Origin of the sequence: Alsobacter ponti, assembly GCF_024294805.1 — a bacterium.
GTDB lineage: Bacteria > Pseudomonadota > Alphaproteobacteria > Rhizobiales > Beijerinckiaceae > Alsobacter > Alsobacter ponti.
This window is the reverse complement of sequence record NZ_JANCLU010000026.1, coordinates 1-53338: the sequence shown is the minus strand read 5'-3', so window position 1 is coordinate 53338 and position 53338 is coordinate 1. Positions and strand designations below refer to the sequence as shown.

The window sequence follows — 53338 nt, the reverse complement described above, 5'->3', positions numbered from 1 at the left end:
CCTTCGAGGGACCGCGCGCTTTGCTGCCCTACAAGATCTCCGTGCGCACCATGATCGGCACCGCCGTCATCGAGGCGCAGCCGCGCCGGCGTGCCGTCGGTGCGCAGCGTGGCGTAGAGCTTCTCGTCGTCGCTGCCCGCCGTCGAGGCGCGGCCGATATAGTCGACCTTCACGCGCGCCGTGCCGATGTTGCGGAAGGCCAGCGCCTCGGCCACGCGCTCGGAGACGTCGACCAGGCGGTTGCCGTGGTACGGGCCGCGATCGTTGACGCGGGCGACGATGGAGCGGCCGTTGCCGATATTGGTGACGCGCACGTAGCTCGGCAGCGGCATGGTCGGGTGCGCCACCGAGATCGACTGGCGGTCGAACACCTCGCCATTGGCGGTCATGCGGCCGTGGAAGGACGGGCCGTACCACGACGCCAGGCCGACGGCGGAATAGTTGGTCACCTCGCGCGGCGTGTAGAGGCGGCCGGCGACGACGTAGGGCTTGCCGATCAGCTCGCGGCCGCCGCCCTTCGGCACGGGGTCGCCGTCGGCGACGACCTTCGGGCTCGCGGAGACGCCGTATTTCGGGTCGATGCCGCCCTTGGACGCGATCTTCTGCGAGGAGCAATTGGCGACGACGAGGCCGGCGGCGACGGCCAGCGCCACGCGCGCGGCCGACGAAGGCAAGGAGTTTCGGGCTTTCTCGGGAGAAGCAAGGAGATCGGGGGATGTCGTGTCACGTGCGGACGTGGACACAGTCCGAGCGAAGCCTTGTTTCGCCTGCATTACGAAGCCCCCAACGCCGCTACACTCCGCGCGACGCGAACGGTTGCGCCATTCAGGCGCACGCGCCGCCTCCATCGCACAGCGATTCATAGCGGCGGCAAGATGAAGGGATTGTTAAAGTCCGTCCATGAACGGCGCAAGGCCCGGTTCCGGCCCGCGCCGTGAATAAGATCCACCGTTGCGCGGCGGCAACGCCCCGCTCTCTGGGGGCGACATCGGCGGGGCGGGGGACCGCCCTCCCCGGTCGCGCGGCGCTGCGACTGAGCTCTGTGATGGGCGGGGCATCCATGATCGCCGAAAGGTGCTGGCGCGCCCACTCCCGAGGCGCGGCCTCGGTCGCGTCAACAGCCGCCGAACCCCCGTTCCTCTTTTCCCCGCCATGCTCTAGAACACGCCGAAGCGCGGGTCCGCCCGCCATGGAAGGGTGGCCGAGTGGTTTAAGGCAGCGGTCTTGAAAACCGCCGTGGGCGCAAGTTCACCGTGGGTTCGAATCCCACCCCTTCCGCCAAGATTTTGGCTACTGTATATTTGCTGCGTTTAGCCGCTTCTGAGATCGATTCAAAATTTCTTCTCGCGTAGAGTCATGTCATTCGCTGAGCAGACGAATACGAATTGATCGCACAATTATATTAATATTAAATTTAGGGACAGTCTGTGTTCGACTGGCGGAATAATGCATCCAACGCTCGTTGAAGTTCAGCATCAACTTGAAAAAGTTATAGGACAGCTCAACGCGTATATCCCAAACGATGAACCGCTTTGCATTACAAAAAATGATTGGAGCGTGCCCGGGCTCACCCGCGCCGAGTTAGTGGAGGAAGCACAGAGCCTTATCGACACTATTACCGAGAAGGGAGGCGATCACGGTGGAGATTGGGAGCCTCGCGTCTCAGACTACATCAGACGTCTCAGGCATCTTCAAGGTAGTACAATCCCTCAGCTTCAGAATAATCCTAATTTAGCTGTCCCAGCGTACATGTTGACGCTTGGCGGGTTGAGAAAGGCAATCGAAACCGCTCTAGATAACCGTGGTCATGCTGACGCTGTTGCGCAGCTTCGCAAGGCACGTGTGCGGCTTCGCGGGATGGAGGCCCGGCTCAATGAACTGGAGCCACGTACCGAGTCACTTGCGACGATGGTTGAGCGTATCGAGCAAGCCTTCCATGCGGCAGATCAGTTGCCTGCGGACCTGGAATCGCTTGAAGAGGCGCGGCAAAAGTTGAGTGAACTGCTCCGGCAAGCAACTCAGGACCACGACCAGATCGCAGATCTTCGCTACGAATCCGAAGGGATCGAAGCGGCCCTGTCAGACACAGAGGTGGAGGCCAAGGCCGTTCTCCAAAAATGTGAAACCGCGTACTCAGCTGCGACGAGCAAGGGGCTTGCGGCAGCATTCGCCGAGCGCTCCTCCACTCTAGCCAAATCGATGTGGTTCTGGGTCAGCGGGCTGGCCGGGGCCCTCGTTGCCGGCAGCATATACGGATCTAGTCGGATCACCACCATGGTGGAATTGTTCAAGGATCCCAACCCGCCCATTTCGGTCGTCATCCCAAACCTTATGCTTTCGGTCTTGTCGGTTGGCGCTCCGATCTGGTTCGCGTGGCTGTCTACGAAGCAAATTGGGCAGCGTTTCAAGCTTTCAGAGGACTACGCTTTCAAGGCCTCTGTGGCGCGTGCATATGAAGGCTTTCGCCGCGAGGCGGCTCGTATTGACAAGGAGCTTGAGACCAAGCTGCTCGCTTCCGCGCTCACTCGTCTGGACGAACTCCCGCTAAGGTTGGTCGAAACGGAAACCCACGGCAGCCCGTGGCATGAACTATTTCAGTCGGACCTCGTGAGGCAGGCGCTTAAGACGGGCCCAGCGTTTGCAGCCGAAGTACGGAGCGTGGCGGAGAAATTCGTAGCTCGGAATTCCCTTGCCAGGAATAGGCAAACTGCAGCGACCGGGGCCGGAGAAGAGAAGACTACAGAAGGGTGACTGCCGCCGGTCACGAGGTGTCGCTCTGAAGGCGCTCAAATCCCACCCTACCAAGGTAGGGCGTGCGAGTTCGGCTGGGAGAACCCGCTCGGCCAACCCGCCGCACCCACCCACCCGTCACCCGCTCCTCCGCCCCGTTCGCGGCGACACCGCCAGGCCGAGGAAGACCATCATCGCCTGATTGAGCCGCACCATGTCCTCGTCGTCGAGCCGGCCGACACGGTTGCCCAACTTCGACTTCGGAACGGTGGTGATCTTGTCCACCATCAAGCGGCAGGCGGCGCGCAGGCCGTTGCGGTCGTTCGGCTCCACGGCCAGGCGGAACAGCGGCGCGTCGGCAGCGTCGGTCGTGAACGCGCAGATGGTGACCGAATCCGTCCCGTCGAAAGCGTCGTCCTGCACGATGACGACGGGGCGCGGCTTGCCCGCGTCGTCCTTGCCGCCGGAGACGGTCCAGACTTCGCCGCGTTTCACGCCTCGTCCCAGTCCGCCGCCGCGTCGATGAACCCCTGATCCTCGGCCGCGTGGCGGCTGGCCGCGACCTTGAGCGACTGGCGATGGGCCCCGGCCCTGAACGAGGCGGCCCGCACGTCCGGCACCCAAATCTGGATGGGACGCAGGCCCTGGGCGCGCAGACGCGCGCGATGCTCCCCGACCTTCAGGCGCGTCGGCTTGGGGGTGGATGCGGCGGCCATGGCGGACTCCGAAAGCGGTTACATGTAACTAACATGTAGCCGCTTTCGATCCCAGCATTTTCGCGGCGGTCGGAGACGGGCGCTTGGGCGTGCGATGGCGCGGGCCTCCGGCCCGCCCGTCCCCGGCCCGGTGCAGCGATAGCGGAACCGGAGCCGGGGCCCAGCGCAATATGTCACGCGTCAGCGCGGCTCTTTGGAAAGCACTCATGAAGCGCCGCTTCGCGGCAACATCCATGCGCTGGCTCCCGGATTCCCCTTCGCTTTCGCTCCGGGGCTCCGGGAACGGGCGGACTGGCGTCCGCCTCAGGCCCTCCGCGACTTATCGCCGAGCCGCCCGCCCCTCAGCCCCCCGCCTTCTCCGGCAGCGCCCGCGCGATGGGATGGGGCGAGACGCTCGATTCGCCTCGGAACGGTTCGTCCATGACGAGGATGAACGCCATGACGAGGCCGATGGCGGCCATGTGGAGGCCGATGAGGGAGGCGCTGGCGACGTTCAGGCGGTGGCGGCCGTTCAGCACCATCGCGCCGATCAGGAACAGGCCGATCAGCCACCAGAAGCTCTTGGGGACGGACCGCGTCGCGCTCTCGAGGCGGCTCTGCCGCTGTTCGTCGAGCTGGCCGAGCAGCGCATGCAGCGCGGCGGCGATGTCGGCGCGCTCCGCCGCGATGGCGCGCACGCCGACGATCAGCGCCGTGATGGTGCGCGACGCCTCGGCCGAGAGAGCCGGTTCGGCCTGGCTCAGGGCCGGCCAGTCGTGGTCCACCACCTGCGTCGCGTAGGCGCGAAGCCGCCCGCGCTCGGCGTCCGCCGCGCGGCCGCCGATCAACTCCAGCTCGCGATCGAGGCGCGCCAGCGTCGAGGCCTCGCGCAGGACAGCGTCGGACGCCTTGCCCATGTTGACCCGCACGTCCGAGAGCACGAGGGCGAGGACGAACACGGCGAACGCCAGCAGGCTGCCGTGGACGATCTCGGAGAGCTTGACGTGCTCCTCCAGCTTGTCGCCGTGCGGCACGAAAATGAAGCGGCGCGACAGCCCGGCCACGACGAGCCCGATCGCCGCCGCCAGCGCGGCGCCGATCAGCAAGATCAGGTCGTCGGGCAGATGGCCGACGCTGTCCAGGAACCAGTCCATCATCGCAAGCCCAGACCGCCTCGGCCCCATCGCCACCGCCGCACCGATACTGACCGAAGTCTTCGCCGCGGGATGAAAGCAAGTATCGGGCGGGGCGGCAACGGCAAAGCCTCAGGTCGACGCGGAATAATTCCGAAAGCCGACGGACGGACTCTGTCCCGGCCGAGCATGCATCCACCCGCCGCGCCCCGCCGCCTCCCCTCCCCGTCGAAAATTCCGTTGCGCCGGGCTCGGCCTCGGCTAGTCATGAAGGCAGGCGCAACGGGGCTGACGGACGCATGAGCTCGACGAGAGAACGACGGGGGGGCCGCCAGAACGGGTCGGACGCGGAGTCCGCCGTGTCGCGGTCGACCGCGGTCTACCGCACGCTCAAGCGCGCCATCATCGAACAGGCGCTCGCGCCGGGCGCCAAGCTGCCCGAGGACTCCATCGGCGAGCGCCTCGGCGTCAGCCGCACGCTGGTGCGCGAGGCGCTGCTGCGCCTCGACAGCGAAGGCCTGGTGGAGCTGCGCCCCAACCGGGGCGCCTGCGTCGCGCAGCCGAGCCTGGAGGACGGCAAGGGCATCTTTGCCGTCCGCGAGGCTCTGGAGCGGCTGGTGGTGCAGGAGCTCGCCGGCAAGCTCACGCCCGAGCAGCGCCGGCGCATCGAGGCCCACGTGGCCGAGGAGGAGAAGGCCGCCGGCCGGGACACGGCGACCTCGATCCGCCTCGCCGGCGAGTTCCACACTTTGCTCGCCGAGATGACCGCCAACGCCCTGCTGGCGCGCTACGTCAACGAGGTGGTGTCGCGCTGCTCGCTGATCCTGGCGCTCTACGGCCGGCCGCATTCGGCGGAGTGCGGCGTGTCCGAGCATCGCGAGGTTCTGGCGGCGCTGCTCGCCGGCGACCCGGCGCGCGCCGGCGACCTGATGACCAGCCATCTGCACGCCATCACCCACCGGGCGCTGCTGCCCGGCGGCGAGCAGGACATCCGCGACGTCCTCAGCGCCTACGCCAAGGCGGAAGGTCTCTGACCTCGCGCCTCAGGGCGCGGCGATGCCGATGGTCTCCCCGTCGCGCGCCACCACGCGCCCGGCCTTGACGACGACGCGGCGCGGCGGGGGCGCGGCCACGGCTTCCGCTGCCGTCTCGGCGTCGACGAGAACGAGGTCGGCGACGCAGCCCTCCGCCAGCCCGTAGCCGGCGAGCCCGAGGGCGCGCGCGCCCTGGACGGTGCATACGTCGAGCGCCAGTTCCAGGTCCTCGTCGCGCGTGAAGCCGTTGCGCTGGCCGATCATGGTGGCGCGCTGCAGCATGTCGCCGCGGCCGTAGGGCTCCCACGTGCCGCGCGGCCCGTCCGATCCGCCGCACACCACCACGCCGGCCTCGCGCAGACGCTTCACGGCCGGCGCCGGCCGGCCGGGCGGACCCGCCGTCATCACCGCCACCCCGGCGTCCGCGAGGCTGGCGGCGAGCGTATCGAGCGTCGCGGCCTCGAGCATGCCCAGGCAATAGGCGTGGTCGACCATGACGCGCCCCTGCATCCCCAACGCGCGCGTGCGCTCCACGATCAGCTCGAGGCAGAACGCCCCCAGCTCGCCGGGCTCGTGCAGGTGCAGGTCAATGGGCTTGCCGTGGCTCTGCGCCATCGCGAACACCGCATCGAGATGGGCGACGGGGTCGCGGTCGATGGAGGCGGGGTCGATGCCCCCGACGATGTCGGCCCCCAGGCGCAGCGCCTCCTCCATCAGCTCTTGCGTGCCCGGGCGGATCAGCATGCCGCTCTGCGGGAACGCGACGATCTGGATGTCGACCCATCCGGCCAGCTTCTCGCGGGTCTCCAGCACGCCGGCCACGTTGGCGACCCCGATCTCGGTGTCGACGTCGACATGGGTGCGGATGGCGGTGACGCCGAGCGCCAGCGTGGCGACGGCCTGCCGCATCGACTGGCGGGCCGGATCGATGCCGAGCCGCTTCTTCTCGCGCCTGTCGGTCTCGATGCGGTCGATGCGGCGCGGCCCGATCTCGTTGCGGTACCACTTCATCCCGAAGAGGTTCTTGTCGAGATGGGTGTGGGCCTCGACGAGGCCGGGCAGCATGAGAAGCCCCTGCCCGTCGATGATGTCGGCCTCGGGCGAGGCGGTCGCGGCGAAGCGCCCGTCGACGATCGCCACGTCGGTCGCGGGCCCGCCGAGGGGGCGGACGTTGCGCAGCAGCACGGCTCGACTCATGCGGATCTCCTGGCTGTCGCGCCGCTCGGGCGGCTGCGGGATGGTCCGAGTGACGTTAATTTGGATCTCGATTGCATACAATCTGTTCTTGCGGAAGCCGCGAAGAAGGACCAGTCTCAGGCGATCAGCGCGCCCGCTTCCGTCTATTTTCGATCCTGACCACGCGTTCAGGATCAATTTCGACAACTGGAGCGCGGCTGATTGGAAAATTCGCGAAAATAATTGTATGCGATTCACAGTTCGGATTGTATACTCATTTCGTGACACCTGGAGGGGTACACCGATGAAGCGCACTTTTGCCGCCGCCGCCGCAGTCGCAGTCGCGGCTCTGGCCCTGATGGCGGCCCAGCCGTCCGCCGCCCAAACGCTCCGCTGGTCCGCACCCGGCGACGCGGTCTCGTTCGATCCCAACGCCCAGCTCGACAGCTTCACCCAGAACGTGCTGTCGATGGTCTACGACACGCTCGTCCGGCGCGACCGCAAGCTGCAGATCGAGCCGGGGCTGGCGACCTCGTGGGAGGTCGTCGCGCCCGATCGCTGGCGCTTCAAGCTGCGCCAGGGCGTCAAGTTCCACGGCGGCGAGCCGTTCACCGCCGACGACGTGGTGACCACGGTGGCGCGCACCATCGACCCCGGCTCGCGCAACAAGGGCAATCTCGCCACCGTCGTGCGCGCCGAGAAGGTGGACGACTACACGGTCGACCTGGTGCTCAGCGGCCCCTACCCGCTCCTGCTCAACGACCTCACCGGCATCTTCGTGATGAGCAAGACGTGGCTGCAGGCGCACGATGCCATCAAGCCCGGCAACACCTCGACCGGCGTGACCACGTTCGCCTCCAACAAGGCCAACGGCACCGGTCCGTTCAAGCTTGAGAGCTACGAGCCCGACAGCCGCACCGTCATGACCGTCAACGAGGGCTGGTGGGACAAGCCGGAGCACAATCTAAAGCGGATCGAGTTCCGCCCCATCAAGTCCGACGCGACGCGCGTCGCCGCGCTGCTCTCGGGCGAGATCGACATGATCTCCGCCGTGCCGCTGCAGGACATCCCCCGCATCTCCTCGACGAACGGCGTCAAGGTGGTCGAGGACCCGTCGCTGCGCCTCATCTTCCTCGGCTTCGACTGGAAGCCCAGCCTGCACGCCGCGCCGAACGAGAAGAACCCCTTCCTCGACGTGCGCGTGCGTCAGGCGCTGTGGCACGCCATCGACCTCGACCAGATCCAGAAGCGCATCATGCGCGGCAAGTCGCGCAACGTCGGCACCATGGTCGCCCCGCCGGTGCCCGGCTACGTGGCCGAGCTCGACAAGCCGCTCCCCTACGACCCGGCGCTCGCCAAGAAGCTGCTGGCCGACGCAGGCTACCCGAACGGCTTCAAGACCGGCCTCGGCTGCACCAATGACCGCTACATCGCGGACGAGCAGATCTGCCTGGCCATCGCCTCCATGTGGACGCGCGTCGGCGTGCAGGTCGACCTGAAGACCGAGAGCAAGGCCACCTACTTCCCGCGCCAGGATCGCGGCGAGCTGGACAGCTGGATGCTCGGCTGGGCGACGCTGCCGCCCATGGACGGCTTCAGCGTGCTCTCCGCCATCTTCGCCTCGCGCGAGGGCGGCTATGGCGGCTCGAACCCCGGCGGCATGTCGATCAAGGCGATGGACGACCTCGCCCGCAAGGCGGCGGTCGAACTCGACGAGACCAAGCGCCGCGCCATGCTGGCCGAGAGCTTCAAGATCGCCAAGGACCAGGCGCTCTTCATCCCTCTCCACCAGCAGCCGCTGGCCTGGGCGATGAAGACGAACGTCGAAATGCCCCAGTTCGCGGACGAATACGTCCGGCCCTGGTTCGCCAAGGTGAACTGACCGCGCGCCAATTTCGAGGGGCGCTTGGGCGCCGCAGGAGACCCGATCATGCTGTCAGCCATCGCGTCCCGACTATCCCAGGCGCTCCTCGTCATGCTCGCGGTGACGGCCATCGCCTTCGTGATGTTCCGCTACGTCGGCGACCCCGTCGCCATGATGAGCCGCGAGGACGCCACGCCGGCCGAGAAAGCGGAGCTTCGCCGCAGCCTCGGCCTCGACAGGCCGGTGCTCGTCCAGTACGGCGACTTCGTGGGCCGCGTGGCGAGAGGCCAGCTCGGCGTCAGCTTCCGCAACCAGCGCCCTGTGGTGGAGCTGATGGCGGAACGGCTGCCGGCCACGCTGGAGCTCGTGCTGGTGGCGACGCTGCTGTCGCTCTCGGTCGGCGTACCCCTCGGCGTGTTCTGCGCATTGAAGCCGGACAGCGCGGCGGCGCGCGCCATCCAGACCCTGTCGCTGGTCGGCATTTCGATGCCGACCTTCGTGACCGGCATCGGGCTGATCCTGCTCTTCGCCGTGGTGCTGCGCTGGCTGCCCTCCTTCGGGCGCGGCGACGTGGTGTCCATCGGCGGCTGGACGACCGGCTTCCTGTCGCGCAGCGGCTGGGCCTCGCTGATCCTGCCGGGCGTCACGCTGGCGCTCTACCAGCTCACGCTGATCATGCGGCTCGTCCGCGCCGAGATGATCGACGTGATGTCGTCCGACTACATCCGCTTCGCCAAGGCGCGCGGGCTGCCGCCCCGCTACATCCACTTCCGCCTGGCGCTGCGCAACGCGCTGATGCCCGTCATCACCGTCACCGGATTGCAGATCGGCTCGCTGATCGCCTTCGCCATCGTCACCGAGACGGTGTTCCAGTGGCCGGGCATGGGGCTTCTGTTCATCCAGGCGGTCAGTTTCGCCGACGTGCCCGTGATGGCCGCCTACCTGCTCTTCGTCGGCGCACTCTTCGTCCTCATCAACATGGCGGTCGACGTGATCTACACGGTCGTCGATCCCCGGCTTCGCACGAGGCGCGCATGAGCACCCCGATCTCGACCGCCGCCCCCGCCCCTTCCCGCCGCAAGCGCGGCCCGCGCGTGCCGCCTTCCGTCCTCGTCGGCGCGGCGCTGGTCGCGGTGATCGGCGCGGCCGCCGCGTTCGCGCCCTTCGTGGCGCCGACCAACCCGCTCGACGTCGGCACGTTCGACCTGATGAACGCCGAGCTGCCGCCGGCCTTCATGGCCGAGGGCGACGCGCATTTCCTGCTCGGCACCGACAATCAGGGCCGCGACCTGCTATCGGCCATGCTCTACGGCGCGCGCGTCTCCATCGCCATCGGCGGCGGCGCGGTGCTGGTGGCCGCCTCGGTGGGCATCGTGCTCGGCCTGCTTGCCGGCTATTTCGGCGGCTGGGTGGACGCGCTGATCATGCGCGTCGGCGACGTCATCCTGAGCCTGCCGACCATCCTCCTCGCGCTGCTCGTCAGCGGGGTCGCGCGCGCCGTCTTCCCCGAGGCGGGAACCGCGCAGTGGGCGCCGGTGATCCTGATCGGCGCCATCGCCATCCACGAATGGGTGCAGTACGCCCGCACCGTGCGCGCGGCGACCATGGTGGAGACGCGAAAGGACTATGTGCGCGCCGCCCGCGTCATCGGCCTGCCGTCGGCGCGGATCATGGCCAGGCACATCCTGCCCAACGTGCTGAGCCCGGTGATCGTGATCGCCACGATCAACCTCGCGGCGGCGGTGCTGACCGAGGCGACCTTGTCCTTCCTCGGCGTCGGGATGCCGCCGACCTACCCCTCCCTCGGCACGCTGATCCGCATCGGCAACGAGTTCGTCTTCTCCGGCATCTGGTGGATCGCGGTGTTCCCCGCGGCGCTGCTGGTCGTGCTCGTGCTGGGCGTCAACATCGTCGGCGACTGGCTGCGCGACTGGTTCAACCCCAGGCGACAGGCGAGGTGAGCGACATGGCCAACACAGGCAAGGTCACGGCGATGACCGTTCCCTCTCTCGACATTCGCGGCCTCGCGGTGAACTACGAGCTGGCCGACGGGACCGTCAGCGCGGCGGTGTCGGACATCGATCTCACCATCATGCCCGGGCAGATCCACGCGCTGGTGGGCGAGTCCGGCGCGGGCAAGACGACCATCGGCAACGCGCTGATGGGCCTCCTGCAGGAGCCCGGACGCATCGCCGAGGGCGTCATCCGCATCGGCGGCAAGCCGGTCGACACGCGCACTGGCCGCGCCGAGGGCATCGTGCCCGGCAAGGACGTCGGGGCCATTTTCCAGGACCCGATGACGAGCCTGAACCCGCTCTTCACGGTGGAAAGCCAGCTCTGCGAGACGATGCGGTTTCACCTCGGCCTGAGCAAGCGCCAGGCGCGCGAACGCGCGCTGTCGCTGCTGAACGCCGTCGGAATCCCCGAGCCCGAGCGCCGGCTGAAGAGCTATCCGCACCAGTTGTCCGGCGGCCAGCGGCAGCGCGTCGTCATCGCCGCCGCCCTTTGCTGCGACCCCAGGCTGATCGTCGCCGACGAGCCGACCACGGCCCTCGACGTCTCCGTCCAGGCGCAGATCCTCAAGCTCATCCGCGGCCTGGCGGACGAGCGCGGCGTCGGCGTGCTCCTCGTCACCCACAACATGGGCGTGGTCGCCGAAGTGGCCGACCATGTCTCGATCATGCTCAAGGGCCGCATCGTCGAGAGCGGGCCGGTGGACCGGGTGCTGGGCGCGCCCGAGCATCCCTACGCCAGGGCGCTGATCGGCGCGGTGCCGCGCATCGACGTGAAGCTCGACCGCCTGCTCGCCCCCTCCGAGGAGAACCCGAGCGCCGCCGCGGCGCGCCGCAAGGTGCGCGGCGCGGCGGGCGACGAGGGCGGCGGCGCGGCGCTCGACGTCGAGGATTTGCGCGTCGAATACGGCGGCGTGCCTTTCCTGCCCGGCGGCAAGTCCAAGGCCTTCCGCGCCGTCGACGGCGTGTCGTTCTCGGTGAAGCCGGGCGAGATTTTCGGCCTGGTCGGCGAATCCGGCTGCGGCAAGACGACCGTCGCCAACGCCATCGCGGGGCTGGTGACGCCGACCTCGGGCGGCGTCCGCCTGTCGGGCGAGGACCTCGCTTCGCGCCGGCGCTCGGGAGCGCGCAAGGCGCTCCAGATGGTGTTCCAGGACCCGTATTCGGCGCTCAATCCGCGCCTGCGCATCCGCTCGGCGCTGGCCGAGCCGATCCTGTTCTACAAGCTGGCGGCGACGAGCGCCGAAGCCGCCGAGGACGCCGCCGTGCTTCTGGAGGCGGTCGGCCTCGACCGGTCGGCCGGGGACCGCTACCCGCACGCCTTCTCGGGCGGGCAGCGGCAGCGCATCGCCATCGCGCGAGCGCTGGGGCCGCGCCCGCGTTTCCTCGTGTGCGACGAGCCGACCTCCTCCCTCGACGTCTCGGTGCAGGCGCAGATCCTCAACCTCCTCAAGGATCTGCGCGACGTGACGGGGATGTCGATGTTGTTCATCAGCCACGACCTCGCTGTCGTGCGGCAGATGTGCGACCGCATCGCGGTGATGAAGGGGGGACGGATTGTCGAGCTCGCCACCTCCGAAGGCCTGTTCGCCGACCCGCAGCACCCCTACACGCGCGAGCTGCTGTCGTTCGCGCCGAGCCTGGACAAGATCGCCCGGCCGCCCGCGCCGGCGAACGGAGCTTCCCTCTGATGGCCGATATTCTCATCACCGGCGGCGTGCTCATCCCCGTCGATCCGCAACGGCGCATCCTGCAGGACGGCGCGGTGGCGATCGCCGGCGACCGCATCCTCGCGGTCGGCCCGACCGCGGAGGTGGTCGCGGCGCACGACGCGCCGACCCGCATCGACGCGCGCGGCAAGGCGGTCCTGCCGGGCCTGATCGACGGCCACGCCCATGCGGGCCACGGGCTCATCAAGACGATGGGCGGCGGCCGCTCCGACCTCTGGTACAAGGCGTGCGAGAGCGCCTACACGGTCGGCTCCACGCCCGAGTTCTGGCACGCCGAGGCCCAGCTGGCGGCGCTCGAGCGCCTGCGCTTCGGGGTGACGACAGGCGTCTCGCTGCTCGGCGGCGGCGACAGCGTGATGCGCACCGACGATCCCGCCTACGGCAACGCCCATTGCGGCGGGGTGGAGGCGGTCGGGACGCGGTCCGTCGTCGCCATCGGGCCGACGCGCCCGCCGCACCCGCGTACCTACGCGGACTGGAGCGGCGGAGAAAGGCGCGACAAGGCGGTCGACTACGACCGACAGATGCAGACCTGCGAGAGCCTGATCGCCCGCTGGCACGGTTCCTACGGCGGTCGGCTGCATATGGCGCTGCTGACGCCAACCCTGCGGCCCGAGCACCGCGAGTCCATGCCAGCCGCCGAGCTGCGGGAGGCGGAGCGCCAGGCGCGCGAGGTCCATGCGCTGGCGGTGGCGCGCGGCCTCGTCTTCACGCAGGATGGCCACGGGCGCGGCAGCGTGAAGATGGCGCATGAGCTGGGCATTCTGGGCCCCGAGACGCTGCTGTCGCACGCGACCGACCTGACCGACGAGGAGATCGGGCTGTGCGCCGAGACCGGCGCGCGCATCGCCCACAATCCCAGCGCCGTCGCCTCCATCCTCGGCCGCTGCCCGGTGCCGGAACTGCTCGAAGCCGGCGTGCTGGTGTGCCTCGGCTCCGACGCGACCGCGCCGGACCGGTCCGCCGACATGTTCAGGCACATGCAGCAGTGCATGCACTACCACCGCACCCACTTCCGCGACCCGAGCTGGCTTCCGCCCGGCAAGGTGCTGGAGATGTGCACCATCGACGCGGCGCGCGCGCTCGGGCTCGACTCGGAGATCGGGTCGCTCGAACCCGGCAAGAAGGCTGACGTGATCCTCGTCGACCTGCGCCGGCCGCACCTCTACCCGGCCAACATGCCGGAATTCCGGGTCACCTATTTCGCCAACGGCAACGACGTCCACACCGTCCTCGTCGACGGCCGCGTCGTGCTGGCCGACCGCCGCGCCATCACGGTCGATGAGGACGCCATCCTCGACGCCGCGCAGCGCAGCACGGAGGAGATGGTCGACCGGCTCGGCCTGCGCGACCTGCTGCGCACCCCCGCCACGTTCTGGAACCACGTCCGCGCGACCGATCAGGTTCGCGAGCACTGAGGCCCGCATGTCCAAGGTCACGGAGTTCGATTTCGCCGCCCTGACGGGACGCGAACGCTACAAGCTGCTGATCGGCGCGGTCGTGCCGCGCCCCATCGCGTGGGTCACGACCGTCGACACGCAGGGGCGCGTCAACGCCGCGCCTTTCAGCTTCTTCAACTGCCTCTCGGCGGACCCCGCCATCCTGGCGCTGGGCGTGGAATACCGCCCCAGCGGCGACAACAAGGACACCGGCCGCAACATCCGCGACACCCAGGCCTTTACGGTCAACATCGTGTCGGGCGATCTTCTCGACGCGATGAACGTCTGCGCGGTGCCGTTCGACCAAGGCGTCGACGAGCTGGCGCTGGCGGGGCTCACCGCGCGGCCGGGCGTCAAGGTGCCCTGCCCGTCCATCCTCGAATCCCCGGCCGCGTTCGAGTGCCGGCATCACATCACGCTGTCGATCGGCAATTCGCGCGAGATCATCCTCGGCGAGGTCGTCTACGCGCACCTGCATTCCAACGTCGTCAACGAGCGCCTCCACGTCGACCCGCGCGAGCTGGACGCGCTGGGGCGCATGGGCGGGCACGGCTATGTGTCGACGCGCGACACCTTCGACCTGCCGACCATGACGGTGGCCGACTGGCGCGCCCGACAGCTCGTGGAGAGCTGAGGCGGCTCCCGCATCCGGCCTACCGCCGGGCCAGCCAGTGCTCGATCTCGCCGACGATGCCGCGGCGGAACAGCAGCACGCAGGCGACGAAGATCCCGCCGATCAGCACCGTGACGGGGACATCCAGCGTCGCCAGATAGTTCTCCAGGGTAATGACGATCACAGCGCCAACCACCGGGCCGAGAATGGTGCCGATGCCGCCGAGCAGCGTGATCAGGATCACCTCGCCCGACATCTGCCACGTGATGTCGGTGAGCGAGGCGAGCTGGAAGACGAGCGACTTGGCGCCGCCCGCGGCCGCCGCCACGGCGGCGGAGATGACGAAGGCGATCAGCTTGTAGCGGGCGACGTCGTAGCCCAGCGAAATGGCGCGCGCCTCGTTGTCGCGGATCGCCTTGAGGATCTGCCCGAACGGCGAGTGGACGATGCGCCAAAGGGCGAACATGCCGAACACGAAAATCGCCAGCACGAAGCCGTACATCGGCAGCGGCTCGTTGAGGTCGATGAACCCGAACAGGTGGCCGCGCGGGATGCCCTGGATGCCGTCCTCGCCGCCGGTGAACGGAGCCTGCACGGCGATGAAGAACACCATCTGCGACAGCGCCAGGGTGATCATCGAGAAATAGATGCCCTTGCGCTTGATCGCCAAGAAGCCGACGGCGAGGCCGAGCACGCCTCCGCCCAGCCCACCCAGCACCACCGCGACGAGCGGGTCGAGATGCCAGACCTTGGCCGCATGGGCGGCGATATAGGCACCGGTTCCGAAGAACGCGGCGTGGCCGAACGACAGCAAGCCGACGAAGCCGATGAGCAGGTTGAAGGCCGCCGCGAACAGGGCGAAGCACAGCACCTTCATCACGAACACGGGATAGAACAGGAACGGCGCGGCCAGCAGCAGCGCCAGCACGCCAAGCGCGGTCAGCAACTCCCCTGAACGACCCGAGGCGATTTTCGCCGGAGCGGCGGGGGCGGAGGTGGTCGTCGTCATCTCAGTCTCCCCGCCCGAACAGGCCCGCCGGCCGGACCAGAAGCACCACCGCCATCACCACGAAGATCACGATGGCGGAGGCCGGCGGATAGAACACCTTGGTCAGCCCCTCGAGCACGCCGAGGAGGTATCCGGTGACGATGGCGCCCAGGATGGACCCCATGCCGCCGACCACCACCACGGCGAACACCACGATGATGAGGTTGGAGCCCATCAGGGGGCTCACCTGGTAGATTGGCGCGGCCAGCACGCCGGCGAAGCCCGCCAGCGCCACGCCGCCGGCATAGGTGAGCGTGATCAGCAGCGGCACGTTGATGCCGAACGCCTTCACCAGCGCGGGATTCTCGGTGGCGGCGCGCAGATAGGCGCCGAGCCGCGTCCGCTCGATGACGTACCACGTCGCGAAGCAGACGATCACCGAGGCGATCACCACCCAGCCGCGATAGATCGGCAGGAACATGAAGCCCAGATTGACGCCGCCGGTGAGCTGCGGCGGCGGCGCGTAGGGCTGTCCGGACGAGCCGTACCAGTAGCGGAACAGGCCCTCGATCACCAGCGTCAGCCCGAAGGTGAGCAGCAGGCCGTAGAGGGGATCGAGCCCGGAGATGCGCCGCAGCGCCAGCCGTTCGATGACGATGCCGAACAGCCCGACGACGATGGGCACGACGACGAGCGCGGCCCAGTAGTTCAGGCCGAAATATTGCAGCCCCAGCCAGGCGGTGAACGCGCCCAGCATGTACAGCGCGCCGTGGGCGAAGTTGATGACGTTCAAGAGGCCGAAGATGACCGCGAGACCGAGCGACAGCAGCGCGTAGAACGAGCCGTTGATGAGGCCGATCAGGATCTGCCCGTAGAGCGCGGCGGCCGGCACGCCGAAGATGGTGGTCATGCGATCAGACCCCGAGATAGGCGTGGAGGACTTCGGACTTGGCGGAGAGTTCGTCGGCGCGGAAGCCGTCGATCACCTTGCCGTCCTCCATCACGTAGAACCGATCGGCGAGCTTCGCCGCGAAACGGAAGTTCTGCTCGACGAGCAGGATGGTGTAGCCGAGCGACTTCAAGGTGCGGATGACCTCGCCGATGCGCTGGACGATGACGGGCGCGAGGCCCTCCGTGGGCTCGTCGAGCAGCAGCACCCGCGCGCCGGTGCGCAGGATGCGCGCGATGGCCAGCATCTGCTGCTCGCCGCCCGACAGCTTGGTGCCCGGGCTCTTGCGGCGCTCCAGCAGGTTGGGGAACAGCCGGTAGATGTCCTCGACCGACATGCCGCCGTCGGCGACATGCGGGGGCAGCAGCAGGTTCTCCTCGACGTTGAGGCTGGCGAAGATGCCGCGCTCCTCCGGCACGTAGCCGAGGCCGGCGCGCGCCACCCTGTGGGCAGCCAGCGCCATGAGGTCCCGGTCCCCGAGCCGAATGACGCCCTTGCGCTTGCGCAGGATGCCGACGATGGCGCGCAGCGTCGTCGTCTTTCCCGCGCCGTTGCGGCCGATGAGCGTCACCGTCTCGCCCTCGCCCACCGACAGCGTGACGCCATGCAGCACGTGGCTCTCGCCATACCAGGCCTCGAGGTCCCGGACCTCCAGCAAGGGTCGCGCGGCCATCAGGCTTCCTCCATGCCCATGTAGGCCTCGCGCACGCGCGGGTCGGCCGAGACGTGCTCGTAGGAGCCCTCGGCGATCACCTCGCCGCGCTGCAGCACGCTGATCGTGTCGCACAGGTGCGACACCACCGAGAGATTATGCTCCACCATCAGCACGGTCCGGCCCTGGGCGGCGGCGCGGATGAGGTCGACCACGCGGTCGATCTCCTCGTGGCCCATGCCGGCCATCGGTTCGTCGAGCAGCAGCATGACGGGGTCGAGCGCGAGCGTGGTCGCGATTTCGAGCGCCCGCTTGCGCCCGTAGCTGAGGTCCACGGCGTGGGCGTGGAGATAGGGTTCGAGATTGACCGCGGCGACCAGCTCCCTGGCGCGGTCGTCGAGCTGGCCGAGAATGCGGTCGGAGCGCCAAAACTGCGTGGCCAGCCCGGCCTTGCGCTGCAGCGCGACGCGCACGTTCTCGAGCACCGTCAAATGCGGGAATGTCGCCGAAATCTGGAAGGAGCGCACCAGGCCCCGCCGCGCCACGGCGGCCGGCTGCTCGGCCGTCACGTCGACGCCATCGAACACGATGGCGCCGCGCGTCGGCGTGAGAAACTTGGTGAGAAGGTTGAAGACGGTCGTCTTGCCCGCCCCGTTGGGTCCGATCAGCGCATGGATCGACCCTCGTCGCACCGACAGATTGACGTTGTTCACGGCGACGAAGCCGAGAAACTCCTTCGTCAGTCCGCGCGCCTCGAGAATGGCGTCAGGGGGAGACATTCATGCGATCCTGTCTGGCCTGCGATCGGGTCCGGAGGGACCGGCGCGACCCGGGAGGCCCGGGCCGCGCCGCTTGTCTCACTTGATCGGGCAGCCGCTCTCGGCGAGCGAGAAGAAGGCCTTGTCGCCCGGGATCGTGGCCAGGAGCTTGTAGTAGTCCCAGGGCTTCTTGCTGTCCTCGGGCTTCTTCACCTCGAACAGGTACATGTCGTGCACCATGCGGCCGTTGGCGAGCACCTTGCCGCCGCGGCCGAACACGTCGTCGACCGGCAGCTCCTTCAGCTTGGCGGCGACCTTCTCGGTGTCCTTGCTGCCCGCCGCCTTGACCGCCTTGAGGTAGGAGAGAACGGCCGAATAGGTGCCGGCGTGGATCATGCTCGGCATACGCTGCGTGCGCTTGAAGAAGCGCTCGCCGAACTCGCGCGACTTGTCGTCGAGGTCCCAGTAGTAGCCTTCGGTCAGCACGAGGCCCTGCGACGCCTTCAGGCCGAGGCCATGCACTTCGGCCAGCGTCATCAGCAGGCCCGCCAGCTTCTGGCCGCCGGCGGTGATGCCGAACTCGGAGGCCTGCTTGACGGAGTTGGTGGTGTCGAGGCCGGCATTGGCGAGGCCGACCACCTTGGCCTGCGAGGCCTGCGCCTGGAGCAGGAAGGATGAAAAGTCGTTGTTGTTGAGCGGGTGGCGGACGGAGCCGAGCACCTTGCCGCCCTCCTCCTTCACCAGCTTGGTGGTGTCCTCCTCGAGCTGGTAGCCGAAGGCGTAGTCGGCGGTGAGGAAGAACCAAGTGTTGCCGCCGGCCTTCGTCAGCGCGCCGCCGGTGCCCACCGCGAGCGCGCGGGTGTCGAACGCCCAGTGGAAGCCGTAAGGCTGGCACGCGTCGCCGGTCAGGCGGGAGGTCGCCGCGCCGACCACGATGTCGATCTTCTTCTTCTCCTTGGACAGCTCGTGGACCGCCAGCGCCACCGACGAGGTGGTCAGCTCGGTGATCATGTCGACGCCGTCGACGTCGTACCACTGCCGCGCGATGTTGGACCCGATATCGGGCTTGTTCTGGTGGTCGGCCGAGACGATCTCGATCTTCTGGCCGAGCACGCTGCCCCCGAAGTCCTCGACCGCCATGCGAGCGGCCTCGACGGACCACTTGCCGCCGTAGTCGGCGTAGACACCCGACTGGTCGTTCAGCACGCCGATCTTGACGCCGTCCGCGGCCAGCGCCTGCGAGGCGCCCAGGGCGAGCGCGGCGACGGCGGTCGTGCGCGCCAGCCAGGCGGTCAGTCGGGCCGAGACGGCCGGATTCCGGGTGTCTTTCCTCATGTCGTTTCCTCCAGTGGCGATCCTGCGCCGGCGCGTGTCGTTCGCAGTGCGGCACGACGGGCGGCGCTTGGTGATCAACATAGGCAGGCGAAAGACGACGGCAACGGCCGAGTTGAGCCGGTTCGGCGTGTTTCTAGGGCGGATCCTCGCGCCTTTGGACTAAAGTAGCACGGTTCGGGGCGAGTTTTCGCACGTGCGAAGCAGGCCACAGGCTCCCGGGCGGGGTCTTGAGCGGCCAAGCTCGCGCCGTCGGTCGGCGGAGCAACCGCCCAGCCCCGAGTCGGGCTGAATGCGGCGTCTCGCCGCGTCGCGGCCCGCCGAAGGCGTCCGCCCCGAACATTCGTTTGCAAAACCGCCAGACGCGCGACACCATGTCGACGCGACATGCTCGGCATCGCTGAGATGCCAGCGCGGCATGGGAGAGGCCGGCTTGGAGCTGCGGGAACTGCGCTATTTCGTCCAGGTCGCGGAGCTGAAGAGTTTCTCGAAAGCCTCGGTGCACCTTCGCATCGCCCAGCCGGCGCTCAGCCGGCAGGTGCGCAAGCTCGAGGAGGAGCTGGGGGTCGAGCTGTTCGTCCGCGCCGGGCGCGGGCTTCACCTCACGCACGCCGGCATGCTGCTGCGCGACCACGCCCAGGCGTTGTTGCGGCAGGTGACGCAGGCCGCCGACGACGTGCGCGCCCACGCTGGAGAAGTCACGGGATCGATCACCATCGGCGTGCCGCCTTCGGCGGGCGAAGTGCTGATCCCCACCGTCGTTCGCCGCAGCCTCCAGCTCCACCCGGGGCTGCGCATCAACATCGTCTCCGCCTTCAGCGGCGATCTCTACGAGAAGCTCCTGAACCAGGAACTCGACCTGTGCCTGCTCCATAACCCCGCGCCGCACCGCAACCTCGACATCCAGGAACTGCTGGTCGACCATATGTATCTGATCGGGCCGGGGCCCGGCTTCCCCGCCGTCCCGCCGGTCACGAAGGCCATGGCCGGCAACATCGACGGCCTTCCCCTGATCATGCCGTCCCGCGTCCACAACTCGCGTGTGGTGCTGGAGAGCAGCGTGCAGGAGCGGGGCGGCGGGCTGAACATCAAGCATCAGGTCGACGGGCTGCTGCTGATCAAGTCGATGGTGCGCGAAGGCCTCGGCTACACGGTTTTGACTTACGGGTCCGTCTACATGGAGGTCGAGGCGGGCGTGATGACGGCGGAGCCTTTGACGCCGGAAGTGACCTGGACCTTGTGCATGGCCCACAATCACGAGCAGCGCATGCGTGGGCCCGTTCAGGCGTTGATGGAGATCATCCGCGACGAGATCCAGACGCTGGTGGACCAGCACAAATGGCGCGGAACGCCGAAATACGTGCCGAGGCCGCAGGCCGAGACAGAGCCGCGGCGGAAAGTCAGGGTCGGGAAGAGATGACCGAGTTCACCGGCAAGAGCGCTTTCGTCACGGGCACGACGGGGATTGGCCGAGCGGCGGCGCTGCGTCTCGCCCGCGCCGGCGCGTCGGTCGTCGCCCTCGGCATCGACGACGACGCCAACCGCGCCCTCGCCGAGCAGGCCGGGCGGGAGGGTTGCGCGGTCGTCGCGCTGCGGGCGGATGTCAGCCAGCCCGCCGCTGTTGAAGCGGCGGTGGCTGAGGCGGTCCGCCGTCACGGCGGTCTCGACATCATCGTCAACGCCGCCGCCATCCATCCCTATGGCGACGCGGTGGAGACCGACCCGGACACCTGGGTCCGCTGCATGGCCGTGAATGTCGGCGGCATCTATCACACCGCGCATTTCGGCGTACCGCATATGCGAGCGCGCGGCGGCGGGGCGATCGTCAACATCGCCAGCGTGCAGGGCCACGCCTGCCAGAAGCGGGTCGCCGCCTACGCGACGTCCAAGGGGGCGATCCACACGCTGACCCGCGCCATGGCCCTCGACTTCGCCGCCGACAACATCCGCGTCAACTCGATCTCGCCGGGCTCCGTGCGCACGCCGATGCTGGCGCTGGCCGCCCGCACCTTCGACGGCCCCGACGCCGATGTCTCCGCGGCCTTCGCGCGGTTCGGGGCGGCGCATCCCCTGGGCCGGATCGGCGAGCCCGAGGAGGTGGCCGAGATGGTCGCGTTCCTCGTGTCCGACAGGGCGGCGTTCAGCACAGGGGCCGACTTCCTGGTCGACGGTGGCCTCATGGCCGGCATCGGAGTCGCCTGACCCCGCCGGCCGCCGTCACTGCCCGGCGACGCGGACGCGCCGGCGACCGGATCCGGCTCCGCCCCAGGCGAACACGCGGTCCCCGGTGTCGGCATGCAGCAGGCCATTGCGATAGGCCCCCACCCCGCGCACCTGCGACATGCCACGCAGCGCCGCCGCCGCCTGGCGGGGCGTCGTGGCCTTCGGGCGGAAATCGACGGCCTTGCCGCGATAGTGAGCGGAATGGCGCGCGTGCCTCCCGCCGCAGGTCGAGGTGATCTCGATCGCGCCAATGCGCGCCACGATGTCCTCGACCATCTTGCGGGTCTCGTCGCTCAGGCACGACACGCCTTTGACCTGCGGCTGGAAGCAAACCTGTCCCGCGCATCCGGGCCCGTCGGCGAGAGCCGGCGACGACCCGGCGAACGGCGTCGACACGGACAGCATCGCAACAGCCACGGCCAAGTATCGCATGAACAAACGTCTCCATTCGTGAATTTCAATGTGGCTGTTATTGCAATATTGTTCCTTTTGCAAATCGTCTAGTTGTACATACCTTTCTCGTTCCGACAAGAATCTGATTTCTCTTGCTAACAAGCCAGTGCTTGGCCGTGGTAATATACAGTTCGAGGCTGTCGATATTGTTCTTTGTTGATCGACCGCGTCGCGGAAACTGTACGTCATCGAACCGACACGCGGCGAAGCAGATCCGTGCTGGCATGCCGCCGGCGCCGATTGGCTGTGGAAGGCTGGCGGCTGCATGCGGCCATCGCCGAGGGGTTGTGCTACCCAAGCCCTCCGCTGCGTTTCGATGCGAGTCGCATGAAAATCACGATCGACATGGGCCTCGCGGCAGGGGGCGCGCCGGCTCTCATGGACCTCGAGGAGCTGCTGGCCACCCGCCTGCTCGTCCAGGGCAATTCCGGTTCCGGCAAGTCGCACCTGCTGCGGCGCATGCTCGAGCAGAGCGCGCCCTACGTGCAGCAGGCCATCGTCGATCCCGAGGGGGATTTCGTCACGCTGGCCGACCGGTTCGGTCACCTCGTGGTCGACGCCCAGCGGTCGGAGGCCGATCTGCAGCGCATCGCCTCGCGCGTGCGGCAACACCGCGTCTCCGTCGTGCTGAACCTCGAGGGCCTCGACGCCGAGGGGCAGATGCGCTGCGCGGCCGCCTTTCTCGGCGGGCTCTTCGACGCCGACCGGGACTACTGGTACCCGATGCTGGTCGTCGTCGACGAGGCGCAGGTCTTCGCGCCGTCCGCCGCCGGCGACGTGTCGGACGAAGCCCGCAAGCTCTCCCTCGGGGCGATGACCAACCTGATGTGCCGCGGGCGCAAGCGCGGGCTGGCCGGCGTCGTCGCCACGCAGCGACTCGCCAAGCTCGCGAAGAACGTCGCGGCTGAGGCCTCCAACTTCCTGATGGGCCGGACCTTCCTCGACATCGACATGGCGCGCGCCGCCGACCTGCTCGGCATGGACCGGCGCCAGTCGGAGATGTTCCGCGACCTGGAGCGCGGCCATTTCGTCGCGCTGGGACCGGCCTTGTCGAGACGGCCGCTGCCGATGCGCATCGGCGCGGTGCAGACCGCCGAGCGCTCCGGCTCGCCGAAGCTCGTGCCGATGGCGCCGCAGACGCTTGAGAACGTCCAGGACCTGATTTTCCAACCCGCCCCGCAGGACGAACCTCCCGCGCCCCGCCCTCGTCCTCCCCGGCCGCCGGCGACGGCCGACATCCTGGCGCAGCTCGCCCAGCCCCGGCAGCCCGCAGCGCCGGCCGAGACGACGCCGGAGATGCCGAAAGAGGAGCGCGAGGCGGCGATGGCCGCGATCCTGCGCGACATCCTCGCCGACGAGGACGCCGCATTTCACCCCGTCGCGATCCTCTACCAGGATTTCCTCGTCCGCTGCCGCATCCAGCGGCTCGGCGGCGATGCGCCCGACCTGCCCGCCTTCCGCCGCCGCCTCGCGGTCGCCAAGGCCGATGCCTCGTTCGAGGCGGAGAAGGGCGAGGAGTGGCGGCGCGCGGTCGAGTTCTCCGCCGGCCTGCCGGAGGATCTCCAGAGCGTCTTCCTGCTGGTGGCGCGGGCGGCGCTGGAAAACGCCCCCTGCCCTGGCGACGCCGAGGTGGCGCGCACCATCGGCAGCCGCTCGCCGGCGCGGGCGCGACGCATCATGGCCTACATGGAGGAAAAGGGGTTCGTGATCCTGCGCACGGACTTCCGCGGCAACCGCATCGCCGCGCTCCCCGACCTCGGCTGGGAAACCGCGCCCCAGGACGGGCGCGTCACCGCCCCGGCGACGCCGGCCGCGCCGGAGCGCGACCTTTTCGCGGCGGGCTGAGCGTCAAGGCGCCCAGGGGAACGTCCAGGTTTCCGTCAGCGCGCGGTCTCCGGCGCGCAGGAAGGCGCGGATGTCGGCCGTCTTCCCCGGCTCCACCGCCACGTCGATTCCGGCGCGGAACCCCTTGGCCTGCTCGTGCGGCACCAGGAACGTCCCAATGATCCGCCCGCCGGTGACGCTCGGCGCGAGTTGCACCTCCTTGGCGGCCGGCAGGTAGTAGGGAAGCTCGCCGCCGGTGAAGTCCACGATGAAGCGGCGCGCGTCGGGCCGCACTGGCGCGTCGCGCACGCCGTGAGCGCGCGGCGCGGTCTGGAAGGTGTGGAACACCTGTCCGCCGCCGTGCAGTTCCGAACCGTCGTTCCGCGCCGAGATGCGATAGGCGACCTTCAGCGGCTGGCCCGGCCGCACGGGCTCGTTGCGCACCCAGAAGGCGCCGATGTTGTCGTAGGTCTCGTCGGGCGCGGGCAGCTCGACCAGCTCCACTCGCCCCTCGCCCCAGTCTCCGATCGTCTCCACGAAGTAGCTGGGGCGCAGGTCGTAGCGCGCCTCCAGGTCCTCGTAATGCTCGAACGCCCGGTCGCGCTGCATCAGGCCGAAACCGCGCGGATTGACGTCGGCGAAGCTGGAAATGCGTGGCGTCGCCGGGTTGCGCAGCGGCCGCCAGAGCCATTCCCCTCCGCCAGTGTGGACGAGCAGGCCGTCGGAGTCGTGCACCTCGGGCCGGAAGTCGTCCTTGAAGCGGCGGTCGTTCTCGCTGACGTAGAACATCGACGTCAGCGGCGCGATTCCCAGCCTGGGCACCTCGCGGCGCGCATAGAGTGTCGCGGTCACCTCCACCGTGGTGAACTCGCCCGGCGTCACGATGAACTGATACGCCCCGGCCAGCGACGGACCGTCCAGTAGCGCCCAGATCATCGCCGACTGGTCGCCGGCCGCCGGTTCTTGCACCCAGAACTCGCGAAACTCCGGAAACTCCTCGTTCGGCTCGCCCGATCCCACCGCGATGCCGCGCGCCGACAATCCGTAGCGCTGGCCCCGGCCGAGGAAGCGGAAATAGCTCGCGCCGAGGAAGACGATCAGCTCGTCCTGGACGTCGGGTCGGTTCAGGGGCGCGTGCAGGCGGAACCCGGCATAGCCGAGATCGCGCGGCAGCGGCGGATTGAACGTGTTGTGGCCGTAGTCGAACAGCGACGCCTCATAGGGCACCGGCTCGGCGACGCCGTCGCGCACGATGTTGAGGCGCACCAGCCGCGTGTAGAGGAAGCCCGGGTGAAACATCTCCATCGTGAACGGGCCGCCCAGCAGCGCCTCGCTCTTGCGGAAGCGAATGTCGCGATAGCCGTCATAGGTGAGGTTGGCGAGCCCCGCCGGAAGCGTGGTCGACGGCGGCTGGTAGGCCGTCGCCGCGCGCTCGGCCGCCCGGGCGACCACGTCGTCGTAGCCGAAGGCCGGCCGGGGCTGCGTCTGCGCCAGCGCCGGCGGCGCGAGGCCGGCCGCGGCGGCGGCCCCGATGAACGCAAGGGCGGATCGGCGGGTGGTCGGCGTCACTCTGGTCTCCTTCCGTTCACGACCGGCAACGTGGCGGGAACGGCGACCGTTCCCTCGCCTCCGGGCGGACACGGACATTGTCCTGAGGCGTCGCGCGCTGTATGGGAGAGCGACTTTCGCCAACGTCGAGCCGACCGCGCGGCCCCCGCCGCGGCGGTCGCCTGCGTGCATCAGAGGCCCGGATGACCCATCAGCCGAAAATCTCCTTCGTGTCGCTCGGCTGCCCCAAGGCGCTCGTCGACAGCGAGCGGATCATCACGACGCTTCGGGCCGAAGGCTACGAGCTGGTGAAGACGCACGAGGGCGCGGACGCGGTCATCGTCAACACCTGCGGCTTTCTCGACAGCGCCAAGGCGGAGTCGCTGGCCGCCATCGGCGAGGCCCTGAACAAGAACGGCAAGGTTATCGTCACCGGCTGCATGGGCGCGGAGCCCGAGCAGATCCGCGCTGTCCACGCCGACGTCCTCGCCATCACCGGCCCGCAAGCCTACGAGAGCGTGGTCTCGGCGGTGCACGCGGTGGCGCCGCCGGCGCACGATCCCTACCTCGACCTGGTTCCGGCGCAGGGCGTGAAGCTGACGCCGCGCCACTACGCCTATCTCAAGATTTCAGAGGGTTGCAACAATCGTTGCACCTTCTGCATCATCCCGAAGCTGCGCGGCGACCTGGTGTCGCGCCCGGCCGCGGAGGTGCTGCGCGAGGCCGAGAAGCTGGTGAAGGCGGGCGTCAAGGAACTGCTCGTCATCTCCCAGGACACCTCGGCCTATGGGGTCGACCTGAAATACGCCGCCAGCAAATGGCAGGACCGCGAGGTGCGCGCCAAGTTCCTCGACCTGTCGCGCGAACTGGGCTCGCTCGGCGCGTGGGTGCGCCTGCACTACGTCTACCCCTACCCCCACGTCGACGAGGTGATCGGCCTCATGGCGGACGGGCTGGTGCTGCCCTATCTCGACATCCCCTTCCAGCACGCCTCCCCGACCGTGCTGAAGGCGATGCGTCGCCCGGCCGCGCAGGACAAGACGCTGGACCGGATCCGCCGCTGGCGCGAGATCTGCCCCGATCTCGGCATCCGCTCGACCTTCATCGTCGGCTTCCCCGGCGAGACGGAGGAGGACTTCGAGCTGATGCTGGACTTCCTCAAGGAAGCCAGGCTGGAACGCGTCGGCTGCTTCAAGTACGAGGCCGTGAAGGGCGCGCCGGCGAACGACCTCGGCCTGCCTCCCGTCCCCGAAGAGGTGAAGCAGACCCGCTGGAACCGCTTCATGGAGGCGCAGCAGGCGATCAGCGCGCGCCGCCTGCAGTCGAGGGTCGGCAAGCGGCTCAAGGTGATCGTCGACGAGCCCGGCCCCACCGTCTCCCGGGGCCGCTCGCAGTGGGACGCGCCGGAGATCGACGGGTCCGTCTATGTCGCGAGCCGCCGCCCGCTGCGCGCCGGCGACATCGTGACCGTGAAGATCGAGCGGGCCGACGCCTACGACCTCCACGGCATCGCCGTCTGAGGCTCAGGGCTCGTCAGGCTTGCGGAAGGCCGGCGCGATCGGCGTGACGATCGCGGGCAGGCTCTCGCCCGCCTCGCCGCGCGCCGTCCAGCCGAACAGGCCTCGCGCCTCGAAGTGAGGGTCGGCGAGAGCCTCGTCGAGATGCTCGACGACGGTGCAGCAGCAGTCGAGCGTGTCGAACACCGCGCGCCAATGCGCGCTCGGGCGGGCGGCGACGAGCCGCGCCACGGCGGCCCGGGTCGCCGCCGGATCGGCGGCTTCGCCGCGCAGGGCCAGCGGCAGGTCGATGGCGGCGCAGAACCGGCTCCAGAATTTCTCCTCCAGCGCGCCGACCGCCAGCAGGCGGCCGTCCGCCGTGGGATAGAGCTGGTAGCGCGGCGAGCCGCCCGCCAGCATGTTCTCTCCGGCGCGCGGGAAGCGGCCGGTGGCGTGGCCCTCCGCCAGCGCGAACCAGGCGAAGGTGAACATGGCGTCGGCCATGGCGATGTCGAGGCGCTGGCCCTCGCCCGTCGCGTCGCGCTGGCGCAGCGCCAGCAGGATGTTCATCACGGCGGGCATGGCGCCGCCGGCGATATCGGCCACCAGCGACGCCGGAAGCGAGGGGGAGAGCGACAGCAGCCCCGTCACCGCCTGGTAGTTGAGGTCGTGCCCGGCCTGGTGCGCGCGCGGCCCGTCCTGCCCGTAGCCGGTGATCGAGCAATAGACGAGGCGCGGGTTGATGGCGCGCAGCGCCTCGTAGCCGAGCCCGAGACGGTCCATGACGCCGGGCCGGAACTGCTCGACGAGCACGTCGGCGCTACGGATCAGCGGCTCCAGCGTGGCCATCGCCTCCCTGGACTTGAGGTCGATCGGCAACACGGTCTTGCCGCGGTTGAGGACGATGTAGGGCGCGGAGCTGGCCCCGAGGCGCGGCGCGAAGCGGCGCATGTCGTCGCCTTCCGGCCGCTCGATCTTGATGACCTTCGCGCCCGCCTCCGCCAGCAGCAATGTCGCGAGCGGGCCGGGCAGCAGCGTGCTGAAATCGAGAACGACGATACCCTCGAGCGGTTGAGCCATGCGCAATCCCCAAATGGGGGCAGCGTAGCGAAACCGCGGCCGAATGGAACTCAGGGAAACAGGTCGTAGGGGATCCTGTTCTCGACCATCAGGACGAGAAGCGAGGTGACGGTGACGACCGAGATCAGCGTGCCGAGCAGGATCGCCGTCGAGGCCCGCTCGACATAGACCTGGTACTGGTTGGCGATCACGAACACGTTGAGGGCCGGCGGCAGCGCCGCCATCAGCACGGCGGTGAAGGTCCACTCCCGCCCGAAATCGCCGAGCCACGACAGGATCAGCCACACCAGAAGCGGGTGCAGCACGATCTTGATGAGCATCAGCGCCGGCATTTCGTAGGGCACGCGCTTGAGCGGCCGTAGCGCCACCGTCACGCCCATGGTGAACAGGGCGCAGGGCGCGGCGGCGTTCTTGAGGAATGAGATCATCGCGTCCAGCGCCTCGGGCGGCGTGAAGCGCAGATAGGCGGCGAGCACCGCCACGGCCGTCGCGACGTTGAACGGGTGCGTCACCACGCGCTTGACGACATACCAGGCGGTCGCCGCCACGTTCATGGAGCCGCGCCGCCCCATCGCCATCATGAAGGGGACCAGCGTGAACAGCAGGATGTTGTCGAACACGAAGATCAGCGCGGTCGGCACGATGGCGCCCTGCCCCAGCGCGGCGATGGTCAGGCCAGGACCCATGTAGCCGATGTTTGCGTAGGCCCCGACGACGCCCTGAACGGTGGATTCCTGGATGTTGCCGCGGGTGGCGAGCATGCCGACCGCGAAGGCGATGCAGAAGGCGATGAACGTCGCCGCCGTCGTTCCCATCACGAACGGCCAGTTGGCGAGCTGCTCGAGGGGAGCGGCGGAGATCAGCTTGAAGAACAGGCTGGGCAGCGCGACGTAGACGATGAAGAAGTTCATCCACTGCAGGCCGGCCTCGGGATATTTCAGGAGCTTGCCGCACCCGAAGCCGAGGAAGATGAGGCCGAAGAACGGCAAGGCGAGTGAGGCGACGCTCGTCACGACGTGTCCGTTCCGCTGGGCTTCGTCGCCCGGCTCTTAGGGGCGCGCCCCCCGAGCGTCAACCGGGATCGGCGCGCGGCTTGCCGCCGTCGCGCCGCGTTCCCGCTTCCCGGTTGGCACGAGCCGTGCTAGCAGCCGTGCGCGCAAGCAGGGAGACGCAGCTTCGGTGTCGAAGGTCAGGGGCGGGTCCATCACCGTCGGGAACGAGGCGGCCGACGAGCCGACGCCGTCGCCCGGCCGGATCGCGGCCGGTCCGCTGGCGCGCCTTGAGCACGCCGGCTTCCGGCTCGTGGCCGCCCTCTTTCGCGCCATGCCGCTGGACCGCGCCTCCGCCGTCTCCGGCCGCATCTGGCGCTTTGTCGCGCCCTGGCTGAAGCGGCACGCGCGCGCCCGGGCCAACCTGATGGCCGCCATGCCGGAGCTCGACGCCGGGCAGCGCGAGGCCATACTGGCCGAGATGTGGGAGGTGCTCGGGCGGACGTTCGGCGAAGCGTTCCACCTGGCCGACTTCGTGGCCGAGCCTTCGCGCATCCGGGTCGAGCTGTCGCCGGAGATCGCCGAGCTGTTTGCCGGCAAGCAGGGCTGCGTCATGGCCAGCATGCATGCCGGCAACTGGGAACTCGCCGCCCTGGCGGCGGCCAGTGTGGGACGTCCGATCGCCGGCATCTACCAGAGCCTCAAGAACCCCCTCGTCGACCGCGACGTGACGGCGTTGCGCGCGCCATTCTATCCGCTCGGCCTGTTCAGCAAGGCCCCTGACACGGTGATGCGGCTCATGCGGATCGTGCGCGGCGGCGGCGCCCTCGCCGTGCTCGCCGACCTGCGCGAGCGCAGGGGCGTCCCGGCGCCGTTCTTCGGCCGTCCGGCCCCCTCGACGCCCTTCCCGGCCCTGCTCGCCCGCGCCTGCAACGTGCCCCTGATCGCCGCGCGCGTGCGCCGCCTCGAGGGGGCGCATTTCCTGGTCACGGCGGAGATCGTCCCCGTGTCGCGTTCGGCCGACCGGGAAGCCGACGTGCGGGACGCCACCGAAGCGCTGCAGGCCGTGTTCGAGCGCTGGATCCGCGAGACGCCCGGGCAATGGATGTGGGGACACCGGCGCTGGGCTCGCTGACCCGTAGCCGGATGGCCGATTGCCTGCGGCGTGCAGCGCGGGCAAATTGTGCGCCGCAGTAACGACCGATCGGAGCCCTCGACATGAAGCTCGCCCGCAACTTCTTTCGGCCTCTCGCCATTGGCGCGCCGGAGCCGCTGCGCGAGCTTCCCGTGCGGCTTGAACGGATGATCCACTTCGTCCCGCCGCATCTGGAGAAGGTGCGGGCCAAGGTTCCGGAGCTCGCCGGGCAGGTCGACGTGGTGCTCGGCAATCTGGAGGACGCGATCCCTGTCGAGGCGAAGGAGGCCGCGCGCGAGGGCTTCATCGCCATGGCGCGCGCGACGGATTTCGGCGCCACCGGGCTGTGGACCCGCATCAACGCGCTGAACAGCCCGTGGATGCTGGACGACGTCACCCGCATTGCGGCGGAGGTCGGCGGCAAGCTTGATGTCGTGATGCTGCCCAAGGTCGAGGGACCGTGGGACATCCACTATCTCGACCAGCTGCTGGCCCAGCTCGAAGCGCGCCATCAACTGCCAAAGCCGATTCTCATCCACGCCATCCTCGAAACGGCGGAGGGCGTGAAGAACGTCGACGCCATCGCGCAGGCCTCGCCGCGCATGCACGGCATGAGCCTGGGACCGGCCGATCTGGCGGCGTCGCGCGCGATGAAGACCACAAGGGTCGGCGGCGGCCATCCCGACTACAAGGTGATCGCCGACCCGGTCGAGGGTCGCGACCGCGCCGTGGCCCAGCAGGATCTTTGGCACTACACCATCGCCAAGATGGTGGACGCCTGCGCCGCCAACGGCCTCAAGGCGTTCTACGGCCCGTTCGGCGACTTCTCGGACGCGCAGGCCTGCGAGGCGCAGTTCCGCAATGCCTTCCTGCTCGGCTGCGCCGGCGCGTGGACGCTGCATCCCTCGCAAATCGGCATAGCCAAGCGCGTCTTCAGCCCCGACCCGGGCGAGGTAGCCTTCGCGCGCCGAATCCTCGACGCCATGCCGGACGGGAGTGGCGCGGTGATGATCGACGGCAAGATGCAGGACGACGCCACCTGGAAGCAGGCCAAGGTCATCGTCGACCTCGCGCGCGGCGTCGCCGCCCGCGATCCGGAGCTCGGCGAATTGTACGGCTTCGGACGGTAAGAAGTCTCCCGAATTGACCGGACACGCGGGCGGGCGTATCCAAACGCTCAAGATGAAGGCTCGCAAAGCAAAATTCGCCCTGGGGCAGGTGGTGAAGCATCGCTTCTACCCTTTCCGGGGCGTCATTTTTGACGTGGATCCCACGTTCAATAATACCGAGGAATGGTACAACTCCATTCCCGAGGACGTTCGTCCGTCGAAGGACCAACCCTTCTACCACCTGTTCGCGGAGAACGCGGAGACGGAGTATGTCGCCTACGTGTCGGAGCAAAATCTGCTTCCGGACACCTCGGGCGACCCGATCCGCCACCCCCAGGTCACCGACATCTTCGTTCGCAGCGAAGACGGAATCTACGTCGCGCGCCGCGACATGTTGAACTGATCGCGCCGGCGCGGCCGCTTCTCTGATTTCTGCTCCCGTCCCCGAATCGAAAAGCCCCCGGCCGAGACCGGGGGCTTTTCGTCAGGTCGGATCGCTTCGGCGGAAGGGCGGGCGCGCCGCCCCTCCCCGTCAGGGCTTCGGCGCGGGGGCGGGCGCAACCCCGGGGCCCGGAGCAGCGGCGCCGCCGCCCGATTCGAGCTTCTTGCGCATCTCCTCGGCCTGCTTCTGCATCTGCTCCTGCAGCTGCTTCTGCTGCTGCTCGAGCACGGCCGGGTCGATCGGCGGGCCATCGAAGGCCTTCCCGAAGCCGGCCAGCGGCACCTGGAATGTCACCTCGCGGGCGAACTGGTTCTGCACGCTGATGTTCAGCGCCGTCGCCTTCTTGAGCGCGGCGATGCCGGCGTCGTTCATCACGCCTTCGGCGAAGCAGCCGTTCGGCAGGCAGATGGCGAAGCGGCCCGGCTCCGCCTTGCCCTGGTCCGCCGCGAAGCGGACGCCGGGCTGCAGCAGCAGGCCGAGCGGCATCAGGAAGCGCACCATGCGGTTGGCGTCGCCCTTGATGTCGTAAATGGCCACCGCGAGAACGGGCTGGCCCTGGTCGGACACGAAGTCGCGCGTCGTGTAGCAGATTTCCTTGTTGGCGGCCTGGTCCTTGCCGCACACCTTCACCCAGTCGGGCTGGGACGGCTCGGGCTTGACCTGGACAACCGTCGGACCCTGCTGGGCGGCGCCGGGAGCGCCGGCCGGCGGAGCGCCGGGGGCCGGGGCGGCCGGCTTGGCGGGCGCGGGAGCCGCCGGCTTCGGCGCCGTCTGCGCGAAGGCGGAGGTGGTCGACAGCGCCGCGGCGGCGAGGATGGCGAGGCTCAGGCGCGACGGCCGGAAGAAGGACATGGACGAAAACCTCTCAGATCACGGCTGCGGGCCGGGGCGTGCGCCCTGCCTTCCTCGCCCCTCGGCAAGGATGCCTGGCAAGGATGGCGCGGTGTTGCACCGCAAGACAGGACGGCGCTGCTCTTAGCGCTTCCCGGGCCTGTTTTCCAGAACAAATCTGGAGCGGACCGCCCGCGCCCGCACACGTCTCCGTGGTAACGTCACGCGAATCGCGCTTCCCCGGGATGTCATTTTGATCCGAACGATCGCAGCGACGGCCCTCGCGGCCCTTGTCAGCGTTCTCGCCCCCGCCGCCGGCGCGTCGGCTGAGCCGCGGCACGGCATCGCGATGCACGGCGAGCCCGCCCTGCCGGCGGATTTCACCGCCCTTCCCTACGCCCGCCCGGACGCTCCGAAGGGCGGACGAATCGTTTTCGGCGTGCAGGGGACGTTCGACACGCTCAACACCTTCTCGGTGCGCGGCATCGCCGCGCAGGGCATCGCCCCGCCGACCGGGCTCGTCACCCAGGCCCTGATGGCCCGCTCCTACGACGAGCCGTTCAGCCTCTACGGGCTGGTCGCCGAAAGCATCGAGACGCCCGACGACCGGAGCTGGGTGACTTTCCGGCTGAATCCGAAGGCGCGCTTCTCCGACGGGCGCCCGGTGACGGCGGACGACGTGCTGTTCACCTGGGCGCTGCTCAAGACCAAGGGCAAGCCGAACTTCCGCAACTGGTACGCCAAGGCGGTCAAGGCCGAGGCGCTGGATCCGCATACCGTGCGCTTCGACCTGACGGGGGCCGACGACCGCGAGCTGCCGCTGATTCTGGCCCTCATGCCGGTCCTGCCTAGGCACGCCACCGACGCCGACCGGTTCGAGGAAACCACGCTGGCCCCTCCGATCGGTTCGGGACCCTACGTGGTGGCGCAGGTGAAGCCGGGCGAGAGCATCACCTATCGGCGCAATCCGGACTACTGGGGCAAGGATCTGCCGATCTCGCGCGGCCTCTACAACCCCGACGAGATCCGCTTCGACTACTACCGCGACGCCAACTCGCTGTTCGAGGCGTTCAAGGGCGGCCTCTACGACGTGCGGATCGAGGACAGCCCGACCCGCTGGATGACGGGCTACGACTTCCCGGCGGTGACGGACGGCCGGATCGTGCGCGACCCGGTGACGGTCCGCACCCCCAAGGGCATGAACGCGCTCGTCTTCAACACCCGCCGGCCGGTGTTTGCGGACGCGCGCGTGCGCGAGGCGCTGGGGCTGCTGTTCGACTTCGACTGGGTCAACCGCAACCTGTTCTACGGCGTCTACCAGCGCACCACGAGCTATTTCCAGGGCTCGGACCTGGCCTCGACGGGCCGGCCCGCGAGTGCGCGCGAACGCGAGCTGCTGGCGCACTTCCCCGACGCCGTCCGTCCGGACATTCTCGACGGGACGTGGCGTCCCGCCCAGGCGGACGGCAGCGGCCGCGACCGCGAACTCGCCCGCAAGGCGCTCGATCTGCTCGACAAGGCCGGGTGGACGCTCCACGACGGCGTGCTGCGGCGGGCCGGCTCGGGCGAGCCGATGACGATCGAGTTCCTGGCCGCCAGCCGCGTCCAGGAGCGGCTGGCCCTGAACTTCGCCCAGTCCCTGCAGCGCATCGGCGTGACGATGCGCGTGCGCCTCGTCGATGACGTCCAGTACTGGCGCAGGCTCGCCTCGTTCGACTTCGACATGATCCAGTTCATCTGGGGCGCGTCGCCCTCGCCCGGGAACGAGCAGTATGGACGCTGGAGCGCCCGCGCCGCCGACCGCCAGGGCTCGCTGAACTACGCCGGGGCGAGAAACCCCGCCATTGAGGCGATGATCGACGCCATGCTCTCCGCCCGCGAGCGCGACGACTTCGTCGCGGCGACCCGCGCCCTCGACCGGGTGCTGCTGTCGCAGTTTTATGTGATCCCGCTGTTCAACCAGCCCGAGCAGTGGGTCGCGCACAGCGCCGCGGTGAAGCGGCCCGCCGTCACCCCTTTGTTCGGCTTCCAGCCCGAAACGCTCTGGCGGGAAACTCCCTGAGGGCTCAACACTGGCGAACGCGCCTTTCGAGTGATTCGGCCCCGTCCCGTGAGCGACGCCCAGTTCTTCGAGCCTGAAGCCGAACCGGCCCCGCCCTGGGCCGGGGTGAGCCTTCTCGACCTGTTTCAGGCGTCGGCCGGCACGCAAGGGGACGCCGCGTTCCTGGTCGAGCACGGCGACACCGACGAGAAGCGCCTCGGCCGCGCCGACGCGGTCACCGCCGTGCGGGGCATGGCGCGGGAGATCCGCGACCTCGGCCTCGCGCCGGGCCGGTGCATTGCGATCAGCCTGCCGGGCGGGAAGGACGCCGTGATCGCGCTGATGGCGGCGCTCGCCTGCGGGCTGCGCCCCTGCCTGCTGCCCCCGGTGGCGCGGGAGGAGCAGATCGCCGCCGTGCTCGAAGCCGCGCGTCCGGAGGCCATCGTCACCATCGGCCGCCTCGCCTCGCTGCGCCCGGCCGAGACGCTGCGCCGCGCGGCGGCGGCGCATGGCGGGCCCGGCTTGATCCTGGCCGTCGGGGACGGCCTGCCGGCGGGCGTCATCCCGCTCGGCCGTCCGCAGGGTCTCGCCGACGCCGGCGAGCGCTCGCTCGACCCCGACCCGGCGTCGCGCCCGCCCCCCATTCTCACCTGCGAGTTGACGCCGGGCGGCGCCCACGTGTTCCGGCACCAGCACGAGGGGCTTGTCGCGGCCGCGCTGCTGCTCGTGCTGCGGGCCGGCATCGTGTCGCGCCAGCCGATCCTCTCGACGCTGTCGCCGATGAGCCACGCCGGGCTCGTGAGCGGACTGGTTCCGGCGCTGCTCGTCGGCGGGACGCTGCGCATGACCCCGCTGTTCTCCGGCGCAGCGCTGCTGCGCGCCCTGACCGAAGGCGACCGGCCGCATCTGGTGGCGCCCGGCCCGCTGGAGACCGCGCTGGCGGAGTCCGGCGTCCTGGGCGACGCCTGCATGTCGTCGACGATCCTGGCGCACCGCGCCCCGGCCCGCTTCGACCGTCTGCCGGCCGCCCGGCGGAGCGGGTCGCCCGTGGTGGACCTTCTTTCGCTCGGCGAGTGCGCGTCTCTCGCCGCCCGCCGCGGCCCCGGGGGCCGGGCCGGCTTCGCGCTCGGCGAGACGCGCATCCCCGAAGACGACGGCGCTCTGGTGCTCAGCTTGCGCGAGCGCGTCGACGGGCTCCTGGAAGCGGGTGGCGCGGCGGCCGGCGCCAGGGGGGCCGCGCCGACCGACCCCGTCGACCCCTGGACCCGCCTCGACATTGTCGCCCGCGCTGATGCCGAGGGCGCCATCCTCGCCATCGGCCGGCCCCGCGGCTGAGCCGCCCTTCTTTCGCCGCACGGCGCGCGCGTGCTGGCCGCCGCTCCCGTCACATCTCCCGAGGCCTCCATGTCCGACGCATCCCTCAAGGAACCTCGCATCGTGGTCGACGTCGTCTCCGACGTCGTCTGCCCCTGGTGCTTCGTCGGGAAGCGCCGGCTCGGCCAGGCGCTCGCCTCGCGGCCCGACCTCGCCGTCGCGGTGCGCTGGCGGCCGTTCCAGCTCGATGGGACGATTCCGCCCGGCGGGCTCGACCGGCAGGACTACATGCGCGGCAAGTTCGGCTCGCTCGATCGCGTCGCCTCCGTGCATCGCCGGCTCGAGGAGATCGGCGCGACCGAGGGAATCCCCTTCCGCTTCGACGCCATCGAACGCTCGCCCAACACGCTCGACGCGCACCGGCTGATCCGCGCGGCGCAGGAGGCCGGCGTCGGCGAGGCCGTCGTCGAGGCGCTGTTCAAGGCCTATTTCGTCGAGGGCCGCGACATCGGCGACCACGCGGTGCTGGCGGAGATCGCCGGGCAAGCGGGCCTCGATCGCGACCAGGCCGCCGCTCTCCTCGCCAGCGACGCACTGTCCGACTCGGTGGCGCAGGAGATCGACGCGGCCCAGCGCATCGGCGTCACCGGCGTGCCGTTCTTCATCTTTAATGGGAAGTACGCGGTGTCCGGCGCTGAATCGCCGGATGTTCTGGCGAGCGCGCTCGACCGCTGCGAGGAAGACGCCGAGGGCTAAGCAAAGCCAGCGTCTTTGGTGGAAAGGCCGCGCTCAGGCGGCCTTCTTCTTCTCGGCGATCTGCGCCAGGCTGCGCAGGATCGTGGCCGTGCCCTTCAGGCGCTCGTCGGCTGTGTCGAAGTCGCGGATGAACACGATCCGCATGTCGGGGCGCACCTTGGCCAGCGAACCCTGCTCGCCGACGAAGCGCACCAGTCCCTCCGGATTGGCGAACGCGTTGTCGCGGAACGACAGGATGACGCCCTTCGGCCCGGCGTCGACCTTCTCGACATTGGCGCGGCGGCACATCGCCTTGATCTGCACGATCTTCAGCAACTGCTCCACCTCCTCGGGCAGCGGGCCGAAGCGGTCGATCATCTCGGCGCCGAAGGCGTCGATCTCGCGGTCCGTCTCCAGCGTCGACAGGCGCTTGTAGAGGCCCAGCCGCAGCGACAGGTCGGCGATGTAGTGTTCGGGGATCATCACCGGCGTGCCGATGGTGATGGTGGGCGACCACTGGGTGTCCACGACGTCGTCGATGCCCGCCTTCAGCGAGGCGACGGCCTCCTCCAGCATCTGCTGGTAGAGCTCGTAGCCGACCTCCTTGATGTGGCCCGACTGCTCGTCGCCGAGCAGGTTGCCGGCGCCGCGAATGTCGAGGTCGTGCGAGGCGAGCTGGAAGCCCGCGCCCAGCGTGTCGAGCGATTGCAGCACCTTCAGGCGGCGCTCGGCCTGCACCGTCAGCGTGCGGTTGACCGGCAGCGTGAACAGCGCGTAGGCGCGCGTCTTGCCCCGCCCCACCCGGCCGCGCAGCTGGTAGAGCTGGCCCAGGCCGAACATGTCGGCGCGGTGGACGATCAGCGTATTGGCAGTGGGGATGTCGAGGCCGGACTCGACGATGGCGGTCGAGAGCAGCACATCGTACTTGCCCTCGTAGAACGCCGTCATCACGTCCTCGAGCTCGCCCGGCGCCATCTGGCCGTGGGCGACGGCGACCTTCGCCTCGGGCACCTCGGCCGCCAGGAAGGCCCGCGCCTCGCCGATATCCTCGATGCGGGGGCACACGTAGAAGCTCTGCCCGCCGCGATAGCGCTCGCGCAGCAGCGCCTCGCGCACGATGAGCGGATCGAAGGGGCCGATGAAGGTGCGCACCGCCAGCCGGTCGACCGGCGGCGTGGCGATGATCGAGAGCTCGCGCACGCCCGTCAGCGCCAGTTGCAGCGTGCGCGGGATCGGCGTCGCCGAGAGCGTCAGCACGTGCACCTCAGAGCGCAGCTCCTTCAGCCTCTCCTTGTGGCCGACGCCGAAGTGCTGCTCCTCGTCGACGATGAGAAGCGCGAGGTCCTTGAACTGAATCGTTTTCCCCAGCAGCGCGTGGGTGCCCACCACGATGTCGACCGTGCCGTCCGCGATGCCGGCCTTCACCGCTTTCAATTCGGCGGCGGGCACGAAGCGCGACGCCTGCGCCACCCGCACCGGCAGGCCATGGAAGCGCTCGGAGAACGTCTTGAAGTGCTGGCGCGAGAGCAGTGTGGTGGGCACCACGACGGCCACCTGCCGGCCCGCCATCACGGCCGCGAAGGCGGCGCGCAATGCCACTTCGGTCTTGCCGAAGCCGACATCGCCACAGATCAGCCGGTCCATCGGCTTGCCGCTCGCGAGGTCGTCGAGCACGGCGTCGATGGCGGATTGCTGGTCCTCGGTCTCGTCGTAGGGGAAGCGGGCGCAGAACTCGTCATAGAGGCCCTCGGGCGCGGTGAAGCGGGGCGCTTCCTTGAGCGCCCGGGCCGCCGCGATCTTGATGAGCGCGTGCGCCATCTCGCGGATGCGCTGCTTGAGCTTGGCCTTGCGCGCCTGCCACGCCCCTCCGCCGAGCCGGTCGAGCGCCACCTCGGTGTCCTCGGAGCCGTAGCGCGACAGCAGCTCGAGGTTCTCGACCGGCAGGAACAGCTTGTCGCCGCCCGCGTAGTGCAGCTCCAGGCAATCGTGCGGCGCTCCGGCGGCGTCGATGGTCCTGAGGCCAACGAAGCGGCCGATGCCGTGGTCGACGTGGACGACGAGGTCGCCCTGGGTCAGGCTCGCCACCTCGGCGATGATGTCCTGCGGCCGCTTGCTCTTGCGCGCCCGGCGCACGAGGCGGTCGCCCAGGATGTCCTGCTCGCCCACGACGGCGAAATCGGGCGTCTCGAAGCCCGCCTCGACGCCCCAGATGGCGAGGGTGGCGACATTGCGCGGCTGCGCCATCGCGTGGGACAGCGCGGAAACCTGCACGAGGCCCTTGAGGCCGTGATCCGCGAGGACATGCGCGAGGCGCTCGCGCGAGCCGTCGGACCAGGCCGCGACGATGACGCGCTTGCCGTTGGCCTGCAGGTCGCGGATATGGGCGACGGCGGCGTCGAAGACGTTGGAGGCGCCGGCCTCGCCCTCGTGCGCGCGCTCGGCGGCGAAGCCGCGCCCCTGGCGACCGCCGGCGTCGACGGACAGCCTCGCGCCGCCCTCCGCCTGGGCGAAGGGGCTCAACCGCACCACGGTCTCGTCGGAGAGCCGGCGGGCCCACTCGTCGGGCGCGAGATAAAGCGCGTCGGGCGGCAGCGGCTTGTAGGGCGCGCCCTGCGCCCGGTCCCCGGCGGGGCGGGTGAGCGCGCCGCTGCGCGCGTCGAAATGATCCTTGATCTGGGCCAGCCGCTCGCCCACGGCGTCCTCGGCGAGCGGATCCAGCAGCAGGGGCGCGCCGCCGCAATAGTCGAACAGCGTGTCCATGCCGTCATGGAACAGCGGCAGCCAGTGCTCGAGCCCGGCGTGGCGGCGGCCCTCGCTGACCGCCTCGTAGAGCACGTCGTCGCGGGTCGCCGCGCCGAACAGGCCGATATAGTTCTGGCGGAAGCGGCGGATCGTCTCCGTCGTCAGCTGCACCTCGCTCATCGGCACGAGGTCCAGCGCGCGCATCTGCCCGACGCTGCGCTGCGTCTCGGGATCGAAGCTGCGGATCGATTCCAGCGTATCGCCGAAGAAGTCGAGCCGGACGGGCGCGGGCACGCCGGGGGCGTAGAGGTCGACGATGCCGCCGCGCACGGCGTACTCGCCGGTCTCGCGCACCGTCGAGGTGCGCTGGAAGCCGTTGACCTCCAGCCACGAGGCGAGCGCCTGGATGTCGACGACGTTCCCGGGCGCGGCTGAAAACGCCTCGGTGGCGACGCGCGCCAGCCGCGGCACGCGTTGGAGGATCGCGTTGATCGTGGTCAACAGCAGGCGCGGTTTGTCCTCCCCGGAGCGCGTCCGCGCCAGCCGCGACAGCACCGTCATCCGTCGCGCCGCGACGGCGGCGTTCGGCGACACCCGGTCGTAAGGCTGGCAGTCCCAGGCCGGGAACGACAGCACCTCCAGCTCGGGGGCCACGAAGGCAAGGCCGTTTTCGAGCTGCGCCTGGCGCTGTCCGTCGCGCGCCACATAGACGAGCACGGCCGGCCGCTCCGGCCCCTTGCGGGCGAGCACGCGGGCCAGATCGGCCGTCACCATGGCGTCGAAGCCGTCGGGGACGGAGCCGATGGTGAGCGACTTCGCCTGGAGCACGAGGTCGGCGGCTTGCTGCAGGGGGGACGTCTTGGCCATGGGTCGGAGGTTCACGAATGAATGGGCGATGGCCCGGCGGCGGCAGGCGGCCCTGCCACGCCCCGGTGCGTCGGCGGCGCGGTCCTCGTCTCAGACGTGGATCGGGCCGAGGTGGGAGTGGAACGCCTTGAGCCGGCGAAAGATCGGCGTGTCGTAGTTCGAGGGGGTCGGCGTCTTGTCCGCGATCCAGGCGTAGATGTCGTGGTCCGGCGCGTCGATGAGGTGTTCGAAGGCGTCGAGCTCGGCCTCCGTCATGTCGCCGATCTCGGCGTCGGCGAACTGGCCGACGATCATGTCCATCTCGCGGAAGCCGCGGTGCCAGGAGCGGTACAGAATGCGCCGCCGCCGTTCGTCCAGGCCCGCGCTGCTACGTCTGGTGCCGGTCATCCGCCCGTGTCCTGTCCTTCGCCCGTTGGAAGGGGCCTATATAGTGAAGGCGCGGGCGCGTGTCAGCGCCTCCCCCGCCCGCCTCAAAGCGGCGGCAGGTCGCCTTTCGTCCAAAGCTCCTTCGTCTCGGCGATGTGGCCGGCGAGCCGGCCTTCGGCGATGGCGGCGCGCAGGCCGGCCATGAGGTCCTGGTAATAGGCCAGGTTCACCCACGTCAGCAGCATCATGCCGAGGATTTCGCCCGCCTTGACGAGGTGGTGGAGATAGGCGCGGCTGTAGTCGCGGGCGGCCGGGCAGCTTGAATCCGGATCGAGCGGGCGCGGGTCGTCCGCGTGCCGCGCGTTGCGCAGATTGACCTTGCCGAAGCGCGTATAGGCGAGGCCGTGCCGTCCCGCCCGTGTCGGCATGACGCAGTCGAACATGTCGATGCCGCGGCGCACCGACTCGACGATGTCGTCGGGCGTCCCGACGCCCATGAGATAGCGCGGCTTGGTCTTCGGCAGATGCGGCTCGACCGTCTCGATCATCGCCAGCATCACGTCCTGAGGCTCGCCGACGGCCAGGCCGCCGATCGAGTAGCCCTTGAAGTCCATGTCGACGAGCGCGCGGGCGCTGCGCACCCGCAGGTCCGGGTTGGCGCCGCCCTGGACGATGCCGAACAGAGCCTTGCCCGGCTGCTCCCCGAACGCCTCCTTCGACCGCTGCGCCCAGCGCAGGCTGAGCTCCATCGCGCGCTCGGCCTCCTCGTCCGAACACGGAAGCTTCACGCATTCGTCGAACTGCATCTGGATGTCGGAGCCGAGCAGGCCCTGGATTTCCACCGAGCGCTCGGGCGTCAGCACGTGGCGCGAACCGTCCACATGTGACTGGAAGGTGACGCCCTTCTCGTCGAGCTTGCGGAGCTTGGCGAGCGACATGACCTGAAACCCGCCGGAATCCGTCAGAATCGGATGGGGCCAGTTCATGAAGCGATGCAGCCCGCCGAGCCGCGCCACGCGCTCCGCGCCGGGACGCAGCATCAGGTGGTAGACGTTGCCGAGCACGATATCGGCGCCCGTTTCGCGCACCTGCGAGGCATACATGGCCTTCACCGTGCCCGCCGTGCCGACCGGCATGAAGGCGGGTGTGCGGATCTGGCCGCGCGGCGTATGGACCAGCCCCGTGCGGGCCGCTCCGTCGGTGGCGGACAGGGTGAAGTGAAACTCGTCGGCGGCGTTGGTCATGCGGCGGGTTCGGTCTCGGGCGGCGCGCGAAACAGCAGGCAGGCGTCGCCGTAGGAGTAGAAGCGATAGCCGGACGCGATCGCATGCGCATAGGCGCGCTTCATGCGCGAAAAGCCGGCGAAGGCGCACACCAGCATGAACAGCGTGGAGCGCGGCAGGTGGAAGTTGGTCATCAGCACGTCCACCGCCCGGAAGCGGTAGCCCGGCGTGATGAAGATCGACGTCTCGGCCCGGAACGGGCGGATCGTCCCGTCCTCGGCGGCGGCGCTTTCGAGCAGCCGCAGCGAGGTGGTGCCCACGGCGACGATGCGCCCGCCGGCCCGGCGAGCGGCTTCCAGGCGCCCGGCGGTCGCCTCGTCCACCTCTCCATATTCCGCATGCATGCGGTGGTCGGCGGTGTCGTCCGCCTTGACCGGCAGGAAGGTTCCCGCGCCGACGTGCAGCGTCACCTTTTCGAGCCCGACTCCGCGCTCTTTTAGGGCGGCGACGAGCTCGGGCGTGAAGTGCAGGCCGGCGGTGGGCGCGGCGACCGAGCCCTCGTGGCGGGCGAACAGGGTCTGGTAGTCGCGCCGGTCGGCGTCGTCCTGGGGGCGCTTGGCGGCGATATAGGGCGGCAGCGGCATCTCGCCGAGCCGGTCGATTGCCTCGTCCAGCGCCGCGCCGGCGAAGGCGAAGCGCAGAAGCACCTCGCCCCCCTCGCCTTTCTCCTCCACCTCGGCGTCGAGCGCCGCAAGCAGGCAGGCCATGCTCTCGGAGGTTTCGCCGAAGCGGATGCGGTCGCCCACGGCGAGCCGCTTGGCGGGGCGCACGAAGGCGCGCCAGCGGTCGGCGCCCTCGCGCTTGTGCAGCGTCGCCTCGATATGGGCGACGGAGTCGCCCCTCGCCCGAATTCCCGACAGCCGCGCCGGGATGACCCTCGTGTCGTTGACGACGAGCACGTCGCCGGCGCGCAGGAACTCCGGCAGGTCGCGGACGCGGCGATCGGCGAATTCCTCGGCGTCGCCGGGCCGCACCACGAGCATGCGGGCCGAGTCGCGCGGATGCGCGGGCCGCAGGGCGATCCGGTCCTCGGGAAGTTCGAAATCGAAGAGGTCGACGAGCATGATCCGACGGTGAGGATGGGGGTGAGGGGCCTGTGTCGCCGGCGTGCATCTGAGGCGCGCAACAACCCCAGATAGCATTCCCGCAACTTAATATTGAGTACTGCGCTTAATCAGCGAGTTTATTGCCGTTGAAAGTGCACTTTGTTGCTCATTTCGACCGTGTTCCGGCTGCAACAACGCCGAACCGAAACTGCTGATGTCAAGACTCCTGCGTTGACAATTTTCGGTCCCGGGATCAACATCAGCGCGTTACTGAAGATTGCGCTTCAGATCCGCATTTGATTATTCATTTCAAGGCAGTCTGCTTCGTTTTGTCAGCCGGCCGGCCCCGCGAGGGACCGGCCGGTTTTGTTTGTCTCAGGCGGCGTCGCCCAGGCGCGCGGTGACGATCCGGTCGGGATCGCGGACGGGTTCGCCCCGCTTGAACTTGTCGACGTTCTCCATGCCTTCCACCACCTGGCCCCACACCGTGTACTGGCGGTCGAGGAAGCGAGCGTCGTCGAAGCAGATGAAGAACTGCGAATTCGCCGAGTTCGGGTTCTGCGAGCGGGCCATCGAGCAGACGCCGCGCACATGGGGTTCGGCGTTGAATTCGGCCTTGAGGTCGGGGAGCTTGGAGCCGCCCATGCCGGTGCCGGTCGGGTCGCCGCCCTGGGCCATGAAGCCGTCGATGACGCGGTGGAACGGGGTGCCGTCGTAGAAGCCGGTCTTGACCAGCTCCTTGATGCGGGCGACATGGCCGGGGGCGAGGTCCGGCCGCAGGGTGATGACGACCCGTCCCTTGGTCGTTTCGAGGATCAGGGTATTGTCGGTATCTGCGCTCAAGGGGAAATCCTTTCCTGGATGCGGGACGTTATTTCGCGTCGGCCTGAAGCTTCATCGAGACGATCTTGTCCGGGTTCGTGACCTGGCCGTTATTGGCCTCGGTCCCCTTCTTGATCTTGTCGACGACATCCATGCCGGACACGACGTTGCCCACGATGGTGTACTTGCCGTCGAGGAACGGGCCGTCCGCGAACATGATGAAGAACTGGGAGTTGGCGGAGTCCGGCGAGGACGCCCGGGCCATGCCCACCGTGCCGCGCTTGAACGACTCCTTGGAGAACTCGGCCGGGATGTTGGGCAGGTCGGAGCCGCCGGTGCCGGTGCCGGTCGGGTCGCCGGTCTGCGCCATGAAGCCCGGGATCACCCGATGGAAGACGATTCCGTTGTAAAAACCACGCTTCGTCAAGGCCTTGATCTGGGCGACGTGCTTCGGCGCGAGGTCGGGCCGCAGGCGGATCGTGACGGGGCCGTCCTTGGTGGTGAGGACCACCGTGTTCTGCGGGTCGGCGGCCGGCGTCTGGGCCTGCGCGAGGGTGGCGCCGGCGAGGACGAGGCCGGCGAAGAGGGCGATGCGGAGCAAGTTGAAGCCTCCTGGGTTGACGCGGGACACTGGTGTTTTTCTGCTGGAACTGGCCCGAAACGACCCCAAATTCGGGGCCGAACTGCGACCGAAACTCGCCGCGATCGGTTCTTCGGGCATGGGTTCGGGCGTGATCGCGATTTCTAGCCGAATTTTCCGGCCAGCGCCGTCGCGACCCCCGGCGGAACGAAGGGCTTAACGTCGCCGCCCATCGACGCGATCTGGCGCACCAGCGTCGCGGTGATGTGGCGGACCGACGGCGAGGCCGGCACGAACACGGTCTGGATGGTCGGGGCCATGACGCCGTTCATGCCGGCGAGCTGCATCTCGTAGTCGAGGTCGGAGCCGTCGCGCAGGCCGCGGATGATCAGGGTCGCGCCCGCCTTGCGGGCGGCGTCGACCGCCAGCCCGTCGAAGGTGACGACCTCCAGCTCGGTGCCGGCCGCGTTGACGGCGGCGGCGAACTCGGCGGCGATCATGAAGGCCCGCTCCCGGGGGCTGAACAGCGGCGCCTTGCCGGGGTGCACGCCGATGCCGACGACCAGCCGGTCCACCATGCGGCAGGCGGCGGCGACGACGTCGAGATGGCCGTTGGTCACGGGGTCGAAGGAGCCGGCATAGAAGCCGGTGCGGGGCGCGGCGGCTGACATGGCGCACAGGCTTACAGCGCCCCCAGTGCGCGGGCAAGCATGGCTCCCCCGCCCCGCTGCAATCCTCGCGCCGTTGTGCGGCGCGGGCGGGCTGGCGATACTGGCCGAATGTCAGCCCTGTTCACCGCCCACGCGTCCCTCCTGTTCGGCAGCGCCCTCGCGCTGGTCGGCATTATGTCCAGCCTGCTGGCCTCGCGTTTCGGCGTGCCTATCCTGCTCGTCTTCCTGGGCGTCGGCATCCTGGCCGGCGAGAACGGGCTCGGCGTCCATTTCGAGAACTACCAGCTCACCTACATGGTCGGCTCGGCGGCGCTGGCGATCATCCTGTTCGACGGCGGGCTGCGCACGCGCATGGCCACGGTGCGCGCGGTGCTCGCGCCTGCCGGCGCGCTGGCCTCGGCCGGCGTGGTGATCACGGCGGGGCTCACCGGCGTCGTCGCGGCGGTGCTGCTGCGGCTGGGATGGGTCGAGGGGCTGCTGGTCGGGGCCATCGTGGCCTCCACCGACGCCGCGGTGGTGTTCTTCCTGCTGCGCACCGGCGGCCTGCAGCTGCGCCGGCGCGTCGGCGGCGTGCTGGAGGTGGAGTCGGGGGCCAACGACCCGTTCGCCGTGCTGCTCACGGTGATGCTGGTGACGGTGCTGTCGGGCGCGTCGTTCGCCCCCGGCGCGCTCGTTTTGCGCGTGCTGGAGGAAGGCAGCCTCGGCCTCATCATCGGGCTCGCCGGCGGCTTCGGCCTGGTCGGCCTCATCAACCGCGTGTCGCTGCCGAGCGGCCTGCATCCGGCCTTCGTGGTCACCGCCGCCCTCGTCATCTTCGCGCTGACGCAAACGCTGGGCGCGAGCGGCTTCCTGGCCGCCTATGTCGCCGGGCTGGTGTTCGGCAACCGGCCGGTGCGCGCCTACGGCGCCGTCATCAGCTTCCACGACACAGCGACGTGGCTGTGCCAGATCGTGCTGTTCACCCTGCTGGGCCTGCTGGTCACGCCATCCCACGTCATGCCCCTCGTGCTGCCCGCGGTCGCCGTCGCGGCGTTCCTGATCGCCATCGGCCGCCCGGTCGCGGTGTTCGCCTGCCTGACGCCGTTTCGCTATTCGCGGGCGGAGATGGCGTTCGTCTCGTGGGTGGGGCTGCGCGGCGGCGTCTCGATCTTCCTGGCGACGATCCCGCTGCTGGTCGGCCTGCCGCGCGGCGAACTGTTCTTCAACGTCGCCTTCGTCGTGGTGGTGGTGTCGCTGATCGTGCAGGGCTGGACGATCTCCTTCGCGGCGCGGCGCGCCGGCGTCGCCCTGCGCGATCCCGCCCCCGAGGTGAAGCGCATCGACATCGACCTTCCCGGCCAGCTCCACGAGGAGCTGGTGGGCTATCCGGTGCGCGATCCCAGCCCCGCGACCCGCCACCGCGCCCTGCCCTCCTGGGTCAAGCCGGTGCTGGTCGTGCGCGGCGGCAAGGTGCTCGACCCGATGGAGGCCGGCAACCTGCGCCCCGGCGACTACGGCTACTTCCTCGCGCCGACGCCGCGCATCCCGCGGCTCGACCGCTTCTTCGCCGTCGACGGCACGGTGTCGGACCGCGACACCATCCCCGAATTCCCCTTCGACGCCTCGCTGACGGCCGGCGCGGTGGCCGATCTCTACGGCCTCACCATCGACGAGGGCGAGCGCGCCATGAGCATCGCCGACCTCTTCGCCGACCGCCTGGACGGCGCGCCGCAGGAAGGCGACCGTCTCGATTTCGGCGACGCCATGCTGGTCGCCCACGGCGTGGTGGCCGACCGCGTCCACCTCGCCGGCCTGTTGCTGGAGGCGACGGCGGAGGACGAGGAGCCGCCGCCCGCCACCTGGAGCGAAGCCGCCGGCCGCCGCGCCCGCAAGCAATGGCGCCGCCTGCGCCAACGCGCCCGCCGCCCGGCGGCCTAGAGGGTTACGGACGCGCTGCGGGCGACATAGTGCGCCAGATCCCGGACACGGTTCCGCTGGCGCTGCACCGGGCCGGGGACGGGCGGGCGGTCGGCCCGCAACCCCAAAGGGCGGACGCCCGTCCGCCCGTTCCCGGAATGCCGGAGCCTTGGCGGAGGCATGTCCGGGATCCAGCGCATGGATGCTGCCGCGCAGCGGCGCTCAATGGAAAAGGCCATCAGGACGCGCTGACGCGCGACATAGTGCGCTGGCCCCCGGATGCGGTTCCGCTGTCGCTGCACCGCTCCGGGGAAGTGCGGGCTGGGAGCCCGCACTTTCAGGGCGGACTGCCGTCCGCCATTGGGCTTTCGTTGCACCGGGCCGGGGACGGGCGGAGCTCGCAACCCAAAGGGCGGGCCGTTCGGTCCACCCCCAAAGGGCGGGCTATTGGCCCGCCCTCCGTCGCTAAAAAATAAAATCGCCGGCGTTGAGGTCGGCGAGCTTCACGCCTTGCAGCACGATGGTGTCGGGGCCGGCGTGCAGCGTCGTGCCGCCGTGGACCTCCACCGCCGCGTGCGTGACGTCCGCGAAGGACTGCAGAGTGGTGGCCGAGACGTCGAGCCGGTCGTCGGAGTGGAAGTCGGTGACGCGCGTCGTCGATTTTCCGTCGCCCGTGCCGAACACGAACACGTCCGCGCCGGCCGCCCCGGTCAGCCGGTTGGTCCCCGCTCCGCCGTCGAGCACGTCGCCGCCGGTTCCGCCATAGAGCCGGTCGTTGCCGCGCCCGCCGTCGAGCGTGTCCGAGCCCGCGCCGCCGACCAGCCAGTCGGCGTTCTTGCCGCCCGACATGTCGTTGCCGAGGCTGTTGCCGACGCCATGGAACGCGCCGTCGCCAGTCTTGTCGAGGTTCTCGACGAAGCCGCGCAGCGTGTACTGGTTGAGCCCGGTCTGCACCGTGTCGTCGCCGCCGCCGGCCTTCTCGATCGGCCGCTCGCCGGGGTGATCGACGATGTAGACGTCGTCGCCCTTGCCGCCCTTCATGATGTCGAGCCCCGGGCCGCCGTCGATCACGTCGGCGTGCGAGGTGCCGGTCAGCGAGTCCGGCCCGGAGCCGCCCACGAGGTCGCCCGATGGCGCGGGCGTCTTCACGGGGTCCGGCGTCGGCGCGGGGGGCGGCGTCTTCACCGGATCGGGCGTCGGCGCGGGGGGCGGCGTCTTCACCGGATCGGGCGTCGGCGCGGGAGACGGTGCGCTCGGCGTGTCCGGCGTGTCCGTCGGAACGCCGGCCTTGTGGTCGTACACGCGGACGTAATCGATCTTGAGGTCGGCCGGGAACGGCGTCGAGCCGTCCGGGCTGCCCGGCCAGTCGCCGCCGACAGCGAGGTTGGCGAGCAGGTACATGGGCTGCTTCAGCGCGTCGGGCGTGGCGATGGAGCCCATCAGCTTGCCGTCGAGATAGACGCTGGTCTTCTCCGCGCCCCAGTCCAGCCCGTAGGTGTGGAAGCCGGCCGAGAGGTCGGGCACGTCCGCCCGGACGATCTTGTTCATCGTGCCGGAATGGTGGGCGGTCGAGTAGAGGAAGCCGGGGTCGTGGCCCAGCACTTCCATGATGTCGATCTCGCCCTTCTTGCCGTCGTCCTGGCGCAGCATCCACAAAGCCGGCCACAGGCCCTGCCCTTCGGGCAGCTGCGCGCGGATTTCGACGTAGCCGTACTTGAAGTTGAAGCTGTCGTGGCTGTTGATCATGCCGGAGGTGTAGCGATAGCCCCCGGTCTCATCGAGCAGGTCGGCCGGCGTGGGGCGCGCGCTGATCGTGAGCACCCCGTCGGAGAGACCGTAGGGATCGATGCCGACCGTCTTGCTCCCCAGCTTGGTCACCCCGTCGTCGAGGTAGATCTGTTTCTCCCCGTTGGGGTCCATGGTCCGCCCGCCCCACCAGAAGGCGGTGCCCCATTTCGGGCTCAGCGTGGACCCAGTGAATTCATCGGCAAACAGCAGCTTCGCGCCCGAAGTCGGATCGGTCATCGGCTCCCCTGTGATAGTGAGATGTGCCCAAGAAGATATGCGGGGCGCAACCGAACGGCCGAATGAGGACAGATTAAGGCAGCTATATTTGGCTTCTACTCTGGATCTCGAAAGCTTTGTTGAAGGTGATTGCTACCGTTCATCTACTTACGTTGCTGGCGCGATCTTGACAGCCGCCGAGATTCAACAACTTAAGGGTGGATCGGCAAACGGATGTCGCCCGCCGGGGTCGCAAGTCCGGGGCGTGAGCCTGGCCCAAGTCGGCCGGGAAGCTGTCCGACTTGGCAGTGCGCGTCGGTGAAAAAAGGCGGAGGCCGGGCTGTGGAAAAGGCCGTTTCGAGGCGGTTCGCCGCGTGGCGTAAATGCGATTCGCGGCGGGTGGGCCGCCGCCGCGAGGGCTTTTGCCTCACAAGAGACGGCAAGCCGTCAGCCGATCTCGGCCGGGCGCGCCCTCCCCGGCGGCGAAATCAGCGCGGAATGCGGGGATCGCGGCTCGTCTGAACGGCCCTGGTGGCCTCGTGGGGCTTCTTCTCGACGCCGGCTTCGAGCACTTTGCGGGCGGTCTCGTGCTCGCGGCGCGGATCGTCCGGGCGCGGCGCCGTCTCGGCGTCGGCGTGCAGCCCGCGCTTGGGCTTGCGGCCCTCCTCGCGGGCCGCCTTTTCGAACGTGGTCAGGGATTCCGGCTGCGGCCGGCCGGGCTTGCTGCTGGCGGTCATGACGGGTCCTCCAAGACCGGGGCAACGCTTCGGCCGGGGCAACGCTTCGCGCCGCCGCCGGTTCCTCGGCTGGTCCCGCCGGCCGATCAGGCCGGCTCGAGCTCGCGCCGGCGCATCATCTCGCGGAAGGCGGGCCGCGACTGGCAGGCGGCGAGCCACGCCTTCACACGGGGCGCGGTCTCGAACAGCTCCGGCGCGGCCTGCGCGTACCGCATCACCTCGGCGACGTTGATGTCCGCCACGGTGAAGCGTCCGCCGACCAGATAGCCGTCCTTCGCCAGCGCCTCGTCGAGCACGGCGAAGGGCCGGCGCAGCGCCTCCACGGCGGCGTTGGCGGCGGCGGCGTCGCGCTGCTCCGGCGGCTTGCCGACGCGGTTCTGCATGATGGTGAGCGCCGGCGTCTCGACCTCGGTGGCAGCCCACAGCGCCCACATGGCGGCGAGACCTTCCTCCCGCGTGTCGGCGGGAGCGAGCGGCCCGCCGTGCTTGCGCGACAGGTAGATATTGATGGCGAGCGACTCCCACAGGCGGAAGCCGTCGTCGTCGATGGCGGGGATGTGCCCGTTCGGGTTGACGGCCAGGAACTCGGGGCTGCGCGTGTGGAGCGGCGCGTCGGGGGCCATGGGATCGGGCAGCCGGTAGACCTGGATCACCGGCACGTGCTCGAACTCCAGGCCGAGCTCCAAAGCCAGCCAGATGTTGCGCGTGGCGCGCGAGCGGTAGCAGCCATAGATGGTCAGCGTCATGTCAGGCTCCGGGGAAAGAGAAAGGGCAACGGTGTGAAACGTCCGGTGAAAATGGGTCAGGCCTCCCGCCGGTATTCGCCGGCCCACCACAGCCCGACGACGCCGCCGGCCAGCGCCGCGACGAGGCTCGTCGCGAATTGCGGCGTCAGCGCCGTCCAGTCGAGCCGCACGGTGCGCAGCACCACCATCGCCACCAGGGCGGTGGCGAGAAGCGTGCCGGCGAGCGCCAGCGCGTAGGAGAGGCCGAGCACGCGCGGCCGGCGCGACTGCCGCGCGCCGAGAAAGGCGAGCAGCGCGGCGAAGCCGCCCGCGATGACCAGATGGATCGCCGTCCAGCTCAGCAGATGCATGTCGCCCCTCCCCCGGGCGATCATACCGTCTCTTCGGCGCTCCGGAAGCCGGTCGCGGCGAACTCCGTGGCGAGTTCGCGCAGCACGTCGCCCGCCATCATCACGTCCTCGCGCGTCGTCTCCGTCTGGCCCGCCTGGAAGCGGATGACGAAGCGGCCCTCGTGGACGGTCTGGGTGAGGTAGATGCGGCCGTCGTCGTTGACGCGGGTCAGCAGCGCCTCGTTGAAGGCGTCGATCTCGGCAGGCTTCGCGCCGCGCAGGCGCGCGGGAACGGCGCGGAAGCTGAACAGCGACAGCACGGGCGGCGTGACGATCTCGAAGTCCGGGTCCGCCGCCAGACGCTCGGCCAGCTCGCGCGACCAGGCGACGTGGTTGCGGATCTTGCCGCGCAGCGCCTCGACGCCGTAGCTGCGGATGACGAACCACAGCTTCAGGGCGCGGAAGCGCCGGCCGAGCGGCACCGACCACTCGTTGTAGTCGGTGACCCCGGCCACCTCCCCCTCGCCGCGCCCCAGCGTGCGCAGATAGGCCGGCCGCAGGCCGAGCGCGCCGGTGAGCGCGGCGGGGTCGCGCACGAAATGGGCCGTGCAGTCGAAATTCGTGAACAGCCATTTGTGCGGGTTGAAGACGACGCTGTCGGCCTCTTCCGCGCCGCGCATCAGATGCCGGAACTCGGGGCAGATCATCGCCGCGCCGGCCCAGGCGGCGTCGACGTGGAGGTAGAGGCCGTGCCGGCGCGCCACCTCGGCGACCGCCGCGATGTCGTCGCACGCGCCGATCGACGTGCCGCCCAGGCACGCCACGACGGCGCAGGGAAGCCGCCCGGCGGCCCGGTCCTCGACGAGGGCGCGCTCCAGCGCCGCGACGTCGATGCCCCAGGCGGAGCCGCTCGTCGGCACCTTGACGAGGTTGTCGCCGCCGATGCCGGCCATGCGCACGGCCTTGTCGACCGAGGAATGGGTCTGCGCCGACGCGTAGACGCGCAGCGTCGGTCCGCCGGCGAGCCCATGCGCGTTGGCCGTCCCGCCCAGCGCCTTCTCGCGCGCCGTCAGGATGGCGGCAAAGGTGGCGGAGGTGGCGCTGTCCTGGATGACGCCGGCGAAGCCCTCCGGCAGCGCGATCATCTGGCGCAGCCAGTCCATCATGCGCGCCTCGAGCTCCGTGGCGGCGGGCGAGGTCTGCCACAGCATGCACTGCGCCGCCATCGCCGCCGTAACGTACTCGGCGACGACGGAAGGCGGGCTGGCGTTGGCGGGGAAATAGGCGAAGAAGCGCGGGTGCTGCCAGTGCGTCATGCCCGGCAGGATCAGCCTGTCGAGATCGGCGAAGATGGCGTCCATCGGCTCGCCCGCCTCTGGGGGCGAGGCCGGGAGCGCGGCGTGGATCGCGCCGGGCCGCGTCTGCGCCCGCACCGGGAAGGAGCGCACGCGCTCGAGGTAGTCCGCCGACCAGTCCGCGGCGCGGTGGGCCCAGTCCCGAAAGCTCATGATCGGCGCGTCTCCTGCTGTCGTCGGGAGCCGTGCTTAGCCGATGGCGGAGCGGGAGGGAACCGCGACGCTCAGCGCTTGGCGCCCGAGCGCGGCGCGCCGTCCTTGCCGCCCTCGCCCTCGCCTCCCTTGCCCTTGCGGCCGAGGCGCTTGCTTCCCGCGCGCTCATTGACCCACATCACGCCGACCTCGGCGATGCTGGTGCCGAAGGCGGCGGGGGGCTCGGCGGTGGAGGGAATGGCGAAGACGGGCAGGTCGCCCATCACGTAACGCAGCATTTCGCCGTCGTCGACGTTGAAGAGCCTGATGCCGAAGCCCTCGATGCCGGCTTCGGCGAGTGCCGCCTTGAGCTCCGCCACGGCGGCGCGGATGCGGTTGTCCAAGCGAGTCACCTTCCAAGCGGGGGAAGAAGACCGCAGTTTAGGCGCGAGTGAGGCCGCGCGTTATCCGCTGAGTTGCTTACGCGGCGCGCTCGGAGCGGGCGAAGCCCGTCATGAAGAGCTGGGTGCGCAGCTCGGCGTTCTCCGCCTCGAGCTTCGCGATGCGCGCCTCGAGCTCCTGGCGGTCGCGCCGCGCGAGCGAGGCGCAGCGCTCGATCCCCTTCTGCAGCATGATGCAGCAGGCCTCGACGAGCGGGCCGACCTTCTCGGCGGGCAGCCCCTTCAGGACGCCGCGCAGCGCGCCGGCGACGAACATCTCGTAGGAGCCGGCGCTCGGCCGGGGGTGAAACGACAAACAAGCCTCCCCAGGCTGTCGTGTAACGTTATGTTAACTTAAACCGTGCAAGGGCCGGGGCGCAAGCCGTCGAATGCCGGCGCGACATTTGATCACCGGCATGGTGAACGCCGCGAATCCCGTCCATTCTCCGCCCCGGAGCGACGATGCGCGCTTCCGGGAGGGGCGCATGACTGAAGTGGTGACGTTCACGCCCAACCCGGCGGTGGACATGTGGGCCGAGGTCGACCGCGTCGAACCGACGCACAAGATGCGCACGCGCGGCGTGCGCTACGACCCGGGCGGCGGCGGCGTCAACGTCGCCCGCGTGCTGCATGCGCTCGGCGATCCGGCCCTGGCGGTGTGCCTCGTCGGCGGCCCGACGGCCTCGCTGTTCCGCGATCTCGCCGCCCGCGCCGGCCTGCCGGTAGACACCATCGCCATCGCCGGCATGACGCGCGTGTCGCAGGTGGTGCGCGAAACGACGACGGGTCTCGAATACCGCTTCGTGCCGGAGGGCCCCACCCTGTCGGCGGGCGAATGCGCGGCGGGGCTCGACGCCCTCGCCCGGCATCGGCCGCAATGGGTCGTGGCGAGCGGCAGCCTGCCGCCCGGCGCGCCGGACGATCTCTATGCCCGCGTGGCGGCGCTGGCGCGGGCGAACGGCGCGCGCGTCGCGCTCGACACGTCCGGCGCGGCGCT

The 53338-nt window shown here is 69.3% G+C and carries 49 protein-coding genes and 1 tRNA gene; 21 read left to right on the top strand and 29 right to left on the bottom strand.

What is annotated here, in order from left to right; translation table 11 throughout:
• Window positions 1–674 (bottom strand): septal ring lytic transglycosylase RlpA family protein (locus NK718_RS19760; RefSeq protein ID WP_254745902.1); only part of this gene is annotated, 674 nt, incomplete at its 3' end.
• Window positions 675–1191: 517 nt separating this feature from the next.
• Here NK718_RS19760 and NK718_RS19755 point away from each other — a divergent pair.
• Window positions 1192–1281: transfer RNA gene (locus NK718_RS19755), tRNA-Ser, on the top strand.
• A 165-nt stretch (window positions 1282–1446) separates the two neighbouring features.
• Entirely contained in the window at window positions 1447–2751 is a 1305-nt protein-coding gene (locus NK718_RS19750) for an AAA family ATPase (protein ID WP_254745900.1), read from the top strand.
• A gap of 117 nt (window positions 2752–2868) precedes the next feature.
• Here the strand turns inward: NK718_RS19750 and NK718_RS19745 are convergent, their stop codons facing one another.
• The 3 genes from NK718_RS19745 to NK718_RS19735 all read right to left on the bottom strand — a co-directional run bounded on the left by NK718_RS19745 (window position 2869) and on the right by NK718_RS19735 (window position 4579).
• Window positions 2869–3225 carry a type II toxin-antitoxin system PemK/MazF family toxin gene (locus tag NK718_RS19745; protein ID WP_254745898.1) on the bottom strand — a complete coding sequence of 119 codons (357 nt, stop codon included), beginning with the start codon at window positions 3223–3225 and terminating at the stop codon, window positions 2869–2871.
• Window positions 3222–3446 (bottom strand): antitoxin MazE family protein, encoded by a 225-nt coding sequence (locus NK718_RS19740; protein WP_254745896.1) that lies wholly within the window; start codon window positions 3444–3446, stop codon window positions 3222–3224. The genes NK718_RS19745 and NK718_RS19740 overlap by 4 nt, the downstream gene beginning before the upstream one ends.
• A 341-nt stretch (window positions 3447–3787) precedes the next feature.
• Window positions 3788–4579 carry a bestrophin-like domain gene (locus NK718_RS19735; protein ID WP_254745894.1) on the bottom strand — a complete coding sequence of 264 codons (792 nt, stop codon included), beginning with the start codon at window positions 4577–4579 and terminating at the stop codon, window positions 3788–3790.
• A gap of 278 nt (window positions 4580–4857) precedes the next feature.
• Between NK718_RS19735 and NK718_RS19730 the strand changes: the two genes are divergently transcribed.
• Entirely contained in the window at window positions 4858–5592 is a 735-nt protein-coding gene (locus NK718_RS19730) for a GntR family transcriptional regulator (RefSeq protein WP_256515730.1), read from the top strand.
• Window positions 5593–5601: 9 nt separating this feature from the next.
• Here NK718_RS19730 and NK718_RS19725 read toward each other — a convergent pair whose 3' ends face one another.
• Entirely contained in the window at window positions 5602–6789 is a 1188-nt protein-coding gene (locus tag NK718_RS19725; protein WP_254745890.1) for an amidohydrolase family protein, read from the bottom strand.
• A gap of 283 nt (window positions 6790–7072) precedes the next feature.
• Here NK718_RS19725 and NK718_RS19720 point away from each other — a divergent pair, with 283 nt between their 5' ends.
• The 6 genes from NK718_RS19720 to NK718_RS19695 are packed head-to-tail and all read left to right on the top strand — an operon-like array spanning window position 7073 to window position 14447.
• Window positions 7073–8650 (top strand): ABC transporter substrate-binding protein, encoded by a 1578-nt coding sequence (locus NK718_RS19720; RefSeq protein ID WP_254745888.1) that lies wholly within the window; start codon window positions 7073–7075, stop codon window positions 8648–8650.
• A 48-nt stretch (window positions 8651–8698) separates the two neighbouring features.
• Window positions 8699–9670, top strand: coding sequence for an ABC transporter permease (locus NK718_RS19715; protein ID WP_254745886.1), 972 nt, complete (start codon window positions 8699–8701; stop codon window positions 9668–9670).
• On the top strand, window positions 9667–10593 hold the full coding sequence (locus NK718_RS19710) for an ABC transporter permease (protein ID WP_254745885.1): 927 nt from the start codon (window positions 9667–9669) through the stop codon (window positions 10591–10593). The genes NK718_RS19715 and NK718_RS19710 overlap by 4 nt, the downstream gene beginning before the upstream one ends.
• A gap of 5 nt (window positions 10594–10598) precedes the next feature.
• A complete protein-coding gene (locus NK718_RS19705; protein WP_254745884.1) occupies window positions 10599–12335 on the top strand; it encodes a dipeptide ABC transporter ATP-binding protein in 1737 nt (578 codons plus the stop codon).
• On the top strand, window positions 12335–13792 hold the full coding sequence (locus tag NK718_RS19700; protein WP_254745883.1) for an amidohydrolase family protein: 1458 nt from the start codon (window positions 12335–12337) through the stop codon (window positions 13790–13792). The genes NK718_RS19705 and NK718_RS19700 overlap by 1 nt, the downstream gene beginning before the upstream one ends.
• Before the next feature lie 7 nt (window positions 13793–13799).
• Window positions 13800–14447, top strand: a complete 648-nt coding sequence (locus tag NK718_RS19695; protein WP_254745877.1) for a flavin reductase family protein — start codon at window positions 13800–13802, stop codon at window positions 14445–14447.
• Between the two features lie 19 nt (window positions 14448–14466).
• Here the strand turns inward: NK718_RS19695 and NK718_RS19690 are convergent, their stop codons facing one another.
• From NK718_RS19690 to NK718_RS19670, 5 genes are all read right to left on the bottom strand, one after another.
• Complete coding sequence (locus NK718_RS19690; protein WP_254745875.1) at window positions 14467–15435, bottom strand: branched-chain amino acid ABC transporter permease; 969 nt, start codon at window positions 15433–15435, stop codon at window positions 14467–14469.
• Between the two features lies 1 nt (window position 15436).
• Entirely contained in the window at window positions 15437–16324 is an 888-nt protein-coding gene (locus NK718_RS19685; protein WP_254745873.1) for a branched-chain amino acid ABC transporter permease, read from the bottom strand.
• A 4-nt stretch (window positions 16325–16328) separates the two neighbouring features.
• Window positions 16329–17036, bottom strand: coding sequence for an ABC transporter ATP-binding protein (locus NK718_RS19680; protein WP_254745871.1), 708 nt, complete (start codon window positions 17034–17036; stop codon window positions 16329–16331).
• Window positions 17036–17794, bottom strand: a complete 759-nt coding sequence (locus NK718_RS19675; RefSeq protein WP_254745869.1) for an ABC transporter ATP-binding protein — start codon at window positions 17792–17794, stop codon at window positions 17036–17038. Before NK718_RS19675 ends, NK718_RS19680 begins: the two co-directional genes overlap by 1 nt.
• A gap of 78 nt (window positions 17795–17872) precedes the next feature.
• Window positions 17873–19108 carry an ABC transporter substrate-binding protein gene (locus NK718_RS19670; RefSeq protein ID WP_254745867.1) on the bottom strand — a complete coding sequence of 412 codons (1236 nt, stop codon included), beginning with the start codon at window positions 19106–19108 and terminating at the stop codon, window positions 17873–17875.
• 430 nt (window positions 19109–19538) lie between these two features.
• On the opposite strand from NK718_RS19670, the gene NK718_RS19665 reads away from it, so the two are divergent.
• Both NK718_RS19665 and NK718_RS19660 read left to right on the top strand, forming a co-directional pair.
• Window positions 19539–20525 (top strand): LysR family transcriptional regulator, encoded by a 987-nt coding sequence (locus NK718_RS19665; RefSeq protein ID WP_254745865.1) that lies wholly within the window; start codon window positions 19539–19541, stop codon window positions 20523–20525.
• Window positions 20522–21307: an SDR family NAD(P)-dependent oxidoreductase gene (locus tag NK718_RS19660; protein ID WP_254745863.1), complete on the top strand. Its 786-nt coding sequence runs from the start codon at window positions 20522–20524 to the stop codon at window positions 21305–21307. The genes NK718_RS19665 and NK718_RS19660 overlap by 4 nt, the downstream gene beginning before the upstream one ends.
• A gap of 15 nt (window positions 21308–21322) precedes the next feature.
• Here the strand turns inward: NK718_RS19660 and NK718_RS19655 are convergent, their stop codons facing one another.
• Window positions 21323–21745 carry a hypothetical protein gene (locus tag NK718_RS19655; protein ID WP_254745861.1) on the bottom strand — a complete coding sequence of 141 codons (423 nt, stop codon included), beginning with the start codon at window positions 21743–21745 and terminating at the stop codon, window positions 21323–21325.
• A gap of 363 nt (window positions 21746–22108) precedes the next feature.
• On the opposite strand from NK718_RS19655, the gene NK718_RS19650 reads away from it, so the two are divergent.
• A complete protein-coding gene (locus NK718_RS19650) occupies window positions 22109–23626 on the top strand; it encodes a helicase HerA domain-containing protein (protein ID WP_254745859.1) in 1518 nt (505 codons plus the stop codon).
• A 3-nt stretch (window positions 23627–23629) separates the two neighbouring features.
• On the opposite strand, the gene NK718_RS19645 is transcribed toward NK718_RS19650, so the two are convergent.
• Complete coding sequence (locus NK718_RS19645) at window positions 23630–25174, bottom strand: OpgD/OpgG family glucan biosynthesis protein (RefSeq protein ID WP_254745857.1); 1545 nt, start codon at window positions 25172–25174, stop codon at window positions 23630–23632.
• Window positions 25175–25356: 182 nt separating this feature from the next.
• Between NK718_RS19645 and rimO the strand changes: the two genes are divergently transcribed.
• Window positions 25357–26673: a 30S ribosomal protein S12 methylthiotransferase RimO gene (gene rimO, locus NK718_RS19640; RefSeq protein ID WP_254745855.1), complete on the top strand. Its 1317-nt coding sequence runs from the start codon at window positions 25357–25359 to the stop codon at window positions 26671–26673.
• Between the two features lie 3 nt (window positions 26674–26676).
• Here the strand turns inward: rimO and NK718_RS19635 are convergent, their stop codons facing one another.
• Window positions 26677–27729 (bottom strand): CaiB/BaiF CoA transferase family protein, encoded by a 1053-nt coding sequence (locus NK718_RS19635; RefSeq protein ID WP_254745853.1) that lies wholly within the window; start codon window positions 27727–27729, stop codon window positions 26677–26679.
• A 50-nt stretch (window positions 27730–27779) separates the two neighbouring features.
• Complete coding sequence (locus NK718_RS19630) at window positions 27780–28742, bottom strand: AEC family transporter (protein WP_254745851.1); 963 nt, start codon at window positions 28740–28742, stop codon at window positions 27780–27782.
• Window positions 28743–28908: 166 nt separating this feature from the next.
• Here NK718_RS19630 and NK718_RS19625 point away from each other — a divergent pair, with 166 nt between their 5' ends.
• The 3 genes from NK718_RS19625 to hspQ all read left to right on the top strand — a co-directional run bounded on the left by NK718_RS19625 (window position 28909) and on the right by hspQ (window position 31365).
• Window positions 28909–29853, top strand: coding sequence for a lysophospholipid acyltransferase family protein (locus NK718_RS19625; protein ID WP_254745849.1), 945 nt, complete (start codon window positions 28909–28911; stop codon window positions 29851–29853).
• 83 nt (window positions 29854–29936) lie between these two features.
• Window positions 29937–30983 (top strand): HpcH/HpaI aldolase/citrate lyase family protein, encoded by a 1047-nt coding sequence (locus NK718_RS19620; RefSeq protein WP_254745847.1) that lies wholly within the window; start codon window positions 29937–29939, stop codon window positions 30981–30983.
• A 52-nt stretch (window positions 30984–31035) separates the two neighbouring features.
• The gene (hspQ, locus tag NK718_RS19615) at window positions 31036–31365 is read left to right on the top strand and encodes a heat shock protein HspQ (RefSeq protein WP_254745907.1); all 330 of its coding nucleotides are present in this window, start codon (window positions 31036–31038) and stop codon (window positions 31363–31365) included.
• A gap of 129 nt (window positions 31366–31494) precedes the next feature.
• Here hspQ and NK718_RS19610 read toward each other — a convergent pair whose 3' ends face one another.
• A complete protein-coding gene (locus NK718_RS19610) occupies window positions 31495–32256 on the bottom strand; it encodes an invasion associated locus B family protein (RefSeq protein WP_254745845.1) in 762 nt (253 codons plus the stop codon).
• Window positions 32257–32488: 232 nt separating this feature from the next.
• On the opposite strand from NK718_RS19610, the gene NK718_RS19605 reads away from it, so the two are divergent.
• The 3 genes from NK718_RS19605 (at window position 32489) to NK718_RS19595 (ending at window position 36346) form a co-directional block, all read left to right on the top strand.
• A complete protein-coding gene (locus NK718_RS19605; protein WP_254745843.1) occupies window positions 32489–34297 on the top strand; it encodes an extracellular solute-binding protein in 1809 nt (602 codons plus the stop codon).
• 48 nt (window positions 34298–34345) lie between these two features.
• A complete protein-coding gene (locus NK718_RS19600) occupies window positions 34346–35611 on the top strand; it encodes an AMP-binding protein (RefSeq protein ID WP_254745841.1) in 1266 nt (421 codons plus the stop codon).
• Window positions 35612–35680: 69 nt separating this feature from the next.
• Complete coding sequence (locus tag NK718_RS19595; protein ID WP_254745805.1) at window positions 35681–36346, top strand: DsbA family oxidoreductase; 666 nt, start codon at window positions 35681–35683, stop codon at window positions 36344–36346.
• A gap of 33 nt (window positions 36347–36379) precedes the next feature.
• Here the strand turns inward: NK718_RS19595 and mfd are convergent, their stop codons facing one another.
• From mfd to coaD, 7 genes are all read right to left on the bottom strand, one after another.
• The gene (mfd, locus tag NK718_RS19590; protein WP_254745803.1) at window positions 36380–39934 is read right to left on the bottom strand and encodes a transcription-repair coupling factor; all 3555 of its coding nucleotides are present in this window, start codon (window positions 39932–39934) and stop codon (window positions 36380–36382) included.
• Between the two features lie 90 nt (window positions 39935–40024).
• Window positions 40025–40321, bottom strand: a complete 297-nt coding sequence (locus NK718_RS19585; RefSeq protein ID WP_254745801.1) for an FAD assembly factor SdhE — start codon at window positions 40319–40321, stop codon at window positions 40025–40027.
• Window positions 40322–40404: 83 nt separating this feature from the next.
• Window positions 40405–41544: a tRNA guanosine(34) transglycosylase Tgt gene (tgt, locus tag NK718_RS19580; RefSeq protein WP_254745798.1), complete on the bottom strand. Its 1140-nt coding sequence runs from the start codon at window positions 41542–41544 to the stop codon at window positions 40405–40407.
• Window positions 41541–42647 (bottom strand): tRNA preQ1(34) S-adenosylmethionine ribosyltransferase-isomerase QueA, encoded by a 1107-nt coding sequence (gene queA / locus NK718_RS19575; RefSeq protein WP_254745796.1) that lies wholly within the window; start codon window positions 42645–42647, stop codon window positions 41541–41543. The genes tgt and queA overlap by 4 nt, the downstream gene beginning before the upstream one ends.
• A 357-nt stretch (window positions 42648–43004) precedes the next feature.
• A complete protein-coding gene (locus tag NK718_RS19570; protein WP_254745794.1) occupies window positions 43005–43472 on the bottom strand; it encodes a peptidylprolyl isomerase in 468 nt (155 codons plus the stop codon).
• Window positions 43473–43500: 28 nt separating this feature from the next.
• The gene (locus NK718_RS19565) at window positions 43501–44043 is read right to left on the bottom strand and encodes a peptidylprolyl isomerase (protein ID WP_254745904.1); all 543 of its coding nucleotides are present in this window, start codon (window positions 44041–44043) and stop codon (window positions 43501–43503) included.
• A 152-nt stretch (window positions 44044–44195) separates the two neighbouring features.
• Window positions 44196–44702 carry a pantetheine-phosphate adenylyltransferase gene (gene coaD, locus NK718_RS19560; protein ID WP_254745792.1) on the bottom strand — a complete coding sequence of 169 codons (507 nt, stop codon included), beginning with the start codon at window positions 44700–44702 and terminating at the stop codon, window positions 44196–44198.
• Window positions 44703–44810: 108 nt separating this feature from the next.
• Between coaD and NK718_RS19555 the strand changes: the two genes are divergently transcribed.
• A complete protein-coding gene (locus tag NK718_RS19555; RefSeq protein ID WP_254745790.1) occupies window positions 44811–46619 on the top strand; it encodes a potassium/proton antiporter in 1809 nt (602 codons plus the stop codon).
• 444 nt (window positions 46620–47063) lie between these two features.
• Here the strand turns inward: NK718_RS19555 and NK718_RS19550 are convergent, their stop codons facing one another.
• The 7 genes from NK718_RS19550 to NK718_RS19520 all read right to left on the bottom strand — a co-directional run bounded on the left by NK718_RS19550 (window position 47064) and on the right by NK718_RS19520 (window position 52657).
• Window positions 47064–48623, bottom strand: coding sequence for a family 16 glycosylhydrolase (locus tag NK718_RS19550; protein ID WP_254745788.1), 1560 nt, complete (start codon window positions 48621–48623; stop codon window positions 47064–47066).
• A gap of 467 nt (window positions 48624–49090) precedes the next feature.
• A complete protein-coding gene (locus NK718_RS19545) occupies window positions 49091–49339 on the bottom strand; it encodes a hypothetical protein (RefSeq protein ID WP_254745786.1) in 249 nt (82 codons plus the stop codon).
• 86 nt (window positions 49340–49425) lie between these two features.
• Window positions 49426–50085 (bottom strand): glutathione S-transferase family protein, encoded by a 660-nt coding sequence (locus tag NK718_RS19540; protein WP_254745784.1) that lies wholly within the window; start codon window positions 50083–50085, stop codon window positions 49426–49428.
• A 56-nt stretch (window positions 50086–50141) separates the two neighbouring features.
• Window positions 50142–50435 carry a hypothetical protein gene (locus NK718_RS19535; protein ID WP_254745782.1) on the bottom strand — a complete coding sequence of 98 codons (294 nt, stop codon included), beginning with the start codon at window positions 50433–50435 and terminating at the stop codon, window positions 50142–50144.
• A 20-nt stretch (window positions 50436–50455) separates the two neighbouring features.
• Window positions 50456–51922: a pyridoxal phosphate-dependent decarboxylase family protein gene (locus NK718_RS19530; RefSeq protein WP_254745780.1), complete on the bottom strand. Its 1467-nt coding sequence runs from the start codon at window positions 51920–51922 to the stop codon at window positions 50456–50458.
• Window positions 51923–51993: 71 nt separating this feature from the next.
• Window positions 51994–52305, bottom strand: coding sequence for a hypothetical protein (locus NK718_RS19525; RefSeq protein WP_254745766.1), 312 nt, complete (start codon window positions 52303–52305; stop codon window positions 51994–51996).
• 76 nt (window positions 52306–52381) lie between these two features.
• The gene (locus NK718_RS19520; protein ID WP_254745764.1) at window positions 52382–52657 is read right to left on the bottom strand and encodes a hypothetical protein; all 276 of its coding nucleotides are present in this window, start codon (window positions 52655–52657) and stop codon (window positions 52382–52384) included.
• A gap of 169 nt (window positions 52658–52826) precedes the next feature.
• Between NK718_RS19520 and NK718_RS19515 the strand changes: the two genes are divergently transcribed.
• Window positions 52827–53338, top strand: a 512-nt coding sequence (locus tag NK718_RS19515) for a 1-phosphofructokinase family hexose kinase (RefSeq protein ID WP_254745762.1), incomplete at its 3' end; no start/stop codon positions are given.

Excerpts from the sequence above, each read along its gene's own strand:
- NK718_RS19750 (WP_254745900.1), top strand. The coding sequence starts at position 1,447 with ATGCATCCAACGCTCGTTGAAGTTCAGCATCAACTTGAAAAAGTTATA.
- NK718_RS19740 (WP_254745896.1), bottom strand. The coding sequence starts at position 3,446 with ATGGCCGCCGCATCCACCCCCAAGCCGACGCGCCTGAAGGTCGGGGAG.
- NK718_RS19735 (WP_254745894.1), bottom strand. The coding sequence starts at position 4,579 with ATGGACTGGTTCCTGGACAGCGTCGGCCATCTGCCCGACGACCTGATC.
- NK718_RS19730 (WP_256515730.1), top strand. The coding sequence starts at position 4,858 with ATGAGCTCGACGAGAGAACGACGGGGGGGCCGCCAGAACGGGTCGGAC.
- NK718_RS19725 (WP_254745890.1), bottom strand. The coding sequence starts at position 6,789 with ATGAGTCGAGCCGTGCTGCTGCGCAACGTCCGCCCCCTCGGCGGGCCC.
- NK718_RS19720 (WP_254745888.1), top strand. The coding sequence starts at position 7,073 with ATGAAGCGCACTTTTGCCGCCGCCGCCGCAGTCGCAGTCGCGGCTCTG.
- NK718_RS19715 (WP_254745886.1), top strand. The coding sequence starts at position 8,699 with ATGCTGTCAGCCATCGCGTCCCGACTATCCCAGGCGCTCCTCGTCATG.
- NK718_RS19710 (WP_254745885.1), top strand. The coding sequence starts at position 9,667 with ATGAGCACCCCGATCTCGACCGCCGCCCCCGCCCCTTCCCGCCGCAAG.
- NK718_RS19705 (WP_254745884.1), top strand. The coding sequence starts at position 10,599 with ATGGCCAACACAGGCAAGGTCACGGCGATGACCGTTCCCTCTCTCGAC.
- NK718_RS19700 (WP_254745883.1), top strand. The coding sequence starts at position 12,335 with ATGGCCGATATTCTCATCACCGGCGGCGTGCTCATCCCCGTCGATCCG.
- NK718_RS19695 (WP_254745877.1), top strand. The coding sequence starts at position 13,800 with ATGTCCAAGGTCACGGAGTTCGATTTCGCCGCCCTGACGGGACGCGAA.
- NK718_RS19690 (WP_254745875.1), bottom strand. The coding sequence starts at position 15,435 with ATGACGACGACCACCTCCGCCCCCGCCGCTCCGGCGAAAATCGCCTCG.
- NK718_RS19685 (WP_254745873.1), bottom strand. The coding sequence starts at position 16,324 with ATGACCACCATCTTCGGCGTGCCGGCCGCCGCGCTCTACGGGCAGATC.
- NK718_RS19680 (WP_254745871.1), bottom strand. The coding sequence starts at position 17,036 with ATGGCCGCGCGACCCTTGCTGGAGGTCCGGGACCTCGAGGCCTGGTAT.
- NK718_RS19675 (WP_254745869.1), bottom strand. The coding sequence starts at position 17,794 with ATGTCTCCCCCTGACGCCATTCTCGAGGCGCGCGGACTGACGAAGGAG.
- NK718_RS19670 (WP_254745867.1), bottom strand. The coding sequence starts at position 19,108 with ATGAGGAAAGACACCCGGAATCCGGCCGTCTCGGCCCGACTGACCGCC.
- NK718_RS19660 (WP_254745863.1), top strand. The coding sequence starts at position 20,522 with ATGACCGAGTTCACCGGCAAGAGCGCTTTCGTCACGGGCACGACGGGG.
- NK718_RS19650 (WP_254745859.1), top strand. The coding sequence starts at position 22,109 with ATGAAAATCACGATCGACATGGGCCTCGCGGCAGGGGGCGCGCCGGCT.
- rimO (WP_254745855.1), top strand. The coding sequence starts at position 25,357 with ATGACCCATCAGCCGAAAATCTCCTTCGTGTCGCTCGGCTGCCCCAAG.
- NK718_RS19635 (WP_254745853.1), bottom strand. The coding sequence starts at position 27,729 with ATGGCTCAACCGCTCGAGGGTATCGTCGTTCTCGATTTCAGCACGCTG.
- NK718_RS19620 (WP_254745847.1), top strand. The coding sequence starts at position 29,937 with ATGAAGCTCGCCCGCAACTTCTTTCGGCCTCTCGCCATTGGCGCGCCG.
- hspQ (WP_254745907.1), top strand. The coding sequence starts at position 31,036 with ATGAAGGCTCGCAAAGCAAAATTCGCCCTGGGGCAGGTGGTGAAGCAT.
- NK718_RS19610 (WP_254745845.1), bottom strand. The coding sequence starts at position 32,256 with ATGTCCTTCTTCCGGCCGTCGCGCCTGAGCCTCGCCATCCTCGCCGCC.
- NK718_RS19595 (WP_254745805.1), top strand. The coding sequence starts at position 35,681 with ATGTCCGACGCATCCCTCAAGGAACCTCGCATCGTGGTCGACGTCGTC.
- mfd (WP_254745803.1), bottom strand. The coding sequence starts at position 39,934 with ATGGCCAAGACGTCCCCCCTGCAGCAAGCCGCCGACCTCGTGCTCCAG.
- NK718_RS19585 (WP_254745801.1), bottom strand. The coding sequence starts at position 40,321 with ATGACCGGCACCAGACGTAGCAGCGCGGGCCTGGACGAACGGCGGCGG.
- tgt (WP_254745798.1), bottom strand. The coding sequence starts at position 41,544 with ATGACCAACGCCGCCGACGAGTTTCACTTCACCCTGTCCGCCACCGAC.
- queA (WP_254745796.1), bottom strand. The coding sequence starts at position 42,647 with ATGCTCGTCGACCTCTTCGATTTCGAACTTCCCGAGGACCGGATCGCC.
- coaD (WP_254745792.1), bottom strand. The coding sequence starts at position 44,702 with ATGTCAGCCGCCGCGCCCCGCACCGGCTTCTATGCCGGCTCCTTCGAC.
- NK718_RS19555 (WP_254745790.1), top strand. The coding sequence starts at position 44,811 with ATGTCAGCCCTGTTCACCGCCCACGCGTCCCTCCTGTTCGGCAGCGCC.
- NK718_RS19550 (WP_254745788.1), bottom strand. The coding sequence starts at position 48,623 with ATGACCGATCCGACTTCGGGCGCGAAGCTGCTGTTTGCCGATGAATTC.
- NK718_RS19545 (WP_254745786.1), bottom strand. The coding sequence starts at position 49,339 with ATGACCGCCAGCAGCAAGCCCGGCCGGCCGCAGCCGGAATCCCTGACC.
- NK718_RS19540 (WP_254745784.1), bottom strand. The coding sequence starts at position 50,085 with ATGACGCTGACCATCTATGGCTGCTACCGCTCGCGCGCCACGCGCAAC.
- NK718_RS19535 (WP_254745782.1), bottom strand. The coding sequence starts at position 50,435 with ATGCATCTGCTGAGCTGGACGGCGATCCATCTGGTCATCGCGGGCGGC.
- NK718_RS19530 (WP_254745780.1), bottom strand. The coding sequence starts at position 51,922 with ATGAGCTTTCGGGACTGGGCCCACCGCGCCGCGGACTGGTCGGCGGAC.